Raw genomic sequence first — 43,754 nt, forward strand, 5'->3', positions numbered from 1 at the left:
GACAGGAAACGCTTCGGCGATTTTCAGCCGGACCAGGGAGTTGCTGTGTGTGTTTTATTCTGCTGAACGTTCTTTATCGCTGGTGGATAGTTGCCGCCCGGCGGCGCGTTGCTTGTCGGGCCTGGGGCTTTTGTAGGCCGGGTAAGGCGTAGCCGCCACCCGGCGATGCTCCCTTATTGGCACGGTGGATCACTCCCCCACCAACTCAATCCGGTTCCCGTCCGGGTCCGCAATTACCGCTTCATAATAACCATCACCCGTCATCCGTGGGGCGCTCAGTAGCGTGTTTCTCACCCGCGCCTGCTCTGCCATCCGATCCACATTCGCCTTGCTGCCGACGTTCAGGGCGATATGCGCCCAGCCGACAAACTCCGGGTACGACGGGCTGTCGGGCAGATCCGGTACCGTCATCAGCTCGATGGTCGGTCCGTCGGAAAGCGTTATAAAGTGCGATTCAAACCCCGGCCGGTTTTTGCTGAGGTAGCGTTCGTTACTCTGGCCGCCAAAAACGGTCTGCCAGAAGTGAACCTGGGCGTCCAGATTACGGGTCCAGAGTGCGACGTGTGCAATATTCATCTTATCCCTCGCTGCGGGCAGGTTGAGAGGCGGTGACGGTCACGGAGAGCGCTGCGACGACCAGCATCAGCACCATAATGACCATAAACGCCTGGGTTAATGAGGTGGCGTGGGCCACGTAACCGATAATCGCGGGCCCGGCGAGCACGCCGAGATAGCCAAGCGTGGTGATGGCCGGGACGGCAACCGCCTGCGGCATGCGGGTCTGGCGGCCAACGGCGGAGAACATCACCGGCACGATGTTGGCGCAACCGGCGCCCACCAGCACATAGCCCAGCAATGACAGCTCCCACTGCGGGACAAACGTCACCAGCGCAAAGCCTGCGGCGGCGACCATCGCGCCGCCCACCACGGCGCGCAGGGGGCCGGTACGGGCGATCAGCTTATCGCCGGTCAAGCGGAACAAGGTCATCGCTATCGAGAAGCAGGTGAAGCCGAGGCCGCCCAGCGATTCAGGCACGCCGCGCACTTCGGTGAGGAATACCGCGCTCCAGTCCAGCACCGTGCCTTCGGCGAGAAACACCGCAAAGCAGATCAGGCCAATCAGCAGCACCACGCCCCGCGGCACCGCGAAGGCCGGGCCGGATGCGGGATTGGCCCAGGGCAGCAGCCCTTTCAGGCTGAAGGCCAGCAGGATCACCACGCTGAGAAGGATAACCAGGCAGGCGACAAAGGCGCTGGCCCCGAGGGTCAGCAGCAATGTCATCGCTCCGGCCCCGGCAATCCCGCCGACGCTGTACATGCCGTGGAAACCGGACATCACCGGCTTTGGCGAGTCGCGCTCGACGATAATCGCCTGAATGTTCATGGCGCAGTCCGTCACCCCGACCCCGACGCCGAACAGCAGCAGGGCGGCGGCGAGCAGGCGCGGATCGGGAATGATCGCAAGCCAAGGCGTAGTGAGCACAACGATCGCCATCGCGGTGATAATCACCCGGCGGCAGCCGTAGCGGCTGGTGAGCATCCCGGTGAGCGGCATCGCAATCAGCGCCCCCATCCCAAGACAGAGCAGCAGCGAGCCGAGCGTGGCCTCGTTAACGCCGGTATTCGCTTTGGCGTAAGGCACCAGCACCGCCCAGGTGGCGGTAACGTAACCGGCAATAAAAAAGACGATCCGGGTGGCAAGCCGCTGGACGGCTCCGGTGGTCTGAGAGATCATTTCACATCCTTACAGGGTTGAACCTTTGTCCCGGCGCGAGCACGGGACAGAATTGACAGAGCAGGTCGTCATGCAACATTATGCACGTTGTTGCTCGATTCAAATCCAGAGAAGATAATTTATGCTCGATTATGCAGCTTTCCCGGAACAACGACAAGATCTGATCCGCCAGATCCTGCAGGAAAATGGCCGGGTGGTATGCGCCGAACTGGCGACCCGAATGCAGGTGTCGGAACACACCATTCGCCGGGATTTACATGAGCTTAGTAAAGAAGGGATCTGTAAGAAGGTCTACGGCGGGGCGGTGCTGCAGCTGGCGGATGCCGGAAATTTCATCAGCCGCGAGCAGAAAAACCACGCAAAAAAAATCACGATCGCGCAGAAAGCGGCAACGTTGATTAAAGCGGATAGCTGCATTTTTATCGATACCGGCACCACCAACCTCGCTCTGGCGAAGGCGCTGCCGTCAGATCTGGCCGTCACCGTGGTGACCAACTCCCCGGCCATCGCCGCCGAGCTGCTGCGCCATCCGCTGTGCGAGGTGATCATCACCGGCGGGCAGATCCAGCGTTCGTCTGGCGGTGCGGTAGGGGCCACGGCGGCCAGCCAGATCCAGGGGATTATCTTCGATCAGGCGTTTATCGGTGGCTGCGCGATGGATCCCGGCATGGGGCTGACCGGGTTCGACTTTGCCGACTGCGAGTTCAAGAAAGCGGTGATTAGCCAGAGCAGCCAGACCATCGTGGCGCTCACCACCGACAAAATCCCCGGCGTGGCGCGCTTTGTGGTCGCGAAAAGCAGCGAAATCGACGTGCTGGTGGTGGAAGCCGATATGGATGGTGAAGTGATCGAAGCGTTCGCGGCGCAGGATGTGCGGGTGATCAGCGCCTAACGCACCTCAAATACCACCGCCTTCCAGTTAACGCGGGTTACCGGCGGAAACTCGGGGTAGGGCTCGACGCGGGTGCAGGCACCCGCCCAGATAAACGTCTCATCATCAATCCGGTACCAGTGCGGATTGCCCTGCACCGCATCGCCCAGCACCGCCGCCTGGATGCGCACCAGGCTCCCCTCGGGCAGTTCACCGGCCACCGGGGAGTAAACGGACGGGCTCTCCTTACGGGTATAGACCGCCATCAGGGTCTTCACGCTGGCGGAAACCGGAAGTTCAATGAATGGGCTCATGGCACGCCTCATAACAATACGCTCTTAGTGATTAACGATATAAGTCGCTCTGTAACTCGCGCTCACGATAAAGCGTGAAACTGACAGGCTGTGTCATACGAATGGCTGAATGCGGTAGGTTTTCATCCCTGCTTGACCCACGACAAGGCAGCACGCTGCCGCCTCTTCCTATAATCACACCCGTTTGTCTTTTTAACTGGTGCTAACCATGGCGTATCAACTCAACCTGAACTGGCCGGAATTTTTAGAAAAATACTGGCAAAAGAAACCCGTTGTCTTAAAGAACGCACTGCCGAATTTTATCGATCCAATCAGCCCGGATGAGCTGGCAGGGCTGGCGATGGAGCCGGAAGTGGACAGTCGCCTGGTCAGCCATAATGAGGGCAAATGGCAGGCCAGCAACGGTCCGTTCGAGCACTTCGAGGGCTTAGGCGAAACCGGCTGGTCGCTGCTGGCGCAGGCGGTAAATCACTGGCACGCGCCTGCCGCCGAGCTGGTGCGTCCGTTCCGCGTGTTGCCGGACTGGCGTCTGGACGATCTGATGATCTCCTTCTCGGTGCCGGGCGGCGGCGTGGGCCCGCATATCGATCAGTACGATGTGTTTATCATCCAGGGGATGGGCAGCCGTCGCTGGCGCGTGGGCGACAAGCTGCCGATGCGTCAGTTCTGTCCGCATCCGGCGCTGCTGCATGTCGATCCCTTTGAGCCGATCATCGACGAAGATCTGGCCCCGGGGGATATCCTCTATATTCCGCCTGGATTCCCGCACGACGGTTTTACCCATGAGACGGCGCTCAACTACTCCGTCGGCTTCCGTGGGCCAAACGGCCGGGATCTGATCAGCAGCTTTGCCGACTACGCGCTGGAAAACGATCTGGGCGGCGAGCACTACAGCGATCCGGATCTCACCTGCCGCGAGCATCCAGGCCGGGTGGAGGCTTACGAGCTGGAGCGTCTGCGCAAAATGATGATCGACATGATCAGCAAGCCGGAAGACTTCAAGCAGTGGTTTGGCAGCTTCATCTCCACGCCGCGCCACGAGCTGGATATCGCCCCGGCGGAACCAGAGTACTCACCAGAAGAGGTGCTCGACGCGCTGACGGGCGGCGAAACCTTGACCCGCCTGAGCGGACTGCGGGTGCTGAACGTCGGCGGCAGCGTCTTTATCAACAGCGAACTGCTGGAGACGGTGGATGCCAACGCGGCAGATGCGCTGTGCCGCTACACCGAGCTGGGTCAGGCGGAGCTGGGCGCTGCCCTGCAAAACCCGGCATTTGTGGAAGAGCTGACCGGACTGATTAACCAGGGGTACTGGTTCTTCGACGAGTGATTTTGTACCTAAAACATACGGCTTTTGCTAACTGCAAAGGCCGTTTTTTTTGCCCGTTAGCAACTGACACTTTCTGTCATCCTGTGCGGTTATTCTCATCCCTCGCAAAATCTAAGGAATTTCATTGTAGTTTTTGGTGCAGATGCCGTTAACCCTTATCAGGGCACCAGATTTAAAACAAATTACGCAATAAAAAATGAAAACAGCATTCGGATGGTAAAGAATAATGGGAAAATTCAGAACAGATAAAGATCTGGAACTGCTCCGCTACTCGGATAATGAGATGCTGGAAGTATTAGTGAATTATCTTACTAAGGATAAAGACGGCTCGACGCGTTACACCGAATCATTAACGGGAGATAAGGCTTTTCAGGAAGCAGGCAAAGATTATAAACAGGTCTGGCAGCTTATTGCGGCTGAGTTGCAGCATTTTGGCGGGGATACTTTTGTTAATCTCTTCCGCGGGAATGGCGTTGTTTATAAAGAAATCCTTATCGATGTGTGCAAAAAATTATCTGTTAAAACCGATTTCTCTGTAGACGTCGTGGATATTGAGCAGGCATTGCTGGCTAAATTGTTCACAGATTCCTGGGAAAAAATGAATGAGGATGAGCGCAGGAATATCCGTAATCAATTCAAAATAGATGGCAACCTTGCCAGTAGCGCTGCGCTCACTGCGATCATTACGTCTATTCGTATGGGCGGTTTTATGTCTTATCAGGTGGCGATGATTGTGGCCAATGCCGTAGCTAAAGCGATCCTCGGCAAAGGGTTAACGTTCGCCGCGAACGCTGGCCTTGCGCGAATGATTGGCATCTTTACCGGCCCGGTAGGCATGGCAATCACAGCCTTACTCACTATCCCTGCAATCAGTGGTCCTGCGTTTCGTGTGACGTTGCCCGCAGTCGTACAAATTGCTGCAATGCGTCAGCAAATGCTCAGTAAAAAGGAGGATTTCTTTTGAAAGAGACCTTACTGACCATTGACTGGGTCAACGTATATAAGGAAGTGAAAAGTGCTCTGGAAACAGGGCATGCCGTCATTCGGGATGGTGTCGCATATTGGCATTCCCTGTCCGGAAAAAGCGGTATCGCTCAGCACCTTCCTCTAAAAGAGGTGGTGCTTGATACCGCTTCTATCGGAGAAATCAAGCAGTTGATGCAAATGGCGCAAAGCATGCAGCTGGCGGCGGTGGGCTTATCAACAGGCGTCATTGTGGGCGCGATGGTTATGCAGACCATGTATCTGGCGCAAAAAATTGATAAGTTGCAGCAAAGCATGGACCTTATCTCAGAAGATGTTCATGCCCAGAACGTCATTTTCTATATGGGAAAATTGTCGCGCTATTTTGGCGTTGTTGAGTCTGCACGGGTGATGTTACTGGATAGAAGAGTGGCAGAAGAAACCCATGACGTTGCGGCAACGCTTATCGCTCAGATGGGGAATGAGAGGAATGAGGTTCTCTCTTTTATTGATAACTTACTCTCCTATGCTGGTAAGCTCAGCGACAGACATTTAGATCAGGTTCTGGATTTTATTAACATCATGCTCGATCTAATGCCAAAGGCTATCTATATCGAAAGCCAGCTTTGTGACCGGTACGGGAAATTCAGGCTGGCTGAACATCTGATGCGTGAAAATTCGCGACGTTATGCCGCCACGCTGGAACATTACCGTCAATGGTGTAATGGCAAAGTGAAGGATAGTATCAGCGGGCGCGCCGACCCGCAGGCGCTGGCATTTACCCGTAAACAGGAGGATCTACGCCTGTTATTCAAATCGGAAGATAACGCTCTGTTGTTGCAGGAACTGGTTTCTTTCGCACCGCTCACCCTGAAAGCCTGATCCCAATAATGCCTGGAAACAGTCCGGGCATTGATCAAATTTTTATTCTGCCGGTATGTTCTGACACGATATGTCAGTCCTCTCTTCTACTTTTTACTCCATAGACCAATATTGGTAGTTCTGCTGAATACATTATAAAAATTAACTGTAGTTTTTTTAGAGGCTGCCGTTAACCCTATGACGCCCGTAACTTAATTTAAATTTGTTATAGCCCATGATGAGGTAATAAATGTCCCTGGGACGTATCCGGCCGCAATTTACGCAGGGGCTAGATAAACCACCTGCCAACGAAGAAAAAAAAGCGTTTACTTCCGCCGTTACCCCGCGATTTACGCTGGAAGGTGATGTGACACTGACGGCACAGGTCATTGCCCAGCTTGATGAAGCCAGGGCTAAAATCGACTATTTCCATAAAATCTATGTTGAATGGGGATTTGCGGCCGTCGACCCGGTTGGCAATGGCATTGTGCTTAACTTCTTTGGTCCACCGGGTACCGGGAAGACCCTGACGGCTGAAGCGCTGGCGGGGAGTCTTCAACGTAATATCATGACTGTCAGTATCGCCGATCTCGAAAGCAAATTTATGGGGGAGACCTCCAAAAATATTGCTGCGCTTTTCCGTCAGGCTACTGATGAAAATGCAGTGCTGTTCTTCGATGAAGCTGACACCTTGTTGGGAAAACGTCTCTCCTCTGTCACCCAGGGGATCGATAACGAAGTGAATGCGATGCGATCGACTTTGCTGATCGAACTGGAAAAACATACCGGTATCGTCATCTTCGCCACAAACTTTGTCAAAAACTACGACAGCGCCTTCCTGAGCCGCATCACTCATCATATTGGTTTCACGTTACCTGGTGACGACGAACGTTTTCGCATTTGGGCGAAACTGTTCGTCGCTGCTATCCCGCTTGCCGAAGCGCGGGAAACCATGCTGGAACAGGCCACGTCGCTCTCGGAAGGCTTGTCGGGCCGTGATATCCGTAATGCTATGCGTCTGGCATTGCCTAAGGCCGTACTGGAATCAGAACAACAACTTACGCTGGAGCATATCGAAAGCGCGTTAACGCAAATTCGTGATGCCTACGGCGCGATTTCAGACGCGTCCTCATCCATTCCTCCCCACATTAACACAGCAAAAAAAATGCTCGGTTTGAGCTAAGGATTTAGTCATGAGTATCTGGAGTCGTGTTAGCTCTTTCGCTTCTTCTGTCGTGTCTTCATTTAGCAGTGCTGTTTCTTCAGTAGTCAGTAAAGCCAAAGAAGTCGCCGGTAGAGCGATCAATTTTATGGCAGAGAAAGCGGAAGGCTTCATCGGAAAAGTCAGCCAGATGTGGCAGCGCATTAAGCCTCATATCGCCACCGGGCGAAAGATCCTCCAGGTGTTAGGCGGATTTATCGGCCATCCATGGGTGAAAGCAGCGCTGGTCGGGCTGGATCGTGCCCTGGCGTGGCTGGAAAAACTCGATAAACAACCGCTGGTGAAAAAGCTGCAAAAAGCGCTTGAGTGGGTCATTAACTGGTGCAAAGACGCTCGTCAGAAGCAGATGGAGGAGGAAGAACTGGCAGAGGCGCGTCGTCACGCGCAGGCGATGGCAGAAGCCGAACGCGAACTAAACGGAGAGGAGAAAGAGGCGGTATCGGCATTCTCCATCGTGAATAACTACCTGATTGCCAAGGCGGAAGTGGACATCGCCGTGAAACGCGACACCCTGCAGGATTTCGAATATTTCCTGCGTTTGCGTGCGGTGCAAAAGCTGCTGGCCTTCTATGAAACCCGTATGCAGGCCGTTAATTCAATCAGCGATATTGATGCCGATATGCATTTTATGGTTTACGCGGCAAACGCGCTGATCCAGCAGGATGCGGAGTTCAGCGACGCAGACACGATGCGCCTGGATGAACTGACTCAGCGCCAGTTTGGCAAGCCGATTATCCCGTTTGTGTTTGAAGAGATGATCATTGCCTGGGAGAAAAGTCGCCAGCTGTTGGAAGAGGAGTGGGAGAAGAAAAATAGCGCCCTTGCAAAAGATCAACTGCTGCATAAGCGTCTGGTTCGCGCACAGAAATACGAAGAGCTGGAACCTGCGGAAGTGAGCGCCCTGAACGATCTGAAAATCACGCTGCCGCGTGACACGGCAGATCTGGAGCAATTAGGTGACGATCTGCAGGCGCGTCGCAGCTATGTGAACGCGGCGGAAGGATTCCTGCAGATGCTGGAAAAAGATGAACAACAGCTGATTGCTGAAGGGAAAGAATATCTGCTCGATCAGGGCGCTACCGTCGGCGCATTACTGATCGACTGCTCCCAGAACGATCGTGCCTGGTCCTCACTTTCGCTAAGTGAACAAAGCCTGATCACCGATTTTGCCAATATCTTTGGCGCTGATTGCCAGAAACGTACCGAAACGGGTCTGCTGGTTGAGGTGATGGCATGAATCTGTTGATTGAGATTGGTCACTTTTTAATTCCTGGCTTCGATGCGCTGCAGTTGGGCTTTTTTGCCGTTATGCTGCTGGCCGTACTGTATACCTGGCTGAATGTCAGACGTTATGCCAAGGAGCCATACTGGCAGCAGGCCTGGGAGCGAAGCGGGTTACAGGCTGCGCAGCCGGGGATGAGCGCTGAAATGGGTTCGGCCGCTGAGCTGAGCCAGTCGCTGGCGACCAAAGCCGAGAAAATGGCCGCTATCATGCCAGGCATGCTATTGATCCTCGGCCTGCTGGGGACGTTCCTTGGGCTGGGGCTGGCGCTCGATAAAGCCTCAAGCATTTTGCATAACTCCGGGAACAGTATTGGGGCGATGGATTCCTCAATGCGCGATCTGATGGAGATGATGCAAGGACTCGGGACGAAATTTAAAACCTCCACCTGGGGGATCATCGCCTTTATCGTGCTCAAAATCTGGGAGTCGAAAAATGGCTATGAAGAGCGCCGTCTGAACTGGTGTATGACCAAACTTCAACAGACGCTGACTGAAGAACATGCATTGCAGACCGCGGAAAATGTCTCCCGTCAGCAGCTGCGAGAAGCCGGACGTAACGCGACAACTGAGCGTCTGGTTGAGGCGATGGCACTGCAAACGACCGCTCTGCGCGAAGAGTTCCGCCAGCAGGCGGCGCGCAGTGAAGAGCAGGAAGCACAGCGCCATCAGTACCATCTCGCAGCATTGAACGAGATTGCGGAGATCAACAACCAGTCGCGTAATCTGCTCGAAACCTACACCCGTAACAGTGAAGAGAACCTGGCGGCACTGCAACAAGCGGCCGCAACCATGAGCGCGGCTTCGCAGCAGGTTTCCGGTTCGGCGGTGAGTCTTGAAAAGGTGGTCTCGACGCTGGGCAGCGATCTTGGTGATGTGATGACCGAGATTAAGCGTGAGCTGTCGCAGGTGGTGAATGACATGAATGCCGACTTCACCCGCAACGTGCAGCAAATGAGTGACAAGCTGGCGGATTCTACCAGCCAGCTCAGCACTACCATGAATCAGATTGAAATTTCTCTGAACAACGCCATCACCAGTATGGATGAGTCATTCAGCGGCAACATGGTCCAGATGGCCGACAAGCTGGAGTCAGCGACATCGCAGATCAGCGAATCGGTCAACAACATGTCGTCACAGATCCACTCCACCATGACTACGGTGCAAGAGACGACCGAAAAAGCGGCCGATATTCAGCGTAAGGTGATGTATGGATTCACCGAAACCAGTGATACGTTGAATGAGAAGGTCACCTCAATGACCACCTACATCGAGCGCGTCACGAAGGAGATCACCGGAGGCCTGGCGGCGGTATCAGAAGGTAACCGCAAGATGGAGTTCTACATCAAACGCTTCAGCGAGGCCTTTGATCTACTGGGGACGCTACCTGCAACCATTGAGCACATCACTACAAACGTTACTGAGCTGTGCGCACGCATCGATAAGCAGATTTCAGCACAGCAGTCGGCCGACGAACGCAGCACGATCGTCCGCTCTCTTATGGATATCAACCGCAATATGAGCACGCTGGCCACTGATGCTCAGTATTACAGAGGGCTCCTTGAGTCCGAACGCGCTGAGGCCTGATATATTTTATGAAAGAAAAACCGAATGAGTGGATATCCATTTCCGATCTGATGGCAGGCGTGATGGCTGTGGTGATGCTGATGCTGGTGTTATCGGTGCTGCAAAACAAAGTGGCTGATGTGAAACGCGAGCAGGAAAAAAATAGCGGCCAGGCGGCTGCTCAGCAAAAGCTGAACGCCATGATGCACAGTATGCAAAAGGAGATGGAAGATAAGGGCGATGCGGCGCTGGTGGGGTTTGATATGGGCACCGGTAAAATCACCCTGCGTGATAAAATTTTTGCCCGCGGCAGCGCCTGCATTACCGATCAGGCCAGAGATGCTCTGGCAAGACTGGCACCACGGATTCAGGAGTTCGTTAGCGGTTCAACCAATACGCAGGTCTTTGTGGAAGGCCATACTGATAATCTCGGTGTGAATAACCCGGTAGTGGATTACGCCCGTTTTTGCACGGTGTATGACGACAACTACACACTGTCAGCTGCCCGGGCACGTGAGGCACGTAAGCTATTAATAGCTAATCTCAATGACCAACAGTCGCATCGGGTAATTGTGGCCGGTTTTGGCGATTCGCAGCCTCTGAAAGGGATCTCACCGGAAGATGAGCGCAACCGTCGGGTTGAAGTACAGTTCCTGACGCATGCGTCTGCGCGTCAGGAGCAGGATACCAGTCTGTAAACCATCGCCAGCCTTATGGATTGCGAGGGATCGTAAAGACGGCGCGGAGTACAAACCCCGCGCCGCCTGACTTACGCTGCGAGGATGTGACAGGCTTTCCAGTAATCAAGAAGACGCTCGTCATCTTTCTCTCGCTCCGCTTTCGTTTTCATGGCCCGTGCCAGATTCTCTCTCGACACCTCCTGGCCTTTTTGTACGACATCTAAAACCGCTTCACCAAGAGCCAGGGATATTTCGGTGCGATTCGCTTCTACCATATATGCCTCCGTGTTGAGTGCGTGACTTTAATTATGAGGCATAATCGCCACCCTATAATATTCTCAGTTTATTCTTATTTATTTCGCCAGACCCTTAAACGCTTCGGGAAATAATGTTTCGAAATGCTAATGAAGCGGTAGAAACGTTATTTATGGACTACAGTTAGTTTCGTGCAACAACCCGTGGAAACCTAATGAGGAGAATTAATTATGGTAAACAAGAGTGAAATCAAGGACCATGCTCAGGTAATGGCTAGCTGCGGTACCCACGTCGGCACGGTTGACCATCTCGACGGTGAACGTATTAAGCTGGCAAAAAATGATTCTGAATCCGGCGGCAAACACCATTATATTCCGCTGGAGTGGGTCGATAAAATTGACGGCAATAATGTGGTGCTGACTAAAAACCATAAAGAGGTCTTTGCCGGCTGGCAAGAAGCCTGATAATCGAAGCCGCAACGTAAATATATTTAAGCTCCGACAATATGTTGGAGCTTTATATTTATTAAATTAGCCTGCATTGCCGCCGCGTTAAAGGAGTGATACTGTTTTATTTTTAATATGCTTCTCCAGGCGCAGGTATGTCCAACACAATGCTCCCTCAAACGACCCCCACAACGAAAAAGACCTTTTCCGTTGCTGACTTTAAGGTCTTCGGCGAGCGCTACGGCATCGACTACCGTTTTCCGCTGCTGACGGATGCCTGTGCCAGCACCAGCCCGGTTCTGCACGGCGATGTCGAAGAGATGACCCTGCCGTCCGGCATCTCCTTAACCCACTCCGATGTGCGCGTTCTGCAACCCTATGAAACCACCTCCCGCCACAGCAGCCCGCTGTATGTGCTGGTGGTGCTCGAAGGCTGCGTGACCCTGACCCTCAGCGGCGAAGTTTATGCGGTTCGTCCGGGCATGGCCTTCAGCGCCAGGCTGAGCGAACAGCAGGCGATGTCGGCCCGTCATGATGCGGATATCGCCCTGAAAACCCTCTCTTTTGGTGTCTACCCCGACGATGCCCGCCGGGAAACGCTCCTCGCCTCGCTGCTTGAGCAGTGGGAGAGGCTGAACGCGCCGACCTTTGTCTGGCAGGTGCCGGACTTTGTGCTGGCCGGGATCCAGCACGCCCGCCAGCGGGAGCGGAGCAGCCTGTCGCGCCAGCTGCTGCTGGAAGGGGTGATGTATCAGCTGCTGGGCCACGGCCTGCACCTGCGCGAGCAGGGGGGTGCGGCGCGGGTAAGCGCGTCCGGCGGGGAGCATGCCCGGCTGGAGCAGATCCGCCACCTGCTGGAGAATGCCCCGGAGCAGGAGTACAGCCTCGCCCAGCTGGCGGCCCGGGCGGCGATGAGCCCCAGCAGCCTGCGCAGCAAGTTCCGCCAGGCCTACGGCTGTACGGTGTTCGACTACCTGCGCGACTGCCGCCTTGGGCTGGCGCGCCGCTATCTGCTGGAGGGCCACAGCGTGCAGCAGGCGGCCTGGATGTCCGGCTATCAGCACGCCACCAACTTTGCCACCGCGTTTCGCCGTCGCTACGGCATCTGCCCCGGCGCGGTCCGCAACGGCTGCTAATCCGTTTTTCTCTCATCGCCAACGCCATTCGTGCGGTTTGGCATTGCGCATACGTTCTCTGGCAGCGCGCATAGCTATCTTCTAAATGAAAAAGGTAATAATTCTCATTAATAATTAGAAATAGCTCTGGAGATTTTCATGTTCGCTAAATCGCGGCTGGCACTGCTGGTGGGATGGGTAACCGGGAGCGTCGCGCTTCCCCTGATGGCGCAGGATACGCCGAAAACGGAAACCGTTGTGGTGACCTCGCAGATGCAGAGCGGCGCGACCAAGCTGGAGACGCCGGATATCGAGACCCCGCAGGCGGTGTCGATTGTGACCCGCGAGCAGTTTGAAGAGCAGGGCGCCACCAGCGTTCGCCAGGCGGTGAGCTACACCCCGGGCGTCTACAGCAACCAGATTGGTGCCTCGAACCGCTTTGACTACATCGTGCTGCGCGGCTTCTCCGACGGCAGCCTGGACAACGTCTATCTCGACGGCCTGAAGATGATGGGCGACACCAACTCCCACAGCTCGCTGGTGGTTGATCCCTGGTTCCTGGAAAATATCGAAGTGGTGCGCGGCCCGGCCTCGGTGCTGTATGGCCGCTCGTCGCCGGGCGGGATCGTGGCGCTCACCTCGCGCAAACCCTCGTTCGATCCGGGCGGTGAGATCAAGCTGTTCGCCGGGAATAACGATCAGCGCGGGGCGATGTTTGACGTCACCGGCGCGCTGGATGACAACGACCGCGTGGCGGCCCGTCTGAGCGGCATGACCCGCTACGCCGACTCTCAGTTTGATCCGCTGAAAGAGGAGCGTTACGCTCTGATGCCAAGCCTGACCTGGCGCATCACCGATAACACCCGTCTGGATCTGATGGCCTATCTGCACCGCGATCCCGAGGGCGGCAGCCACTCCGGCCTGCCATACGACGGCACCGTGGTGCCGCATAACGGGAAGATGATCTCCAACACCTTCTTTGAGGGCGAGGACGACTACGACAAGTACGATCGTCGCGAGGAGATGGTCGGCTACAACATAGAGCACATGTTTGACAGCGGCTGGTCAGTGCGCCAGAAGCTGCGCTATCTGCACACCAAAGTGGAGCTGAACCAGGTCTATGCCGCAGGCTGGCTGAACGACACCGAGCTCAACCGCGGTTACTCCGGCTCTGACGAGAAGATGGATGCCATCACCATCGACAACCAGGTCGACGGCAGCTTTGACACCTGGGCGGTGAACCACCGGGTGCTGATTGGCCTCGATTATCAGGATCGCAGCAACAACACTACCGGCTACTACGGAGGCTTCCCGCCGATCGACGCCTTCCACCCGGTGTACGGCGCGAAGCCTGACTACATCACCATGTACAGCCAGGAGAAGCACAAGCTGCGTCAGACCGGCTACTACCTGCAGGATCAGCTCTCGCTGGATAAGTGGCGTTTGACCCTGGGCGGTCGCTACGATCAGGTGAGCGTGTCGAATATCGACAAGCTGAACGATACCCGCAGCGATCTGGACAAGAACAACTTCAGCAGCCGTGCGGCGTTGCTCTATCTGTTTGATAACGGGATCGCGCCGTACATCAGCTACTCCACCGCCTTCACCCCGACCAGCTTTGCCGATGTCAACGGCGATCTGCTGGATCCGATGAAAGGCAAGCAGTGGGAAGCGGGCGTGAAGTTTGAGCCGGAGGGGATGAACAGCCAGTTCAGCGCCTCGGTGTTCCGCATCAACCAGAAAAACATCGCCACCAAAGAGGAGCCGACCGATCCGTACCGTTCTATCGGTGAGATCGAGTCCGAAGGGGTGGAGCTTGAAGCGGTAGGGCAGCTGACCGACAGCCTGCGCCTGCAGGCGGCGTATACCTATACCGACATCCGCTACAAGAAGAGCAGCCCGGAGGAAGAGGGCAAGCGTGCGGTCTATGCCCCGCGCAACATGGCCAGCGGCTGGCTGAGCTATGACGTCAAAACCGGGCCGCTTGATGGCCTGACGGTGGGCTCCGGCGTGCGTTACGTTAATGGCGTGACCAGCGATCGCATGAACACCCATACGCTGCCGTCCTACACGCTGGTGGATCTGGCGGTGGGCTATGACCTGTCGAAGGTGGGGCTGACCGGGGTGAGCGCGCAGCTGAACGTCAACAACCTGACGGACGAAAGCTACGTCGCGGCCTGTAACTCGCTCTCTTACTGCTACTTTGGTGCCGAACGCAGCATTGTCGGCAGCGTGTCGTGGAAGTTCTGATGTAAAACTGCCCGGTGGCGCTGCGCTTACCGGGCCTACGGTTTTTTCCCTCTCCCCTTTGGGGAGAGGGTCAGGGTGAGGGGAACAGGCCGCACTACCCCGCCATCGCGATATTCACCGCTTCCCCCATCTGTTCCACCGCCGCGCGATGCTTCTCGTTGGGCGGCAAGGCACAGTTAATCCGCAAACAGTTCCGGTACTTTCCGGAAGCCGAAAAGAGCGATCCGGCGGCGATCTGAATGTTAAACCGGGTTAACTCCCGCGAAACGCAAACCATGTCCACATGTTCAGGCAGCTCCACCCACAGCATGTAACCCCCCATCGGGCGCGTCACGCAGATCCCACAGGGGAAGAACTGCCGCACCCAGCAGGTGTAGGTATCAATATTCTGCTGGTAGATCTGGCGCATCCGCCGCACGTGGCGATGGTAATACCCTTCCCGGATAAAGGCGGCCAGCGCCAGCTGGCTGACGGGCACGTTGGTGCCGCTGGCGGCATACTTCATGTGCATGATCCGGTCGTGATAGCGGCCCGGGGCGATCCACCCCACCCGCAGTCCGGGGGCGACGGTTTTGGTAAAGGAGTTGCACAGCAGCACCCGGCCATCGATGTCCAGCGAGTGGATGCTGCAGGGACGCGGATATTCAAACGCCAGCTCGCCGTAAATATCGTCTTCAAAGATCACGATATCGTGGCGCTGGGCCAGCGCCAGCAGCTGACGCTTGCGGGCTTCGGGCATGATAAACCCGAGCGGGTTGTTGCAGTTGGGCACCACAATCACCCCTTTGATCGGCCACTGCTCCAGGGCCAGCTCCAGCGCTTCCACGCTGATCCCGGTCACCGGATCGGTGGGGATCTCGATCGCCTTGATCCCCAGACCACGCAGCATCTGCATGGTGCCGTAGAACGAGGGGGATTCCAGCGCCACGATGTCGCCGGGCTTACAGATCGTCAGCAATGCCAGGGAGAGGGCGCTGTGACAGCCGCTGGTGATGATGAGATCGTCGGCGGTGACCACCGATCCGGCGTCCAGCATCAGGCGGGCGATCTGCTCGCGCAGCTCACGTCGCCCGGCGAGCTCGTCGTAGCTTAAGATCTCTTTGACGCTGTGCTGCGCCAAACGGCTCAGCTCTTTCCACAGGGGCTTGAGGCTCGGCTGGGTCAGGTCCGGCTGGCCGCCGCCAAAGGCCGTGATGTCGGTTTTGGTACGCCCCTCCATCAGGGTCAGCACTTCATCCCACTGGGTCACCTCCACCGGACGCTGCACCGGGCGCGACATCGCCGGCACCGGCGGCTGGGCCTTACGCGGAGCAACAAAATAGCCCGAGCGCGGCTGGGGGGTGATCAGCTGTAAGTTTTCGAGGATCTGATAGGCCTGCTGTATGGTGCTGATGCTGACGCCGTGCTCCTGGCTTAGCGCACGCACCGAGGGTAAACGCTCTCCGCTGCGATACAGCCCCTGCTCAATGCGTTCCGCCAGAAGATTGGCCAGATGTTGGTAGCGCGTCATGCTGTATCCCTCATTGTCACCATACAGAAAATAAAACCAGTACAGATGGCGGTAAAAATCGCCATGCAGTTCTTGTTTTAGACGATCTGTATGTTAAAAAAAAGTAATTTTTGAATCTGTATTGCAAGGTGCGTAATCCGTGATGATAACCCCTCAGACCACCTGAGGAGAACATCATGGAATTCAATGAAAATCGTGCCAGACGTCCTTTTGCGATCTTTATCCTGACGGGAAGAATTTTTGCCCGCTGGTATCGCATCAACCGCACGCGCAAGATTTTGAGCCAGTTAAGCGATGAGCATCTGAAGGATATCGGACTGTCGCGACATGATTTGTAACTTGCGGGGGTATCGCCCGGTGGCGCTACGCTTACCGGGCCTACGGATCGTGCGGCCTGGGGTTTCGTAGGCCGGGTAAGGCGTAGCCGCCACCCGGCGCGTTTCAGCGCAACAGTTCAAGCGTCTGCTGCTTCGGCCGTTCCAGCAGGGCGATGGCCTCCTGATACGACCGCACGTTGTTATACCCCATCACCAGCCCGTAGCGCTTGCCCGACCCGCTGTACCACGCCGACAGGGCATTCACCTGCAGCTGCTGCTGTTGCCAGCAGCGGGCGATCTCCAGGTCGCAGCTGCCTCTGGTTAAGAACGCCACGATGTGCATCCCGCCGTCGTTCTGCTCGGTGAAGAAGCGATCCCCGTAGACCTCGTGCAGGGCGGCGATCATCCAGTCGCGCCGCTGCTGGTAGAGGGCGCGCATCTTTTTCAGGTGGCGGAAGAAATGACCCTCGTTGATAAAGGCGGTGAGGATTTTTTGCGTCAGCACCGGCTGGCCGCTGGCGAGCAGATCGGCGCAGTCGTTAAAGGCCGACACCGTGCTGGCGGGCATCACCACATAACCCAGGCGCAGGGACGGCATCACGGTTTTGCTGAAGGTGCCCATGTAGATCACCCGATCCTGACGATCGAGGCTTTTCAGCGACGGCAGCACCTTGCGGGTGTAGTGAAACTCGCCGTCATAGTCATCTTCAACGATCCATGCTTCGTTGCGGGTGGCCCAGTCGAGCAGCTGCTGTCTTCGCGGCAATGAGAGAGTGACCGCCAGCGGGCTCTGGTGCGACGGCGTGACGATGGCAAACCGGGCGTCGGCGTGCTGGCGCAGCAGGTACTCCGTGTCCATCCCGGCGCGATCTACCGGCACCGTATGCAGACGCGGCACGATGCGCCGGAGCAGCTGCTGGCCCATAAAATAGCCCGGATCTTCAAATACCACCTTGTCGTTGCGGCTGGCGAGGGTGTCGAGGATCAGGCGCAGGCTGCCGCTGTAGCCGCTGGTGATCAGCACCTGATCCGGCGTGCAGGCGAGCCCGCGGGAAATGTTCAGGTAGCTGGCGATGGCCTGGCGCAGGGGAGCCCAGCCCATCACCGGCGGGTTGAGCATCTCCTCCTGGCGCATGGCCCGCACCGCCTGTCCCGCCAGCAGCAGCCATTTCTTGTACGGAAAGCTGTCCAGCGCCGGGATGCCGGGGCGCAAAAAGCCTGCGCGTTCCCGCTGGCTGACCAGCGATTCCGGAAGCGTGCCGGTGATGGGATCGTCGGACACGGGGGCCGCGACCGGCAGGTTTAAGTCCGGGTTCACCCGGGTGCCGCGCGCCCCCTGGCTTACCAGATAGCCCTCGCCGATCAGAATGGCATAGGCGGTTTCAACCGTTTTGCGCGCCACCTTCAGCTCTTCGGCCAGCACGCGAATGGCAGGCACCTTGTCGCCAGGCTTGAGTACGCCGCGGGTGATGTTGTCCCGATAGCGGGTGTAGATCTGGTGATAGCCCGGCTTCATGTCCTACCTCGTTTCGCGCTTTTTGTATCTTTTTACTATGTCATGAACGGCGTAAATTTACCCCATCGCATGACCCATCCCGCACAAAAAGAGGAAAGACAATGAGCACTCGCGTTAACCACCATAAAGCCACACCTGCCCTCGCTAAAGCCCTGTCCGACCTGAGCATGGCGGTGGGCCAGACCTCCATCGATCCGGCGCTGAAGCACTTGATCGACATCCGCGTCTCCCAACTCAACGGCTGCACCTTCTGTCTGGATATGCACTCGAAAGAGGCCAAAATTGCCGGCGAGCGCGAGCTGCGCCTGTACCATCTGGCCGCATGGCGCGAGTCGCCGCTGTTCAGCGCCCGTGAAAAAGCAGCGCTGGCCTTCACCGAAGCGCTGACGCAGATCGGCCCGCACGGGGTCAGCGACGTGCTCTACCGCAGCGTGGCGGAACATTATTCGGAAGTGGAGATTTCGGAGCTGAACTTCGCCATCGTGGCGATCAACGCCTGGAACCGCTTAGGCATCACCTCCCGCATGGAACCGGGCTCGCTGGATGCCGCCTACGGCCTGAACAAGGCTAACCTCGAGTAAGACCGCGCTCGCGGATCATTGCCACCAGCGCCTGCAAACCCGGCGGGACGTGGCGATGGCCGGGGTAATAGAGCCGCAGTCCGGCAAAGGGCTGCGTCCACTCCTCCAGCACGCTCACCAGCTCTCCGCTTTTCAGCTCCTGCTGAATATAGCGTTCCGGTAAAAATCCCACCCCCAGCCCGGCCTTTACCGCCCGGATCGAGGCAAACAGATCCGAGGTGGCAAAACGCGGCGGCACCGCCAGGGCAATCTGCTCCCCGCGCCGCTCCAGCTCCCAGCGATAGATCCCCCCGTGCGCCATGCGCATGCCGATCCCCTGATGCTGCAGCAGATCGTCCGGGGTTTCTGGCGTGCCATGACGGGCAAAATAGTCCGGCGTGCCGGTGACGAGCTGGCGGATATCCGGGGTAAGCCTGATGGCGATCATGTCCTGCGGCACCGACTCCGCCAGGCGCACCCCCGCGTCGTAACCTTCCGCCACGATATCGATCATCCGCGCCTCGCTCACCGTTTCGACGCGCATTTTCGGGTAGCGGATCATGTAGTCGATCAGCAGCTCGTCCAGGAACAGGGTTCCCACGTTATTCGGCACGTTCAGACGCAGGGTGCCGGCAGGTTCGTCGGCATCGCTGTGGATCTCACTGCTTGCCTGGCGGATCTCCTGCAACGCAGGGCCGACGCGGGCCACAAAGCGCTGTCCCGCCTCGGTGAGCGCCACGCTGCGGGTGGTGCGGTGAAACAGGCGGGTTTGCAGACGGCTTTCCAGCCCGGCAACGGCGTTACTCGCGGCGGTGGCCGACATCCCCAGCTCCTGTGCGGCGGCGCGAAAACTGCCGCGACGCACGACGGCCATCACCACTTCCAGCTCTGTCAGTCCTGAACGGTGCATAGATTATCCTGAAAATCGAAACAACCTTTGCAGCATAGCGTGGATTATCGTAACGGAGAAGGCGTGCCAGACTCTTTCCATCCAGTCTGAGGAGGTCGTTATGCATCACATCGAACAGATTTATATCAACGGTGAATTTGTCACCCCACACGGCAGCGAGCGCTTCGATCTGTTTAACCCGGCGACGGCACGGGTTATCGGGCAGGTACGTCTGGCCGACGCGGTGGATGCCGAACGCGCCATTGCCGCAGCGAAAGCGGCGTTTCCGGCATGGGCAAAAACCACAAAGCAGGAACGCATCGCCGCCCTGCAACGGATGCACGCTGCCGTGGCCGCCCGCCACGACGATCTGCTGGAGGCGGTGATTGAAGAGTACGGCGCGCCCGCGTCGCGCTCGGCGTGGATGGCCAGCTATCCGGCCGAGGTGATTGCCCAGGCCATTGAGGCGCTGGAGGCGTTTGAGTTTACCCTTACGGCCGGTGCAGCAAAGGTTGAGATGACGCCGCTCGGCGTGGCCGGGCTGATTACCCCCTGGAACAGCGATGCGGGCTTTATCTGCGGCAAACTGGCGGCGGCGCTGGCGGCAGGCTGCACTGCGGTGATCAAACCCAGCGAGATGAGCGCCCTGCAGACGCAGATTGTGACCGAGGCGCTGCACGCGGCAGATCTGCCGCCGGGGGTGTTTAACATCGTCACCGGGCGCGGCGACACGGTGGGGGAGACGATAAGCCGTCACCCGGATGTGGCAAAAATCTCGTTTACCGGTTCGACCCAGACCGGCAAAGCGATCCTGCGCAACGCGGCGGAGAACTTTACCCGCGTCACGCTGGAGTTAGGCGGTAAATCGCCGACGGTCGTGCTGGATGATGCCGATTTGTCGCAGGCCATTCCGCTGGCGGTGCAGGCCGGGCTGATGAACAGCGGCCAGGCGTGCGTGGCCGGAACGCGCATTCTGGTGCCGCAGTCGCGCAAGGCTGAGATCGAGCAGGCGCTGGCCCGGGCCATCGCGGCGGTGCAGTCGGGGGATCCGCGCGATGCGGCCACCGAGGTCGGCCCGATGGTGAGCGAGAAACAGTGGCTGCGGGTGCAGGGATACATTCAGAAAGGGCTGGCGGAAGGGGCGCGTCTGCTGGCGGGCGGGGAGGGGCGGCCGGAGGGCACACGTGACGGGTGGTTTATCCGCCCGACGCTGTTTACCGATGTGCACAACCAGATGGCCATCGCCCGGGAAGAGATTTTTGGCCCGGTGCTGTGCGTGATCGCGTATCGCGATGAGGCAGAGGCCATCGCCATTGCTAACGATACAGAATATGGCCTGAGTGCGATGGTGCTGGGCGGCGACGCGGAGCGCGCCCGTCGGGTGGCGCAGCAGCTCCACGCGGGTCGCGTGCTGGTCAACACCCTCGCCCACGAGCCCAAAGCGCCGTTTGGCGGATTTAAGCACTCCGGCGTAGGGCGCGAGATGGGCGCATGGGGCATCAGCGCATTTCTGGAACCGAAGTCAGTCCTCGGCTAAAAAACGCCCGGCGGCGCAAGCTTGCCGGGCCTACATGTGGCCCGTAGGCCGGGTAAGCGCAACGCCACCCGGCATCCCGGCGCAGAAATGCCACATTTCGCTTTTCACCGAAGCATTCTCCTGCTCACTCCTGCACTCTCTCCTTAACCTCACAATGGAAAGAACATCATGATTGCAGTCCTGTTTGAAGCCAAAGCAGCCCCCGCACACCAGGCGCGCTACCTGCAACTGGCCGCCGAGCTAAAGCCACTCCTGGCGGATATCGACGGTTTTATCGATATCGAACGTTTTCAGAGCCTGACCACTGACGGCAAAATCCTCTCCCTCTCATGGTGGCGGGACGAGGAGGCGATCTGCCGCTGGAAGCAGAACGTATTTCATCAGGCGGCGCAGGCCGAAGGACGGGCATCGATCTTTACCCACTACCGCATCCGCGTGGCGGAGGTGGTGAGGGAATACAGCTCTGAAACCGGAGGGCACGCCGATGTATGACGTTCATGTGATATTCAACGATACTCCCGGCGAACTGGCGCGTTTTGGGCAGCTTCTGGGGTGCAACGGCGTTGGGCTTGAGGGCGGCGGCGTGTTTGGCGTGGATGCGCACTTTCTGGTGGCAGAGGGCGAAAAAGCCCGGCGCGTGCTTGTTGATGCCGGTTTTAACGTGCAAATGGTGCAAAAACCGCTGATTCGTAAGCTGAAGCAGGAGCGCCCTGGCGAACTGGGCGAGATCGCCGCCGCGCTGGCAGCGCAGGGGGTGTCCATCCTGACGCAGTACAGCGATCATGCGAATCACCTTATTCTGCTGACGGATAATGATAAGCTGGCCGCAGAGATCACCGAGCCGTGGGCAGCCCATGCTAAAGACGAGTTTACCTCCTGATAACAGTGCCGCGCTGGAGCTGGCCGTTGCTGCTGTCGCGGCGGCGATGGCCGATCCGTCGCGGGTCAAAATGCTCTGTGCGCTGATGGACGGGCGGGCGTGGACCGCGACAGAGCTCAGCGCCGTGGCGGATGTGGCCCCCTCAACCGCCAGCGGACATCTCGCCCGGCTGGTGGACGGCAGACTGATAACCTGTCTTTCTCAGGGTCGGCATCGCTACTATCGCCTGGCGGGGCACGACGTGGCGGAGCTGGTGGAGCAGATGATGGGCCTGTCCTGGGCGCGCATCACGCCGCCGCAGACAACAGCGCCAGAGTCGATGCGTCTCGCGCGCACCTGCTACGACCATCTGGCGGGCACGGTCGCCGTGCAAATCTATGATTTTATGCAGGCCGGGGGCTGGCTGACGGCGGACGGTTCGGCCCTCACCGTGAAAGGTCGCGAGGCGTTTCTGGCAATGGGGATTGTGCTAAAGGCTAACCCCCGGCGTAAAGCCTGCTCCGCCTGCCTGGACTGGAGCGAGCGCCGCTTTCATCTTGGCGGCGAGGCGGGCGCAGCGCTGCTGATTCATCTTGAAACCAAAGGCTGGATCAGACGGGTAGAAGGCTTTCGCGAGGTGACGGTAACCGCGTCAGGACGACGGGCCATTGATAAACACTTCGGCCGCTGAAACATTGCCCGGCGGCGCAAGCTTGCCGGGCCTACATGTGGCCGTAGGCCGGGTAAGCGTCGCGCCACCCGGCGAATTACCGCTTACCCTGCAAACAGTTTCTCGATTGATTTTGTCGGGTAAAAAAGGGAATTAACGTTGCTGCCTGTTAAAGCAACAAAGCCGAGCTTCAGGTAAAAATCTTTCGCCCTGTCGTTGAGCGCATCCACAAACATGCCATGAATGCCCACAGCCTGTGAGGCTAGGTGCACCACTTTCATGGCATGGGTCACCAGCGTCATTCCCCAGCCCTGGCCCTGTAAATCCTGATGGATGGCGAGACGCCCTAACGTGACGCTGGGAACATTGACGTAGGGTACTTTGCGCTGTTGGGTTTTCGAGGGCAGGCTCTCTTTCTCAAAACAACTGCCGGACAACGTATAGTAGCCCAGCACTTTTGGCACGGGATCGTCGGTGATGAGCAGGTAAGCACGCAGCAGGCGCCCGCCGTGTTGGCGCGCAAGGTGATCAAACAGAAAACGGTTCAGGGTACTTTCCCCGCAGTCGAATTCGGTTAAATCATATTGCGTCTCATGTGAAAACATCCTTATCGTCAGATTAGCCACGCCTTACTCCATGTTTTGCAGACGTTTTGCTGCGCGTTTCAGCCTGTCGTTCGGCTCTGGCGGGTTGTCGAGTGCATCCATCACTCTGTTCCACGAATTTTCATTGAGGATCAGACGGCGGTGCTGCTCAATGACTTCTGCAGCACGTTCCGAGGCACTGTTAACCATAAACTGGGTGATCGTCTGGTTAGTCATCGCCGCAGCTTCTTCGATCAGATCCTTGTCTTCATCCGTTAACCTGAGGTCGATGCGCTGTTTTTTCAGTGCTGACATTTTTACTCCACGTTTTTTCTTGTACGGATTTCTTCCGTACATTTGACTATACCGCTTAAAGAGGGATTTTTCAATTACGCATTATTTTCGGCAGCATGCCTGGCCGCACGATAAATAATACAGGTCATCTATGCTTTAAACTCAATTCATTCTTATTGCTTATGTGTTTTTAATTAGAATTGTCTTATATCAACATTTAATATTATTGCGATTGCCAGATCTCAATATTTATGAAAAGTTAACGCTCACAACAGCCGCTGTAATATTAAGCTGTTAGCATAATGGAATGTATTAACAGGGAACGCTATAAACCATGTCAAAATTAAAAAATTACGCAGAAAGCGTGTTATTCCAGTGCGTTATTTCACACTCGGGCAAGCCATGTACGCCGGATAGCCTTGCTGCACTGTCAGAAAACTATATTTCCCGCCTTGGCAGTAACGATCTGCCGGCCACTCTGCGAAAAACCCTTAAGGATATTAAATTAAATCTTATATGGCTGAGTGATAAAAATAAGAACCAGCCCTTCGCCCACGAAGTCTGGGAAAATAAAACTTACACGCTTATGACCCTGCTCACCGAACTTTATACCGAGGTGGTGGCGTGGAATGCCGTTGAGCAATATCTGTCGGCCTCCGAGTTTCTCCTGTTTTCCCAGGAGCAAAAGGCGTTTCATAGCACCCTGCATAAAGTGATCAACTAGCCTGACCGTTTCGCAATTCCTGCTCTTAACATCCTCGTTTCTTGATACTTACCCTGATAACTATTATCTTCTCAGCGTGTGAAGCGAGGATCCCCCATGCGTGAAGAAGATCTGTTCTGCCGCAGGCCGATGGGCATGCGGATGGCAATGATTGTGCGTCAGTGGCGCGCGGTCATTGACGATGCCATTCTCGATACCGGGTTAACCCAGTCGAGCTGGACGGTGATGATGCAGCTAAAGCAACTGGGGGATAACGTCTCGGTGAGCGAACTGGCGGAGGTGCAGGGTATTGAACTGCCGCCGCTGATGCGCACCCTTTCACAGCTGGAAAAGCAGGGCTACCTGCTGCGCACCACATCGCCTTATGACAAGCGTATCCGGCTGCTGACCCTCACACCCGAGGGTAACGCGGTGCTGAAAACCCTGACGCAGGTTATCGAGACGTTCCAGGAGCGGGTATCGCAGAATATCGCCCCGGACCATCTCGAGATTTTCAGCGCCACACTTAATCAAATCGCCTGCAATCTGCGGACTATCCGCGAAGAAGATAACAAGACCAACTAATCATGACCCCTGAACAAAAGTTTGCCCGCTGGGTAAGGGTAAGTATTGCCTCTTTCCTGCTGATGTTTGTCTATTTCATTATCGCCGATATCTGGATCCCGCTGACGCCGGACTCCACGGTGATGCGCGTGGTCACGCCGGTGTCCGCCCGCGTCTCCGGCTATGTGGCGGCGGTACACGTGCACAACAACAGCCAGGTGAAGAAGGGCGATCTGCTGTTTGAACTCGATCCGACCCCGTTCCGTAATAAGGTGGATGCGGCGCAGATCGCGCTGGAGCAGGCCCGCCTCGCCAACCAGCAGCTCGACGCGCAAATCGTTGCGGCCCAGGCGAACCTGAAAACCGCCCAGCTCACCGCCCGCAACGACAAGGTCACCTTCGATCGCTATCAGAAACTCAGCACGTTGCAGAACGTCTCTCAGGCGGATCTGGATAAAGTCCGCACCACCTGGCAGGGCAGCGAGCAGGCCGTGGCGAATCTGGAAGCCAACATACATCAGCTGCACATTGAGCGCGGCGAGCGCGATGAAAAGCGTAACGTGACGCTGCAAAAATACCGCAACGCGCTGGAAGAGGCCGAGCTGAATCTGGGCTGGACGAAGATCTACGCCGAGGCGGACGGGACGGTCAGCAACGTGCAGCTGAGCCCCGGTTTTTATGCCACCTCCGGCACGGCGGCGCTGGCGCTGGTGAACAACCAGAGCGATATCGTCGCCGATTTCCGTGAAAAGAGCCTGCGCCATACCCGTCAGGGCACCGACGCGGCGGTGGTGTTTGACGCCTTCCCGGGCCACGTTTTCCGCGCCCACGTCACCAGCAGCGACGCCGGTATTCTGGCCGGGCAGGAAGCGGTGAACGGCCAGCTGTCAGAGCCGGAGACCTCCAACCGCTGGGTGCGTGACGCGCAGCGCATGCGCATTCACGTGGCGCTGGACGAGCCGCTGCCGAAGCACCTCCCGACCGGGGCGCGCGCAACCGTGCAGCTCTATAACAGCGAAGGCCCGTTTGCCCGCTTCTTCTCCGGCATGCAGATCCACCTCGTCAGCCTGCTGCATTATGTCTATTAATACTCTGGCGCGGGTTTTTACCCCGCACGGCAACATCGTCTACAGCGCCAACGACTTTCGCCAGACGCTGCGCATCGTCTTTGCCGGGATGATCGCGCTCAGCGTGTCGAGCTTCTACAACACCAGCTACGGCGTCTTTTTTGTGATCTATCCGATCATGCTCCTGTCGCTGGTGCCGGTCTTTAACCGCCACGTGGCAAAACAGTTTGTGTTTAGTTCGGCGCTGAACTGCGTCGAAATGGTGCTTATCATCGGTTATCTGGCGCAGTGGCCGGTGATTATGACCCTGGTGGTATTTGGGCTCTACGTAATGCGCTTTCGCTTTATGAGCCAGGGGCCGCTGTTCCTGTTTGGCTCGATGGGCGTCGTGTGTCAGAGCACCATGCTCAACTTTATGAGCTATCCCACCACCAACTGGCACACGCTGCTGTTCTCCAACCTTGAAGCCAGCGTGATGGCGGTATGTTTAAGCGCGCTGATGCACTATCTGCTGCCGGACGTTGAGCCCCGCACGCCGCCGCCGCGTCTGGAGAAAGACGCCGCCCGGGTGCGCCATGAATCGCTGCTCTCCGGCAGCGTGGCGACGCTGATTTTTGTGGTGTTCCAGATAAGCGATCTCAGCGATTCGCTGTCGGCGCTGATGGCGGGGATCCTGATCCTCTTCCCGATGCACTATCGCGGCGCGGTGATGAGCTCCCTGTGGCGCGTGGTCGGGGTGGTGCTCGGCTGCCTCTATATTCTGCTGGTGCAGATGGTGCTCTACGATCACAGCAGCCACATGCTGCTGATGATGCCGCTGATCGGTCTCGGGCTGGGGTTTGGCGCCCGCCTGCACGTCATGGAGAAGGTGGGGGCCGGGGTCGGTTTTGCCAGCATCACCACCATCGGGATTATGTTCGGCCAGAATATGCACCCGGACGGCGACCTGGTGTTCAGCGATCTCTACCGCATCGTTTCGGTGACGGTGGCGCTGGTGGCGACCCTGACGATGGTGTTCCTTATGCACCTGTTTCTCAACTGTTTCGCGCCGACGCGCTACATGATTAACCCGCCTCAGGTCTCAGTGGAGAAACGTCGGGATAGTTGACAGCAGGAACAAAATCAGCCCGATGGTGCCGCCCACCAGGGTGCCGTTGACGCGGATAAACTGCAGGTCCTTGCCGATGTTCAGTTCAATCTGGCGGGACATATCTTTGGCATCCCAGCCTTTGACCGTGTCGCTGATGTGGCGGGTGAGGAAACGGGCAAAATCCGGGGCCACGCGGTGCGCGGCCTGCTCCAGATGTTCGTTCAGCGAAGCGCGCAGGTTGGTATCCGCCACCAGGGTTTCACCGAACCACAGCCCGGCGTTGGCGAAGCGCTGCTTCACGCGGGAGTCGTCGCGCTGCATATCGGCCTTCAGCCACTGGCGCAGGTCGGCCCACATCTCGCCCAGATAGCGGTTAAAGGCCTCGTCGTTCTTCAGATAGGTTTTGATGTTCTCGGCTTTAGCCGCGGTTTCCGGGTCGTTTTTCAGGTTATCGACCAGCTTAAGCACCGCGCGGTCAAAGGCCTGGCGGATCTGATGGGTGCGGTCGTGGCTGACGTCATCCAGAATGGCGTTCACCGCATTCGACACCAGCTCGGCGCTCTGATCCCCCAGCCATTCGGTGGGTAAAATCATCGCCTTACGCGGGTGCTCGGTCTTCAGCCAGTGGACGATCTGCGCGGCGATCAAGTCGCGGGTGCTGTCGCGCTGCAGGAGGGTGATCATGCGGTTAATCACCGCGTCCAGCAGCACCTGGTGACGGTTGTTTTTGGTCATGCTCTCCAGCATCGCGGCGCTGGTTTCGCTGAAATCGACCTTATCCAACGCCTTATGCACCGCCCGTTTCAGCATGCGCTGAATGCGCCCGTCGTCGGTCAGCTCCAGGAACCCGCTCATCACCTGCATGATATGCAGCCCGACGCGCTGGGCGTTATCCGGTTGGCTGAACCAGTTGCCGATAAGCAGCGCCGGTTCGTGCTTACGGATAAGCGCGACCAGCGACTGGGTATCGAGAAATTTCTCCTGTACAAACTGGCCGAGATTGTCGCCAATCCGGTCCTTATTGCGCGGGATAATTGCCGTATGTTTCGAGATAAACGGGATCGGCACCCGGCGAAACAGTGCTACCACGGCAAACCAGTCCGCCAGCGCGCCGACCATCGCCGCTTCGGCAATGGCCTTCACCCCGCGCACCCAGAAGGTCTGGGGCAGGAACAGGGTTACGATAAAAGTCGCGGCGGCAATCAGCAGCAGCGACAGCGCCAGGAGCTTGGCGCGTTTGAGTTCAGCGAGTTTTTCCATAGGGTTAAGGATAGAGGGAGAAAAGGCGAAGGGGCAAGGGCGCTGGCGTTTTCCCCGGTGGCGCTGCGCTTACCGGGGCTACATCGGGTGTTTCGGTGTTGTAGGCCTGATAAGCGTAGCGCCATCAGGCGTTTTAAGGGGTAACAGATATATTACCCCGGGCCAGGCCGTGATTAGCGGAAGGTATTTTTATTCCGTTCTACCATGTTAATAAACTCAAGGATCTGCTGCTGCTTGCGGTTAGACAGATTCTGCACCCGGCGGAAGCTGTCTTCGAGCGTCGGCTCCATCGCTTTGGCGGTAATCACAATACACTCCTCCATCACCCGCACCTCCAGCTTTCTGCCGGTGGTGAAGCCCGCTTTTTCCAGCCACTGGCCTTTTAATATCAGCGCCGGGGAACGATCGTATTTCGGATAATTGCTCACATACGACACGGTATAACTGCGCAGGGTGGAAGGAAACACTACAGGTTTAAGCTGTTCTGCAATAGAATCAATATCAGTCATGGTCTCTATTCTCTCGAAATAGGGGTTGTGATGAGCGATACGGCCGTGTTGCTGCACGGCTGTATCGCGCTAAATATCACCTGTAAATCTACCCAGTAAAAGAAAATAAATCCATATAAATACAGGATTTAATAAAGACGTTATTGGAATTATTCATTGAATGATTTATCTGGCATGAAATATATAGCAGGCCGGATAAAATAAATTATCCGACCGGTAATATTAATGCAGCGTATTAATATGGTGCTGTTTAAAATTCTCTGCCTGCATCAGAACACCCATATAAATATCGTCGTTCGCTACTGGCGGGAATTTGTGCTTATGCAGCAACAGGATCAGCTCAACTTTCAGTTTCGCTTTGATATCATCGCGCTTACTCCAGTCCGGATACTTCGACGTATTATCCACCACCGCCTTCATCTCTTTCGCCAGCGCCAGCATTTTGCCATCTTCATAGGTGAACTGATATTTATCCCGCATATGCGCCAGAATGTCGTAGAAGGCTTTTTCTTCAAGGTCGATGCCTAAATCAGCATAGGTGCCCATCTCGGTTTTAATATCGTAGATAATGTCGGTCATTTCCTGACTGAAGTTATCGAACTCTTCGCCATTCAGCACGTCATCTTCCCGGCGCTCATTATATCTGTCCATAATGGCCTGGAAGCGGCGGGTAAAATTGATCCCCTGAAGCTGATTCACTTTTTTAAAGTCGCTGATGGCTTTCTCCAGCAGTTTTTGCAGCAGCTGGATTTTGGTTGCCGGAAGTTTGATCTTGTTGATGCGCGCCAGATAATCTTCATCAAAGATATCAATGGACTCCGCCTTTTTATCGCCGAGGAAGAACAGCTCTTCCACGCCGTCTGCTTTTAGCGCCTCAGCGATGATCTCGCGTACGCGCGCGTTCATCTGGGTCACGTCCGGGGCATCGCCTTTGGTCAGCTTAAAGACAATCGAACGTACGGCGAGGTAAAAGTGGATGTAGTCACGTTCCGCCTGCGAAAGCGCTTCGCTGCCGCAGCAAACGTCATAAGCGGCCTTCAGACGCTTAACCAGCCCCATAAAGCGGCGTTCTGTCTTCTGGGTACGCATAACAAATTCTGCCGCCCGGTTCAGGCAGGCAAGCTGCGCCTGCGGTTCTCCGGTGAAATAAGCCCGGCTGTCGAATTCGTGGAATACCTGCGCCAGCAAATCGAGGTGATTTTTCACCTCAATCACCGACTGCTGAATATCTTCAAAGTTGGTGGCATCAATGCGGGAATACATCGCCAGCGCCTGGTTCATCTGGCGCTTGATGCCAATATAGTCGACAACTAACCCTTTGCTTTTGCCTTCCAGCTTGCGGTTGACGCGGGAAATGGTCTGGATCAGGTTGTGCTTTTGCAGGGGCTTATCAATATAGATGGTATCCAGTTCCGGCACGTCGAAACCGGTCAGCCACATGTCCACCACAATGGCGATTTTGAAGTTCGACTTCGCGTTTTTAAACTGTTTATCCAGCTCTTTGCGATGCTCTTTACTGCCAAGTAAATCATAGAGCGTGGCGTCATCATCTTTACCGCGCGTCATTACCATCTTCACCATTTCTGCAGGCGGCAGTTCTTTTTGTTCTTCGTCCGTTAATTCAACACCTTCTGGGGCTTGTTTGACGTCAAACCACGCCGGGCGAAACGCTTTTAACTCGCGGTAAAACGCCCAGGCAATCTCACGGCTGGCACAGACAAACATCGCTTTGCCTTTTACCGTGGAGCCTTCCGCTACGCGGCCCTCATAGTGTTTCGCAAAATCTTCCGCCAGTGCTTTCAGCCGGTCTTCATCGCCCAGAATGGCGTTCATGGTGGCGCTGGCTTTTTTGCTTTCGTCGATTTGCCATTCGTTGGTACCGGCGTTAGCGCACTCTTCGTAATACTTTTCCACCTCTTCCAGCTTTCCGGTATCGAGGATGACCTTTGCAGCTCGGCCTTCGTAGACGATACGCACGGTGATCTCATCCTGGACGGATTCGGTCATGGTGTAGCTGTCCACCACCGCACCAAAGACATCCAGCGTAGCGTCAATGGGGGTACCCGTGAAGCCAACGTAGGTCGCGCCCGGCAACGAGTCGTGCAGATATTTGGCGAACCCGTAGGTTTTGCGCACCTTGCCGCTCTCTTTATCAACTATCACTTTCTGGTCCAGATTGACCTGGCTGCGGTGCGCTTCGTCAGAAATGCAGATGATATTGCTACGCTCAGAGAGCAGCTCGGTATCTTCGGTAAATTTATGGATGGTGGTCAGGAAGACGCCGCCGCTGTTGCGACCGGCCAGCTTTTCCCGCAGATCGTCACGGCTGGTGACGGGCACCACGGTATCGTCGCCGATGTAATTTTTGGCATTGCACATCTGCACTGAGAGCTGATCGTCGAGATCGGTACGATCGGTGATCAGCACGATGGTCGGGCTGGCAAAGTCCACGCTTTTCATCAGCAGGCGGGTTAAAAACTGCATGGTGTAACTTTTACCGCAACCGGTAGCGCCAAAATAGGTACCACCTTTACCATCGCCCAGCGGTTTACGTGCCCGCTTGATGCTGTAGTAAAGCTTGCGTGCGGCATAGTATTGCGGATAGCGACAGCAGATTTTTATTTCGTGTTTGGCCTTATCCGGGAAGCAGATAAAGTTTTTGATTACATCCAGCAGGCGGACCGGATGAAACAGGCCCTGGATCATCGAGTGCAGGGAAGGGATGCCGTCCTGCTCGCGGTTTTCATTACCGGTGACCTTTCGCCAGGAGTAGAAATATTCGTAAGGCGCAAACAGGTTTCCCATGCGGTTATTGACGCCGTCGCTGATGATGCACAGGGCGTTATAGACAAACAGCTGCGGGATATCGCGGCGGTAGCGGGTGCACAGCTGTTTATGGGCGTCGCCAATATTGGCTTCCTGCTCACGCACGGCGCTTTTAAATTCGAAAACCACCAGAGGCAGGCCGTTGATATACAGGATGGCATCCGGAATACGCGGCTGATTTTCTTTGCCGGTAATTTTAAGCTGATTAACCACCTTAACGCGGTTCAGCGGCTGGATCATATAGGTTGCGGAAGGTTCAGCTGCCTGTTGCAGCTGTACTTCTTCGGTATCGAACAATTCACGTAGTGCAGCGGGAAGATGGCGTGTATCGAGCAGCTCGATATAGAGATCTTTCTGCTGTCGATCGTCACGTTTAAACAGGAAACCGTTGGCCAGCCAGGAACAGAAGGTTTTGTTACTTTCATAAAGATCGGAGGCGGGGAGGGTGGTGAACTGTTTGATCAACCGCTGGATTTCCGCTTCGGTGATGCCCTCGATCTGATAGCGGGCGGCGAGGTAGTGACGAAGATCTTCTTCGATAATGACCTGATCTAAGCTGGAACGAGGCACATCATCGCCTGTCAGGTGCGGGTAGCCCTGCTCCTGTAGCAGTTCAATAATGGCTTGTTCTAACTTCGCTTCACTGAATGAGAGGCTCATATCTCGCTCCGGCCCTGGCTGGTTTTCTGGTAAGGCTTCCTGTAAGAAGAGGAAACCTTACCAGAAAGCCCCTGATTTTACAGGGGCAACGTGCGTTATGCGGCTTCGGTTTGTTTGATGAGATCGGGGAGATCCTCCAGGGACAGCTCGCCGGAGATGAGTTTGGGGAGCAGGGTGTCTCGGAGGTTTGTTAAAGCAATATTTTGATAATTATTATTCAGTATTTTTGAAAAATAATTTTTAACAAGCAAAGAATAACTTTTTGTTAATTCTTCATCGCAAAAAGGAACTTTAATATTTTTGAAAGTATCTCTTGTTATTGTGTTGAAAACTGAGCCGTGTCCCATTTGTTGAAGAGTCTGGACTGTATTTTTTAATTGGAAGTAAACATATTCATCAGAAATATTATTTTTACCGATAACGCCATAGCATGACTGATTCATTGCCATCGGTACAGCAACCATAGCACATTTCCCTACAGTTCCTCTGGCGCTGATTATTGTTGTTCCTTTTCTTAATAACTTTGCGGAGGAATTGTTGAGCCCTTCAGTGGTAATGTTTTTCTCTGTAGTTAATACATATACGTCGGATTCATTAGGTGCATCGACGACAGAGAACCACGGAATATCTCCATTCCAGTACTCTTCTACAGAGGTTTTAGGTGTGCCACCACCAATTAGTTCTATCAAATCGTTAAAAGATGTTGTTATCCAACCTTTCGGCACCCAGCCCAACTCTGTTTCTTCGAATTCAGCCGGAAACAGTGCACGAATATCCGCCGGAAGTGGTTTGAAATCTGCACTATTGCGTACTTTTTGACGCAGCTCGGCGCGAGATTGCAGCGCTTCCGGGATTGAGTTTCCCGCATCCAGCGCGTTATCAATCACCGGATCGAAATCTACAAACCAGGATTTGAACAGGGTTTGAGACATTTGCTCTAAGTCGCAATTAATTTTTTGATTAATAGCTATTTTATCATCAAGAGACGATAATAATTTCGATATTGAATCTTGAATTGTTCTCGGTGGGTTGGGAACTATAAGTTTATTTAAATCGCTGCCTGTTATTCCTGAAACAGCAGTTTGACGTAAAATAGTACTTAACAACCATTTGCCATAATTAGAGTTGAATAAATAATAATAGTATGCTGGATTCGCTATTTTTTGATTAAGACGGACTCTTATTATTGATGATTCAAAAGTTGTAAGGTCATCTGCATTGACAATTAGTGAACACTTTCCTGCACCTTCAGCTGTTAGTGAACGTCGAGCAAATATGAGATCACCTGTATTTAAAAGAGAGGTTGCACACTCTTTTTCTGAAAGTTCAACCCTTTTCATTTCTATAGATGTATTTAAACGGGAGTAGGAAAATAACTCTCCCATATTCACTATCTTGCATCCACGTCCATGAAATTCTTTTGATTTATAAATTCCATTTCTGACTGGTATACTCATTAATTCTCGGAATTCGAGTTGCTGAAACTTACTCTCCATAACCCAGTGCCTCCAGGTTCTGGCGAATCGCGTTATCCAGTTCTTCCGCCTGCTTCATCTGCGCAAACAACGTTGTCGACAACTCGCGCATTTTGGTTTCAAACGCCACGCCGTCGTCTTCCTGCTCGGCGGCGCCGACGTAGCGGCCGGGCGTCAGCACATAGTCGTTAGCCTTGATCTCTGCAATAGTCGCAACTTTGCAGAATCCAGCCTGATCTTCGTATTGCGTCAGCTTACTGTCGCCACGCTTAACGCGCTCGGCCAGCTCTTCCGGCGTGCTGCGCCAGGCATGGTAGGTGTCGGCGATGGTGGCGATATCGTCTGCCGTCAGCTCTTTGGTGGTGCGGTTCATCATGATGCCGAGGTTACGCGCGTCGATAAACAGCGTTTCGCCTTGACGGTTGCGATAGCCCTTGGCCGGATCGGCGGCTTTCGATTTGGTCATGAACCACAGGCATACCGGGATCTGCGTGGTATAGAACAACTGGCCGGGCAGGGCGATCATGCAGTCGATCAAATCGTTTTCGATCATCTGTGCGCGGATCTCGCCTTCGCCGCTGGTGTTGGAACTCATCGAGCCGTTCGCCAGCACAAAACCGGCGGTGCCGTTAGCCGACAGCTTGGATACCATATGCAATATCCAGCCGTAGTTGGCGTTGCCGGTTGGTGGCGTGCGGTAGCCTGCAAAACGCGGGTCTTTGGTCAGCTCGGCGTCGTTACGCCAGTCTTTCAGGTTAAACGGCGGGTTCGCCAGAATATAGTCAGCTTTCAGGTCTGGGTGCTGATCGCTGAAGAAGGTGTCGGCTGGGCGTTCGCCGAGGTTGGCGGAGAGGCCACGAATGGCGAGGTTCATTTTCGCCAGTTTGTAGGTGGTGGCCGTCAGTTCCTGGCCGTACAGGGCAATATCACGGCTTTTCCCCTGATGGCTTTCAACAAACTTCACCGACTGGACAAACATCCCCGCCGAGCCGCAGCAAGGGTCATAAATTTTGCCCTGGAAGGGTTCTAGCATTTCGGTCAGCAGCGTTACCACGCACTTCGGCGTATAGAACTCACCGCCGCCTTTGCCTTCGGTGGCGGCAAACTTGCCGAGGAAGTATTCGTAAACGCGTCCGACCAGGTCCTCTTTCGACAGGGCTTCAACGTCGGTTTCGTGCGCCAGCGTTTCGATGTTGTCGATGGTGTCGATCAGCGACGCCAGCTTTTTGGTTTCCAGATTCTGACGGCTGAAGTAGTTATCCGGCAGCGCGCCTTTCAGCGTCGGGTTGCGCTTCTCAATGGTAGAGAGGGCGGTATCGATGCGTACCGCAATGTCGTCCTGCTTGGCATTCTGTTTGATGCACGACCAGCGTGCCTCTTCCGGCAGATAGAAGATGTTGTCCTGCTGGTAGAAGACCTCCATGTCCAGGAAGTCTCCCTGGCCGTCGTCCTTCATTTTCTGGCGGCGTGCTTCGAACTTATCGCTGATAAATTTCAGGAACACGAGGCTCAGCACAACGTGTTTGTACTCGGAGGATTCAACGCTGCCGCGAAGCTGATTCGCGGTATCCCATAATGTGTCTTCAAAGCCTTTCTTTGCTTTGGCTTTTTTGGTTGGTGCTTTGGCCATGATGAACTCAATCAGGAAAAATTTGGCGCCTATTGTAACGATTATGGTGTTAAATTTCGCCTTTCAATCCTTCTTCCAGTTCATCAAAAAGTTGTAAATCTACATCCAGCAGCTCGACGGCATTGCTGCGACGAATACCGACGTTATTCTCAATCAACAGTTCCAGCAGGCGATCGCCGTCGATCAAGGTGATAGGCGCAGCGCCAGGATGCAGGGCTGCTTTTTCACAGTTGCCAGCAAATCGCCCGGTGGTAATTAAGGTGCCGCGAATCGCGCTGTGATAGGGCAGTGCACCGCGCAACTGGTCGATTACGGGGCGAGTGATATTGCTCTGCATACGTTTAACCTGCACCACCTCGGTAATGGTGGTGATGCCCACCTGCACCCGGCCCACCACATCCACACCCTTATCACCCGAGGCTTTGGTCACTTCAACCTGCTCATAGCCCATCGCTTCCAGAAGCTGACCAATCAGGTGCTCAAACTTGTAGGGGTTCATGGTGCTGATTTGTTCGCGCAGCAGCTCTTTTTGCTGGTGGTTATAGCGTTTTACCGCTTCCAGCAGCTCTTTGCGCGGATCGATCTCGCGGGTAGGGAGTGCTTTTCCAAGCCAGGTGCGGCCTGTGTCGGTAATGTGGTAACTCATACCTTCACGAGCCACCATGTCACGCTCAATCAGATTATAGAGACGGGAATAGAGCGTGCTTTTAACCGAACTTGTGGAAGCAAATTTTGAGTGCTGATGTAAAAAAGCCTGCCACTCCGGGAGCAAATCTGCACGACGGGACATTTCCCGTCCGGCTAACAGTTCCAGCAGCTGTAACAGCCCTTCCTGTTCGTCCAGCGAGCGGAGCGTGGCGTCGTCATCGGCAAGGAATTGTTCCCCGCGCTGAGTCGGTACCCATGCGTCTTTTGTCGTGGTTTCCATCAGCTCGAACTGAGGATAGTTAAGAAAGAGGTAGCTGCCATAGCTATGGCGAGGGTTCAGTATGTGGTTGTCCTGCTCCCAGATGCGTCGTGCAATTTCTGCCGCTTCACCTGTTAAACGATCGTTGATCCACATATCGGGCTCAGACCAGTCCACCGGGTTTTGTGGAGTGCCGGTTTGTTCATGGATAGCGGTGATCATATTGCGCACGGATTTTACTGAATAGCCTGACACGGCTTTCATCATCGCTTTTACTTGAGCATAGGTTGGAAAAAGCGGCGTGATAACTTTGTAATTTTTCACGTTATTCCCTGAACGAGTGTGGAGTGCTTAGCTTGCCATCTCAGTGAAATAATTCTATTAAAACTGTCACTTATATTGTATGTAGATTATGGTTTTACACGTTTTCTGAATCGACCTGAAAAATATTCTAAAACCCGGTTCAACGCTATCCTGCACGATCAAAACAAGAATTAACCTCCGGCGGTATTTCCCCCGGTGGCGCTGCGCTTACCGGGGCTACATGCCCTGTAGGCCTGATAAGCGTAGCGCCATCAGGCGTTTTCTGTGCTCAGAGTGATGTGAAAAATTGCCACAGGATCCAGACGCCAAACGCGATCAGCACCACCCCCGCTGCGCGCTCCATCTTCCAGATATGGTCGCTCAGCCGCCGCTGAATGGCAGGCAAGGCGATAACGGAAACCACCGCCAGATCCCACACCAGCACCACTGTGACCATCCAGAGACCGCTGACCGACTGCTGGAGCAGGGTCACGTTTGGGCCCAGCAGGGCGGTCATCAGCGCCAGATAAAAGAGCGCATTTTTCGGATTTAATACCGCCGATCCCAGACCAAGCAGGAACTGCCTGCGTAAGCCTGGACGCTCCGTCTGCGCATTATCCAGCGCCAGAGTACGGGCGCGGCTGTGGATCAGATGCCAGCCGATCCACAGCAGATACAGGGCTCCCAGTAGCTCAATGACGTTAAAAAGCAGGGTGAACTGGCGCAGCGCGCTCCAGCCGAGTATCACCAGCAGGATGTAGAGCCCGTTGCCCAGGGCGATCCCCACGCACAGCCCGGCGCTGCCGCGCAGACGGTGGCGGGCGGCAAATCCCATCAGTAAAAAGAAGTCCGGGCCGGGGCTGAGCAGGGCGACGAAATGCGCCAGCGCAAGGGCCAGAAAAGCGGGCGGAAAGAGAGTGGTGAGCAGTTCCATAGTGACCTCATCAGCAAAACTGAGGTCAGGTTACAGAGGGGCGGACGCTAATTATTGTCGGATATTGATCGCCCGGTGGCGTACTGGCGCGGCGTGGCGGCAGCGTAGCTGACAAAGGTTTTATGGAAATGGCTCTGATCGGCAAAGCCGCTCTGGTAGCTGACGTCGGCGATGTCATCCCCGGCGCGCAGACGCGCTTTGGCGAACTCGACTCGGGAAATGGCCAGGAAAGTGCCGGGCGTCAGGCCGGTATCCTGCTTAAAGGTTCTGATAAGTGTCTCTTTGCGCAGTGAAAAGCGCCGGGCCAGAACATCCAGCGAGGGCGGTGCCTGCAGGCTGTGGCGTAACGTCTGAAGCAGGGCAAGGCTGGAGGGACGGAGGGCGTCAGGCGGGGCGCTGTTTTCTGTAAGCCCCGAGAGCAGAGTAGCGATCGCCTCGGGGGAGAGGGTGTCAACCACCGCCAGATACTGGCGGAACAGCGCCTCGCTGCGGATCATCTGCATGGCGGGCTCAATATCGGTATCGAGATAAAGCATGTGGTAGCTGCGGGGCTGTCCCTCAACGGGGTTACAGCTGTGCGCCATATGCGCCGGAATGACAATCAGATCGCCCGGGTAGAGGGTGAACGGCTCGCCGTTGCAGGAGCAGCAGGTCTGCCCCTCGAGGATCGCGCCAATGGAGAGCTGCGCATGGCTGTGACGCTTATAGGCCTGGGTGCTCTGCCAGGTACTGCGCAACTCCACGCCGGGCTGGCGGATAAAGGTCTGATTGACGTGACGGGTATGGGTCATGGCGGCTACCGGTGTGAGGGGTATGGGGGTTATAGCATGCTTCGCGATCAAAACAAGAATTAACCTCGGTGGTATTTCCCCCGGTGGCGCTGCGCTTACCGGGGCTACAAAGTGTGTGCCGGTTTGCTTTTGTGTTTCTGGATGACCCCGTTTTATACTCAACTATTTTAATTACCCAAAATAGTAAAAACACATATGACTAATTTTGGTGATATAAATAATTTATTTATAGATGACATGAATATTATTTTTAGCTCGCAAATAATTATTTTTTTTAGGGGGATGAAGTGATATAAAGTTTAACGATTATAAAAAGGAGATAGATATCATGGTAGATACTGCTATTTTCATTGGAGATATAGCTACAGATGATGTGAAAAAAATCGCTGACCGAATAGTTGATATTCTTGTATCACCGGGTGTGATTCCTGGCTTGATAAATGGAGCGCTTACTGTTCCTCTTGACCTTGGATACCTTGCCATAGGCTATTTTGATACAGACTCTCGCTTTAAACATCAAACTGAACGAATCCGCATGGCGGAGGCAATTCATAACGATATTTTAAATTATGACCACGTTACAAACGCAGTTGAGATGATCTTTGAAAAATTTAATAAATATCTCACTATAAGCCAGCAAAATAGTGTTTATCGTGGCGTTGTTTCATCCGTTGCAGGTCGCTTGGTCACCGCGAAAATTATCTCTTCTATAGGAGCCGCAGTTCTGACACGTGTCTCGTTTATTGGCGCTGCGTCCGCTAACAGCTGGATCGGTAAGGTCACCATGCTGTTGCTTATAGGGGGGATGGCGGAGCGTTCCATAAGTGTGTCAGAAGAGCTTGCTATCAAAGCGCCTGAAATTTATCAATTACTTCGTCCACATGATTACGATCTGTCTTATTTTCTTTTTGAGCCTGCTGTAAAACCATTTGTTGAAGCAATCCATATAGCTCATCAACTGGGGCAGCCTTACTTCAATAAAATAATTGAGATAGTTGAGAGTCAATTAAATGTCAATTAACAACCGCTCTTCGGGGTTTAAAAAAATTTCACGCACGCTTGTATCAAGCGTTGTCTTTATCTGGAATTTCGTCGAGTCAGCATTATTTATAGGTGGCTTAATAATGTGCATCATGCTACCTGTCGCGTGGCCTATGAAGTTTGTTTATGCTGCTGTATGGTTGGTCTTATTCTACATATGTTCGAAAGTAGTCGGTGTGTTAGAAAATTATCGTAACAGGATAAATTGAAAAGAGGGAAATAATATGTCAAATCCAGCTTATTTATGGTTAACGGATGAAAATGGCTCTCCTGTAGTTGGAGGGTGTTGCGTCCTGGGGCGTGTAGGATCTATCGAGATAAAGTCGTTGTCCCATCACATGACTATCCCAACAGATTCAAATACGGGCAAGTTAACCGGTACACGTATCCATACACCAATATTGTTTCAAAAAGAGTTTGACCGGGTAACCCCTCTTTTATATCGCGCTATTAGTCGCGGCTATACCCTCAAATCAGCAGAAATAAAAATGTATCAAATAGTAGATGCAGGCAGGGAGGTCGAATATTTTAATATTTTTATGGAAAACGTAAAAATCACGGGTATTACACCCAGCCTTCATCCGGGTTCCGGTACTGGAACACATTTAGAAAACATTGAGCTTCGCTACGAGTCTATTCAGTGGAAGTATGTTGATGGAAACATCGCCTTTAAGGACAGCTGGAACGAACGCTGTGTGGCATGAGTGCCCAGTACTCAACAAAAACGTGCCACCTCCGGGTGGCCCCCTTTTTATACCCAACTTTACCTTCATGCCCAGCTATTTTGACTACCCTTAATACCCCAAGCGGTAAAAAAGGAGGCAACAATGGCCTATCAGACAGTGAATCCTGCCAACAACAAACTCATCAAAGAATATCCTTCTCATACTGATGCTGACGTCGAAGCGGCGCTGAAAACGGCTGATGCGCTCTACCATTCCGACTGGTCAAAAGGCAGTATCGACAAGCGCCTGGCGGTGCTGCACAAGCTGGCGGATCTCATTGATTCCCGCAGCGAAGAGCTGGCAAAAATCGCCAGCGTGGAGATGGGGAAACTCATTGCCCAGAGCCGCGGCGAGGTAAAACTCTGCGCGCAGATCGCTCGTTATTATGCGGATAACGCGAAGCAGCATCTCGCCCCGGTGAAATACCCGTCGGAGCTCGGCGAGGCGTGGGTTGAGCATCACCCCATCGGCGTGGTGATGGCCGTGGAGCCGTGGAACTTCCCCTATTACCAGCTGATGCGCGTTCTTGCCCCGAACCTCGCGGCAGGTAACCCGGTGATCGCCAAACATGCCAGCATCGTGCCGCACTGTGCCGAAACCTTTGCTCATCTGGTGCGTGAAGCCGGTGCTCCGGACGGAGCCTGGACCAACCTGTTTATCTCTTCAGATCAGGTGGCGAAGATCATCGCGGACGACCGCGTGCAGGGTGCTGCGCTCACCGGGTCGGAAAAAGCCGGTAGCGTGGTGGCGGCTCAGGCGGCGAAGCACATCAAAAAATCGACCCTCGAACTGGGCGGTAACGACGTCTTTGTAGTGCTCGACGATGCCGACCTGGAGAAGGCGGTGAAGATTGGCGTCAACGCGCGCCTTGCCAACGCCGGGCAGGTCTGTACCGCAGCTAAGCGCTTTATTCTGCACGAGAAAATCGCGGAGCAGTTCCTGGCTAAATACACCGAGGCCTTTAAGCAGGTGAAGATCGGCGATCCGCTGGATGAGAGCACCACGCTTGGCCCGCTCTCCTCAAAAGATGCGCTGGAAACCCTGACCAGACAGGTACAAGAGGCGGTGAAAAATGGCGCGACGCTGCACTACGGCGGCAAGCCGGTGCAGGGTGAGGGCAGCTTCTTTGAGCCGACCATCCTGACCAACATCACTCGCGATAACCCGGCGTACTTCGAGGAGTTCTTCGGGCCGGTGGCGCAGATCTACGTGGTGAAAGACGACGAGGAGGCGGTCAAACTCGCCAACGACTCGCACTACGGTCTGGGCGGCGCGATCTTCAGCAAAGACACCGATCGCGCTAAAAAGATGGCCTCGAAAATCGAGACCGGGATGGTGTGGATCAACTGGCTCACCGATACCGCCGCAGAGCTGCCGTTTGGCGGCGTGAAGCGTTCCGGTTACGGGCGTGAGCTGTCGGATCTGGGGATCAAAGAGTTTGTGAACCAGAAGCTGGTGGTGATTCGCCGATAGGGAACTGAACGGTAAAAAGGCAGCAGATCTGCTGCCTTTTTTATCTCTTCGCCATCCTGATAACAGGTGATCACCGCCGGTAAATTTCTCTCTTTGTGAAGTATCGCCCTGAAAATAACACCTTTTGAAATTTATGCTGCTGCGGTCTCTCTTTGTCAGGGAGATACATCAGGAATGTTTATTTTATAAGGAGTTATAATTATGGGAAAAATTATTTTAGCGGCCTTAGTTGCTATATTTATGATGACTACTTTCTCAGCCATGGCCTGGACGCACGGGCAGCATTCGCACCGCGACGCAGGTTCACATCATAGCGGCTACTGCCCTTATAACTAACTGAAATGCTAAGGCACACCCGAGGGTGTGCCTTATTTGATCACGCAGGGGCGGCTGTTTCGTTCAGCCCATCCCATCCCTGCAGCATCATCAGAAGCTTACGCCGCCGCCAACGTAGGCGCCGTCAATCAGGGTGTGGTTCGGGCGGCCGTCTTTGCCATCAACGCTCACGTGGCGGTAACCCACTTTCAGCGTGACGGGTTTGACCGGGGTCCAGCTCACGCCGCCGTTGGCTTCAACGTAGTTTTTCACGCTGTTGTTTAGCCCTTCCGGGGCGACATAACCTTCACCGAACACGTTAATGCTGTCGGTCAGAGCAACGTTTACGCCGCCGCCGACAGGGAACGCCACGCCGTTATCGCCTTTTTTCGGCCCGATGTAGATGGCTTTTGCCCCGGCATTCAGCATTACCGGGCCCACTTCAACGTTGTAGCCCGCGCCAACGCCGCCGGTCTGGGTGCCGTCGTCAGTGTTTTTCAGCCAGTTGCTTTCGGCATACAGACCTGAGGAAGATTTACCCATCTCAAGGTTCAGGTTGGTAAAGTTTTTGCTCTGCTCAATGCTGCCGCCCATCGCCATCGCGGAGCCAGAGATCGCGGTCAGTGCAGAAAGAATGAAGATATTAAGCTTTTTCATGTTTTATGCCTCGTCATCTAATTTGTCTGCGAACACCCTAACAGGCGAGGTTTACGGCTGCAAATGTGACTGTGAGCGAGGTTTTATGCTGATTTTGTTTGGATATTGTTCTGATGATGTGTTTGAAAGGTTTCGATACCGCCGCGTCAATCGTTAAGTTTTTCACGTTGAGAGGCGGTTTAGATTATTGGCTAAATAGAAGCTGAACGGTGGGGAAAAACTGGTTAGCCATGAATTAATTGGAGTTCTTATAATTTCCAATAATGTTTCTGATGTAACAGATAAATACGTGGATTTACATTTTGAGCGGTAACTTTACTGCACTGCACCCGACAATCCCCGGTGGCGCTGCGCTTACCGGGGCTACATGACCGTAGGCCTGATAAGCGAAGCGCCATCAGGCGTTTTTTTATAGAGCCAGAAGAGTATGCAACCAGGTTATTTTGTGGCTACAATGTAGCTACAAAATAGTAAGGAGGCACCATGGATTCCGTTATTCGATCGCGTATCGACAGTGAATTGAAAGCTCGCGCGGGTTCTGTACTTGAAAGCTGCGGCCTTAACTGGAGTACGGCAATTCGCCTGTTCGCAGAACAGATTGTAAAAAATGAGGGGATCCCATTTGAGGTGACCCGCAAACCCACCGCACGGTTACGCAATGCGATGCGCGAAGCCGACGAAATTTCCACACACCAGCATGGACGCTTTGATGGTGTTGAGCAGCTCATGGAGAGCTTAGACGATGGGAAAGAGTAAACGCGCCCCGCTACCGTACCGCTCTGATTACACAAAAACCTTTGTTAAAGCCTGGGAACGCTACAACAAAGCTGGCCGGAGAGATATGCACGACACGGCAGCGATCATGTCGTTAGTGCTTTCCGGCAATCCCCTTCCTGCCGAGTACAGCGATCACGCCCTGACCGGCGATATGCAAGGATTCCGGGAACTGCATATCGGGGGGGATTATCTTCTGGTTTATCGCATCGATAATACAAAGCATCTGGTGGTGTTTACCGACCTGGGGACACATGCGGAGTTGTTTGAGTAACGGTGCTTTCCCCGGTGGCGCTGCGCTTACCGGGGCTACGTGACCGTAGGCCTGATAAGCGCAGCGCCATCAGGCGTTTTCCCCTCACCCTAGCCCTCTCCCCATAGGGGTTGAGGGATCCCCACAAAAAAAAGTGGCACGGTCTGCCCCC

44 protein-coding genes are annotated in these 43,754 nt (G+C 54.9%); 26 read left to right on the plus strand and 18 right to left on the minus strand.

Annotated features, from left to right (window positions below; all coding sequences use genetic code 11):
* Nucleotides 1-189: 189 nt before the first annotated feature.
* A complete protein-coding gene (locus tag FFB58_RS13580) occupies nucleotides 190-576 on the minus strand; it encodes a VOC family protein (protein WP_138370164.1) in 387 nt (128 codons plus the stop codon).
* A 1-nt stretch (nucleotide 577) separates the two neighbouring features.
* Nucleotides 578-1,735 (minus strand): MFS transporter, encoded by a 1,158-nt coding sequence (locus tag FFB58_RS13585; protein WP_138370165.1) that lies wholly within the window; start codon nucleotides 1,733-1,735, stop codon nucleotides 578-580.
* Between the two features lie 121 nt (nucleotides 1,736-1,856).
* Here FFB58_RS13585 and FFB58_RS13590 point away from each other — a divergent pair, with 121 nt between their 5' ends.
* Nucleotides 1,857-2,627, plus strand: a complete 771-nt coding sequence (locus tag FFB58_RS13590) for a DeoR/GlpR family DNA-binding transcription regulator (protein ID WP_138370166.1) — start codon at nucleotides 1,857-1,859, stop codon at nucleotides 2,625-2,627.
* Here FFB58_RS13590 and FFB58_RS13595 read toward each other — a convergent pair.
* On the minus strand, nucleotides 2,624-2,920 hold the full coding sequence (locus FFB58_RS13595) for an SH3 domain-containing protein (protein WP_138370167.1): 297 nt from the start codon (nucleotides 2,918-2,920) through the stop codon (nucleotides 2,624-2,626). The two genes, FFB58_RS13590 and FFB58_RS13595, sit on opposite strands and share 4 nt — an antisense overlap.
* Before the next feature lie 208 nt (nucleotides 2,921-3,128).
* On the opposite strand from FFB58_RS13595, the gene FFB58_RS13600 reads away from it, so the two are divergent.
* From FFB58_RS13600 to FFB58_RS13630, 7 genes are all read left to right on the plus strand, one after another.
* A complete protein-coding gene (locus FFB58_RS13600) occupies nucleotides 3,129-4,250 on the plus strand; it encodes a cupin domain-containing protein (protein WP_138370168.1) in 1,122 nt (373 codons plus the stop codon).
* Nucleotides 4,251-4,476: 226 nt separating this feature from the next.
* Entirely contained in the window at nucleotides 4,477-5,214 is a 738-nt protein-coding gene (locus FFB58_RS13605) for a DUF3944 domain-containing protein (RefSeq protein WP_138370169.1), read from the plus strand.
* Nucleotides 5,211-6,095: a hypothetical protein gene (locus FFB58_RS13610; protein ID WP_138370170.1), complete on the plus strand. Its 885-nt coding sequence runs from the start codon at nucleotides 5,211-5,213 to the stop codon at nucleotides 6,093-6,095. Before FFB58_RS13605 ends, FFB58_RS13610 begins: the two co-directional genes overlap by 4 nt.
* Nucleotides 6,096-6,324: 229 nt before the next feature.
* Nucleotides 6,325-7,257, plus strand: coding sequence for an ATP-binding protein (locus FFB58_RS13615; RefSeq protein WP_138370171.1), 933 nt, complete (start codon nucleotides 6,325-6,327; stop codon nucleotides 7,255-7,257).
* 127 nt (nucleotides 7,258-7,384) lie between these two features.
* The gene (locus FFB58_RS13620) at nucleotides 7,385-8,533 is read left to right on the plus strand and encodes a hypothetical protein (protein WP_286172738.1); all 1,149 of its coding nucleotides are present in this window, start codon (nucleotides 7,385-7,387) and stop codon (nucleotides 8,531-8,533) included.
* Nucleotides 8,530-10,164: a hypothetical protein gene (locus FFB58_RS13625; RefSeq protein ID WP_138370172.1), complete on the plus strand. Its 1,635-nt coding sequence runs from the start codon at nucleotides 8,530-8,532 to the stop codon at nucleotides 10,162-10,164. Before FFB58_RS13620 ends, FFB58_RS13625 begins: the two co-directional genes overlap by 4 nt.
* A gap of 8 nt (nucleotides 10,165-10,172) precedes the next feature.
* Nucleotides 10,173-10,841, plus strand: a complete 669-nt coding sequence (locus tag FFB58_RS13630) for an OmpA family protein (protein ID WP_138370173.1) — start codon at nucleotides 10,173-10,175, stop codon at nucleotides 10,839-10,841.
* 71 nt (nucleotides 10,842-10,912) lie between these two features.
* Here the strand turns inward: FFB58_RS13630 and FFB58_RS13635 are convergent, their stop codons facing one another.
* Nucleotides 10,913-11,098, minus strand: a complete 186-nt coding sequence (locus FFB58_RS13635) for a DUF2767 family protein (protein ID WP_039030548.1) — start codon at nucleotides 11,096-11,098, stop codon at nucleotides 10,913-10,915.
* A 210-nt stretch (nucleotides 11,099-11,308) separates the two neighbouring features.
* Here FFB58_RS13635 and FFB58_RS13640 point away from each other — a divergent pair, with 210 nt between their 5' ends.
* The 3 genes from FFB58_RS13640 to foxA all read left to right on the plus strand — a co-directional run bounded on the left by FFB58_RS13640 (nucleotide 11,309) and on the right by foxA (nucleotide 14,889).
* On the plus strand, nucleotides 11,309-11,542 hold the full coding sequence (locus FFB58_RS13640; protein WP_039030547.1) for a DUF2171 domain-containing protein: 234 nt from the start codon (nucleotides 11,309-11,311) through the stop codon (nucleotides 11,540-11,542).
* A gap of 137 nt (nucleotides 11,543-11,679) precedes the next feature.
* A complete protein-coding gene (locus tag FFB58_RS13645) occupies nucleotides 11,680-12,660 on the plus strand; it encodes a helix-turn-helix domain-containing protein (protein ID WP_286172739.1) in 981 nt (326 codons plus the stop codon).
* Nucleotides 12,661-12,780: 120 nt separating this feature from the next.
* Complete coding sequence (gene foxA / locus FFB58_RS13650; protein WP_138370174.1) at nucleotides 12,781-14,889, plus strand: ferrioxamine B receptor FoxA; 2,109 nt, start codon at nucleotides 12,781-12,783, stop codon at nucleotides 14,887-14,889.
* 94 nt (nucleotides 14,890-14,983) lie between these two features.
* Here foxA and FFB58_RS13655 read toward each other — a convergent pair whose 3' ends face one another.
* Nucleotides 14,984-16,399, minus strand: a complete 1,416-nt coding sequence (locus FFB58_RS13655) for a PLP-dependent aminotransferase family protein (protein ID WP_138370175.1) — start codon at nucleotides 16,397-16,399, stop codon at nucleotides 14,984-14,986.
* A gap of 176 nt (nucleotides 16,400-16,575) precedes the next feature.
* Between FFB58_RS13655 and FFB58_RS13660 the strand changes: the two genes are divergently transcribed.
* Entirely contained in the window at nucleotides 16,576-16,737 is a 162-nt protein-coding gene (locus FFB58_RS13660; RefSeq protein ID WP_138370176.1) for a DUF1127 domain-containing protein, read from the plus strand.
* A 103-nt stretch (nucleotides 16,738-16,840) separates the two neighbouring features.
* On the opposite strand, the gene FFB58_RS13665 is transcribed toward FFB58_RS13660, so the two are convergent.
* A complete protein-coding gene (locus FFB58_RS13665; protein WP_138370177.1) occupies nucleotides 16,841-18,232 on the minus strand; it encodes a PLP-dependent aminotransferase family protein in 1,392 nt (463 codons plus the stop codon).
* Between the two features lie 101 nt (nucleotides 18,233-18,333).
* Here FFB58_RS13665 and FFB58_RS13670 point away from each other — a divergent pair, with 101 nt between their 5' ends.
* Nucleotides 18,334-18,813: a carboxymuconolactone decarboxylase family protein gene (locus FFB58_RS13670; RefSeq protein WP_039030543.1), complete on the plus strand. Its 480-nt coding sequence runs from the start codon at nucleotides 18,334-18,336 to the stop codon at nucleotides 18,811-18,813.
* Here the strand turns inward: FFB58_RS13670 and FFB58_RS13675 are convergent.
* Nucleotides 18,800-19,702, minus strand: a complete 903-nt coding sequence (locus FFB58_RS13675; protein ID WP_138370178.1) for a LysR family transcriptional regulator — start codon at nucleotides 19,700-19,702, stop codon at nucleotides 18,800-18,802. The genes FFB58_RS13670 and FFB58_RS13675 overlap by 14 nt on opposite strands.
* Before the next feature lie 100 nt (nucleotides 19,703-19,802).
* Between FFB58_RS13675 and FFB58_RS13680 the strand changes: the two genes are divergently transcribed.
* The 4 genes from FFB58_RS13680 (at nucleotide 19,803) to FFB58_RS13695 (ending at nucleotide 22,768) form a co-directional block, all read left to right on the plus strand.
* Complete coding sequence (locus FFB58_RS13680; RefSeq protein WP_138370179.1) at nucleotides 19,803-21,218, plus strand: aldehyde dehydrogenase family protein; 1,416 nt, start codon at nucleotides 19,803-19,805, stop codon at nucleotides 21,216-21,218.
* Between the two features lie 168 nt (nucleotides 21,219-21,386).
* Nucleotides 21,387-21,710, plus strand: a complete 324-nt coding sequence (locus tag FFB58_RS13685) for an antibiotic biosynthesis monooxygenase (protein WP_138370180.1) — start codon at nucleotides 21,387-21,389, stop codon at nucleotides 21,708-21,710.
* Entirely contained in the window at nucleotides 21,703-22,098 is a 396-nt protein-coding gene (locus tag FFB58_RS13690; protein ID WP_138370181.1) for an amino acid-binding protein, read from the plus strand. The genes FFB58_RS13685 and FFB58_RS13690 overlap by 8 nt, the downstream gene beginning before the upstream one ends.
* Entirely contained in the window at nucleotides 22,073-22,768 is a 696-nt protein-coding gene (locus FFB58_RS13695) for a winged helix-turn-helix domain-containing protein (RefSeq protein WP_138370182.1), read from the plus strand. The genes FFB58_RS13690 and FFB58_RS13695 overlap by 26 nt, the downstream gene beginning before the upstream one ends.
* A gap of 83 nt (nucleotides 22,769-22,851) precedes the next feature.
* Here FFB58_RS13695 and FFB58_RS13700 read toward each other — a convergent pair whose 3' ends face one another.
* Together FFB58_RS13700 and FFB58_RS13705 are read right to left on the minus strand one after the other, a co-directional pair.
* Nucleotides 22,852-23,373 carry a GNAT family N-acetyltransferase gene (locus FFB58_RS13700; RefSeq protein ID WP_039030537.1) on the minus strand — a complete coding sequence of 174 codons (522 nt, stop codon included), beginning with the start codon at nucleotides 23,371-23,373 and terminating at the stop codon, nucleotides 22,852-22,854.
* Nucleotides 23,374-23,376: 3 nt separating this feature from the next.
* The gene (locus tag FFB58_RS13705; RefSeq protein ID WP_039030536.1) at nucleotides 23,377-23,646 is read right to left on the minus strand and encodes a DUF1778 domain-containing protein; all 270 of its coding nucleotides are present in this window, start codon (nucleotides 23,644-23,646) and stop codon (nucleotides 23,377-23,379) included.
* Nucleotides 23,647-23,959: 313 nt separating this feature from the next.
* Here FFB58_RS13705 and FFB58_RS13710 point away from each other — a divergent pair, with 313 nt between their 5' ends.
* From FFB58_RS13710 to FFB58_RS13725, 4 genes are all read left to right on the plus strand, one after another.
* Nucleotides 23,960-24,349 carry a hypothetical protein gene (locus FFB58_RS13710; protein WP_138370183.1) on the plus strand — a complete coding sequence of 130 codons (390 nt, stop codon included), beginning with the start codon at nucleotides 23,960-23,962 and terminating at the stop codon, nucleotides 24,347-24,349.
* 96 nt (nucleotides 24,350-24,445) lie between these two features.
* Nucleotides 24,446-24,913, plus strand: coding sequence for a MarR family transcriptional regulator (locus FFB58_RS13715; protein WP_039030534.1), 468 nt, complete (start codon nucleotides 24,446-24,448; stop codon nucleotides 24,911-24,913).
* A complete protein-coding gene (locus FFB58_RS13720) occupies nucleotides 24,913-25,980 on the plus strand; it encodes an HlyD family secretion protein (protein ID WP_138370184.1) in 1,068 nt (355 codons plus the stop codon). Before FFB58_RS13715 ends, FFB58_RS13720 begins: the two co-directional genes overlap by 1 nt.
* Nucleotides 25,970-27,067, plus strand: coding sequence for a DUF2955 domain-containing protein (locus FFB58_RS13725; protein WP_138370185.1), 1,098 nt, complete (start codon nucleotides 25,970-25,972; stop codon nucleotides 27,065-27,067). Before FFB58_RS13720 ends, FFB58_RS13725 begins: the two co-directional genes overlap by 11 nt.
* Here the strand turns inward: FFB58_RS13725 and FFB58_RS13730 are convergent.
* From FFB58_RS13730 to FFB58_RS13765, 8 genes are all read right to left on the minus strand, one after another.
* The gene (locus FFB58_RS13730; protein ID WP_138370186.1) at nucleotides 27,041-28,309 is read right to left on the minus strand and encodes a DUF445 domain-containing protein; all 1,269 of its coding nucleotides are present in this window, start codon (nucleotides 28,307-28,309) and stop codon (nucleotides 27,041-27,043) included. The two genes, FFB58_RS13725 and FFB58_RS13730, sit on opposite strands and share 27 nt — an antisense overlap.
* Nucleotides 28,310-28,482: 173 nt before the next feature.
* Nucleotides 28,483-28,818: a SymE family type I addiction module toxin gene (locus tag FFB58_RS13735; protein WP_138370187.1), complete on the minus strand. Its 336-nt coding sequence runs from the start codon at nucleotides 28,816-28,818 to the stop codon at nucleotides 28,483-28,485.
* A gap of 222 nt (nucleotides 28,819-29,040) precedes the next feature.
* Nucleotides 29,041-32,304 (minus strand): HsdR family type I site-specific deoxyribonuclease, encoded by a 3,264-nt coding sequence (locus FFB58_RS13740; RefSeq protein ID WP_138370188.1) that lies wholly within the window; start codon nucleotides 32,302-32,304, stop codon nucleotides 29,041-29,043.
* A gap of 95 nt (nucleotides 32,305-32,399) precedes the next feature.
* The gene (locus tag FFB58_RS13745; protein WP_171029961.1) at nucleotides 32,400-33,800 is read right to left on the minus strand and encodes a restriction endonuclease subunit S; all 1,401 of its coding nucleotides are present in this window, start codon (nucleotides 33,798-33,800) and stop codon (nucleotides 32,400-32,402) included.
* On the minus strand, nucleotides 33,790-35,409 hold the full coding sequence (locus FFB58_RS13750; RefSeq protein WP_138370189.1) for a class I SAM-dependent DNA methyltransferase: 1,620 nt from the start codon (nucleotides 35,407-35,409) through the stop codon (nucleotides 33,790-33,792). The genes FFB58_RS13745 and FFB58_RS13750 overlap by 11 nt, the downstream gene beginning before the upstream one ends.
* 49 nt (nucleotides 35,410-35,458) lie before the next feature.
* Nucleotides 35,459-36,640 (minus strand): restriction endonuclease, encoded by a 1,182-nt coding sequence (locus tag FFB58_RS13755; protein ID WP_138370190.1) that lies wholly within the window; start codon nucleotides 36,638-36,640, stop codon nucleotides 35,459-35,461.
* A gap of 268 nt (nucleotides 36,641-36,908) precedes the next feature.
* Nucleotides 36,909-37,553: a LysE family translocator gene (locus FFB58_RS13760; protein ID WP_138370191.1), complete on the minus strand. Its 645-nt coding sequence runs from the start codon at nucleotides 37,551-37,553 to the stop codon at nucleotides 36,909-36,911.
* Nucleotides 37,554-37,600: 47 nt separating this feature from the next.
* Complete coding sequence (locus tag FFB58_RS13765; RefSeq protein WP_138370192.1) at nucleotides 37,601-38,344, minus strand: AraC family transcriptional regulator; 744 nt, start codon at nucleotides 38,342-38,344, stop codon at nucleotides 37,601-37,603.
* 328 nt (nucleotides 38,345-38,672) lie between these two features.
* Here FFB58_RS13765 and FFB58_RS13770 point away from each other — a divergent pair, with 328 nt between their 5' ends.
* From FFB58_RS13770 to FFB58_RS13785, 3 genes are all read left to right on the plus strand, one after another.
* Nucleotides 38,673-39,365 carry a hypothetical protein gene (locus FFB58_RS13770; RefSeq protein WP_138370193.1) on the plus strand — a complete coding sequence of 231 codons (693 nt, stop codon included), beginning with the start codon at nucleotides 38,673-38,675 and terminating at the stop codon, nucleotides 39,363-39,365.
* Between the two features lie 244 nt (nucleotides 39,366-39,609).
* Nucleotides 39,610-40,089, plus strand: a complete 480-nt coding sequence (gene tssD / locus FFB58_RS13780; RefSeq protein WP_138370195.1) for a type VI secretion system tube protein TssD — start codon at nucleotides 39,610-39,612, stop codon at nucleotides 40,087-40,089.
* A 123-nt stretch (nucleotides 40,090-40,212) separates the two neighbouring features.
* Entirely contained in the window at nucleotides 40,213-41,583 is a 1,371-nt protein-coding gene (locus FFB58_RS13785) for an NAD-dependent succinate-semialdehyde dehydrogenase (RefSeq protein WP_138370196.1), read from the plus strand.
* Nucleotides 41,584-42,009: 426 nt separating this feature from the next.
* Here the strand turns inward: FFB58_RS13785 and FFB58_RS13790 are convergent, their stop codons facing one another.
* Nucleotides 42,010-42,555, minus strand: coding sequence for a YfaZ family outer membrane protein (locus FFB58_RS13790; RefSeq protein ID WP_039030524.1), 546 nt, complete (start codon nucleotides 42,553-42,555; stop codon nucleotides 42,010-42,012).
* 483 nt (nucleotides 42,556-43,038) lie between these two features.
* Here FFB58_RS13790 and FFB58_RS13795 point away from each other — a divergent pair, with 483 nt between their 5' ends.
* Both FFB58_RS13795 and FFB58_RS13800 read left to right on the plus strand, forming a co-directional pair.
* A complete protein-coding gene (locus FFB58_RS13795; RefSeq protein ID WP_138370197.1) occupies nucleotides 43,039-43,311 on the plus strand; it encodes a type II toxin-antitoxin system RelB/DinJ family antitoxin in 273 nt (90 codons plus the stop codon).
* Nucleotides 43,298-43,603 carry a type II toxin-antitoxin system YafQ family toxin gene (locus tag FFB58_RS13800; RefSeq protein WP_138370198.1) on the plus strand — a complete coding sequence of 102 codons (306 nt, stop codon included), beginning with the start codon at nucleotides 43,298-43,300 and terminating at the stop codon, nucleotides 43,601-43,603. The genes FFB58_RS13795 and FFB58_RS13800 overlap by 14 nt, the downstream gene beginning before the upstream one ends.
* Nucleotides 43,604-43,754: the final 151 nt, after the last annotated feature.

Origin of the sequence: Enterobacter sp. MF024, from assembly GCF_005843915.1 — a bacterium.
In the GTDB taxonomy this organism is placed as follows: domain Bacteria; phylum Pseudomonadota; class Gammaproteobacteria; order Enterobacterales; family Enterobacteriaceae; genus Enterobacter; species Enterobacter barmai.

Bases quoted from the DNA above. Each gene is read 5' to 3' on its own strand.
- FFB58_RS13580 (WP_138370164.1), bottom strand. From the start codon at position 576: ATGAATATTGCACACGTCGCACTCTGGACCCGTAATCTGGACGCCCAG.
- FFB58_RS13585 (WP_138370165.1), bottom strand. From the start codon at position 1,735: ATGATCTCTCAGACCACCGGAGCCGTCCAGCGGCTTGCCACCCGGATC.
- FFB58_RS13590 (WP_138370166.1), top strand. From the start codon at position 1,857: ATGCTCGATTATGCAGCTTTCCCGGAACAACGACAAGATCTGATCCGC.
- FFB58_RS13595 (WP_138370167.1), bottom strand. From the start codon at position 2,920: ATGAGCCCATTCATTGAACTTCCGGTTTCCGCCAGCGTGAAGACCCTG.
- FFB58_RS13600 (WP_138370168.1), top strand. From the start codon at position 3,129: ATGGCGTATCAACTCAACCTGAACTGGCCGGAATTTTTAGAAAAATAC.
- FFB58_RS13605 (WP_138370169.1), top strand. From the start codon at position 4,477: ATGGGAAAATTCAGAACAGATAAAGATCTGGAACTGCTCCGCTACTCG.
- FFB58_RS13615 (WP_138370171.1), top strand. From the start codon at position 6,325: ATGTCCCTGGGACGTATCCGGCCGCAATTTACGCAGGGGCTAGATAAA.
- FFB58_RS13620 (WP_286172738.1), top strand. From the start codon at position 7,385: ATGGCAGAGAAAGCGGAAGGCTTCATCGGAAAAGTCAGCCAGATGTGG.
- FFB58_RS13625 (WP_138370172.1), top strand. From the start codon at position 8,530: ATGAATCTGTTGATTGAGATTGGTCACTTTTTAATTCCTGGCTTCGAT.
- FFB58_RS13630 (WP_138370173.1), top strand. From the start codon at position 10,173: ATGAAAGAAAAACCGAATGAGTGGATATCCATTTCCGATCTGATGGCA.
- FFB58_RS13635 (WP_039030548.1), bottom strand. From the start codon at position 11,098: ATGGTAGAAGCGAATCGCACCGAAATATCCCTGGCTCTTGGTGAAGCG.
- FFB58_RS13640 (WP_039030547.1), top strand. From the start codon at position 11,309: ATGGTAAACAAGAGTGAAATCAAGGACCATGCTCAGGTAATGGCTAGC.
- FFB58_RS13645 (WP_286172739.1), top strand. From the start codon at position 11,680: ATGTCCAACACAATGCTCCCTCAAACGACCCCCACAACGAAAAAGACC.
- FFB58_RS13655 (WP_138370175.1), bottom strand. From the start codon at position 16,399: ATGACGCGCTACCAACATCTGGCCAATCTTCTGGCGGAACGCATTGAG.
- FFB58_RS13660 (WP_138370176.1), top strand. From the start codon at position 16,576: ATGGAATTCAATGAAAATCGTGCCAGACGTCCTTTTGCGATCTTTATC.
- FFB58_RS13665 (WP_138370177.1), bottom strand. From the start codon at position 18,232: ATGAAGCCGGGCTATCACCAGATCTACACCCGCTATCGGGACAACATC.
- FFB58_RS13670 (WP_039030543.1), top strand. From the start codon at position 18,334: ATGAGCACTCGCGTTAACCACCATAAAGCCACACCTGCCCTCGCTAAA.
- FFB58_RS13675 (WP_138370178.1), bottom strand. From the start codon at position 19,702: ATGCACCGTTCAGGACTGACAGAGCTGGAAGTGGTGATGGCCGTCGTG.
- FFB58_RS13680 (WP_138370179.1), top strand. From the start codon at position 19,803: ATGCATCACATCGAACAGATTTATATCAACGGTGAATTTGTCACCCCA.
- FFB58_RS13685 (WP_138370180.1), top strand. From the start codon at position 21,387: ATGATTGCAGTCCTGTTTGAAGCCAAAGCAGCCCCCGCACACCAGGCG.
- FFB58_RS13690 (WP_138370181.1), top strand. From the start codon at position 21,703: ATGTATGACGTTCATGTGATATTCAACGATACTCCCGGCGAACTGGCG.
- FFB58_RS13695 (WP_138370182.1), top strand. From the start codon at position 22,073: ATGCTAAAGACGAGTTTACCTCCTGATAACAGTGCCGCGCTGGAGCTG.
- FFB58_RS13705 (WP_039030536.1), bottom strand. From the start codon at position 23,646: ATGTCAGCACTGAAAAAACAGCGCATCGACCTCAGGTTAACGGATGAA.
- FFB58_RS13710 (WP_138370183.1), top strand. From the start codon at position 23,960: ATGTCAAAATTAAAAAATTACGCAGAAAGCGTGTTATTCCAGTGCGTT.
- FFB58_RS13715 (WP_039030534.1), top strand. From the start codon at position 24,446: ATGCGTGAAGAAGATCTGTTCTGCCGCAGGCCGATGGGCATGCGGATG.
- FFB58_RS13725 (WP_138370185.1), top strand. From the start codon at position 25,970: ATGTCTATTAATACTCTGGCGCGGGTTTTTACCCCGCACGGCAACATC.
- FFB58_RS13730 (WP_138370186.1), bottom strand. From the start codon at position 28,309: ATGGAAAAACTCGCTGAACTCAAACGCGCCAAGCTCCTGGCGCTGTCG.
- FFB58_RS13735 (WP_138370187.1), bottom strand. From the start codon at position 28,818: ATGACTGATATTGATTCTATTGCAGAACAGCTTAAACCTGTAGTGTTT.
- FFB58_RS13740 (WP_138370188.1), bottom strand. From the start codon at position 32,304: ATGAGCCTCTCATTCAGTGAAGCGAAGTTAGAACAAGCCATTATTGAA.
- FFB58_RS13745 (WP_171029961.1), bottom strand. From the start codon at position 33,800: ATGGAGAGTAAGTTTCAGCAACTCGAATTCCGAGAATTAATGAGTATA.
- FFB58_RS13750 (WP_138370189.1), bottom strand. From the start codon at position 35,409: ATGGCCAAAGCACCAACCAAAAAAGCCAAAGCAAAGAAAGGCTTTGAA.
- FFB58_RS13760 (WP_138370191.1), bottom strand. From the start codon at position 37,553: ATGGAACTGCTCACCACTCTCTTTCCGCCCGCTTTTCTGGCCCTTGCG.
- FFB58_RS13765 (WP_138370192.1), bottom strand. From the start codon at position 38,344: ATGACCCATACCCGTCACGTCAATCAGACCTTTATCCGCCAGCCCGGC.
- FFB58_RS13770 (WP_138370193.1), top strand. From the start codon at position 38,673: ATGGTAGATACTGCTATTTTCATTGGAGATATAGCTACAGATGATGTG.
- tssD (WP_138370195.1), top strand. From the start codon at position 39,610: ATGTCAAATCCAGCTTATTTATGGTTAACGGATGAAAATGGCTCTCCT.
- FFB58_RS13785 (WP_138370196.1), top strand. From the start codon at position 40,213: ATGGCCTATCAGACAGTGAATCCTGCCAACAACAAACTCATCAAAGAA.
- FFB58_RS13790 (WP_039030524.1), bottom strand. From the start codon at position 42,555: ATGAAAAAGCTTAATATCTTCATTCTTTCTGCACTGACCGCGATCTCT.
- FFB58_RS13795 (WP_138370197.1), top strand. From the start codon at position 43,039: ATGGATTCCGTTATTCGATCGCGTATCGACAGTGAATTGAAAGCTCGC.
- FFB58_RS13800 (WP_138370198.1), top strand. From the start codon at position 43,298: ATGGGAAAGAGTAAACGCGCCCCGCTACCGTACCGCTCTGATTACACA.